This is a genomic window from Micromonospora sp. NPDC007220 (genome assembly GCF_040634035.1).
In the GTDB taxonomy this organism is placed as follows: Bacteria; Actinomycetota; Actinomycetes; order Mycobacteriales; family Micromonosporaceae; genus Micromonospora; species Micromonospora reichwaldensis.
This window is the reverse complement of the sequence record NZ_JBEYEU010000014.1, coordinates 1-56409: the sequence shown is the minus strand read 5'-3', so window position 1 is coordinate 56409 and position 56409 is coordinate 1. Positions and strand designations below refer to the sequence as shown.

51 protein-coding genes and 1 pseudogene (1 of these 52 only partly in view) are annotated in these 56409 nt (G+C 74.4%); 31 read left to right on the top strand and 21 right to left on the bottom strand.

Features of this window, described 5'->3' with window-relative positions:
- Positions 1-1093, bottom strand: partial view of an ABC-F family ATP-binding cassette domain-containing protein gene (locus ABZ573_RS22385; protein WP_358120608.1) — the 5' portion only. Its footprint begins 545 nt before the window's first position; the window shows 1093 of its 1638 coding nt (coding positions 1-1093); the start codon lies at positions 1091-1093; its stop codon lies beyond the left edge, outside the window.
- Positions 1094-1168: 75 nt separating this feature from the next.
- Between ABZ573_RS22385 and ABZ573_RS22380 the strand changes: the two genes are divergently transcribed.
- The 6 genes from ABZ573_RS22380 (at position 1169) to ABZ573_RS22355 (ending at position 5422) form a co-directional block, all read left to right on the top strand.
- On the top strand, positions 1169-1939 hold the full coding sequence (locus ABZ573_RS22380; RefSeq protein WP_151457175.1) for an ROK family protein: 771 nt from the start codon (positions 1169-1171) through the stop codon (positions 1937-1939).
- A gap of 98 nt (positions 1940-2037) precedes the next feature.
- A complete protein-coding gene (locus ABZ573_RS22375) occupies positions 2038-2406 on the top strand; it encodes a tetratricopeptide repeat protein (RefSeq protein WP_327029645.1) in 369 nt (122 codons plus the stop codon).
- Between the two features lie 149 nt (positions 2407-2555).
- The gene (locus ABZ573_RS22370) at positions 2556-2810 is read left to right on the top strand and encodes a Smr/MutS family protein (RefSeq protein ID WP_007465523.1); all 255 of its coding nucleotides are present in this window, start codon (positions 2556-2558) and stop codon (positions 2808-2810) included.
- Between the two features lie 93 nt (positions 2811-2903).
- Positions 2904-4166 carry an ATP-binding protein gene (locus ABZ573_RS22365; RefSeq protein ID WP_151457177.1) on the top strand — a complete coding sequence of 421 codons (1263 nt, stop codon included), beginning with the start codon at positions 2904-2906 and terminating at the stop codon, positions 4164-4166.
- A gap of 35 nt (positions 4167-4201) precedes the next feature.
- Positions 4202-4846 carry a response regulator transcription factor gene (locus ABZ573_RS22360; RefSeq protein WP_192581575.1) on the top strand — a complete coding sequence of 215 codons (645 nt, stop codon included), beginning with the start codon at positions 4202-4204 and terminating at the stop codon, positions 4844-4846.
- A gap of 108 nt (positions 4847-4954) precedes the next feature.
- Positions 4955-5422, top strand: coding sequence for a hypothetical protein (locus tag ABZ573_RS22355; protein WP_151457179.1), 468 nt, complete (start codon positions 4955-4957; stop codon positions 5420-5422).
- Positions 5423-5506: 84 nt separating this feature from the next.
- Here ABZ573_RS22355 and ABZ573_RS22350 read toward each other — a convergent pair whose 3' ends face one another.
- Positions 5507-7882, bottom strand: a complete 2376-nt coding sequence (locus tag ABZ573_RS22350; protein ID WP_358120605.1) for a M28 family peptidase — start codon at positions 7880-7882, stop codon at positions 5507-5509.
- A gap of 307 nt (positions 7883-8189) precedes the next feature.
- On the opposite strand from ABZ573_RS22350, the gene ABZ573_RS22345 reads away from it, so the two are divergent.
- The 7 genes from ABZ573_RS22345 (at position 8190) to ABZ573_RS22315 (ending at position 16964) form a co-directional block, all read left to right on the top strand.
- Entirely contained in the window at positions 8190-9368 is a 1179-nt protein-coding gene (locus ABZ573_RS22345) for a fused response regulator/phosphatase (RefSeq protein WP_151456478.1), read from the top strand.
- Positions 9365-11137, top strand: coding sequence for an ATP-binding protein (locus ABZ573_RS22340; protein ID WP_358120603.1), 1773 nt, complete (start codon positions 9365-9367; stop codon positions 11135-11137). The genes ABZ573_RS22345 and ABZ573_RS22340 overlap by 4 nt, the downstream gene beginning before the upstream one ends.
- On the top strand, positions 11134-11586 hold the full coding sequence (locus ABZ573_RS22335) for a response regulator (protein WP_151456480.1): 453 nt from the start codon (positions 11134-11136) through the stop codon (positions 11584-11586). Before ABZ573_RS22340 ends, ABZ573_RS22335 begins: the two co-directional genes overlap by 4 nt.
- A complete protein-coding gene (locus tag ABZ573_RS22330; RefSeq protein WP_327029642.1) occupies positions 11579-12391 on the top strand; it encodes an inositol monophosphatase family protein in 813 nt (270 codons plus the stop codon). Before ABZ573_RS22335 ends, ABZ573_RS22330 begins: the two co-directional genes overlap by 8 nt.
- 192 nt (positions 12392-12583) lie before the next feature.
- Positions 12584-13624 (top strand): hypothetical protein, encoded by a 1041-nt coding sequence (locus ABZ573_RS22325; RefSeq protein WP_358120739.1) that lies wholly within the window; start codon positions 12584-12586, stop codon positions 13622-13624.
- A 36-nt stretch (positions 13625-13660) separates the two neighbouring features.
- Positions 13661-15214 (top strand): fused MFS/spermidine synthase, encoded by a 1554-nt coding sequence (locus ABZ573_RS22320; RefSeq protein WP_358120600.1) that lies wholly within the window; start codon positions 13661-13663, stop codon positions 15212-15214.
- A gap of 70 nt (positions 15215-15284) precedes the next feature.
- A complete protein-coding gene (locus ABZ573_RS22315) occupies positions 15285-16964 on the top strand; it encodes a protein kinase (RefSeq protein WP_358120597.1) in 1680 nt (559 codons plus the stop codon).
- An 11-nt stretch (positions 16965-16975) separates the two neighbouring features.
- On the opposite strand, the gene ABZ573_RS22310 is transcribed toward ABZ573_RS22315, so the two are convergent.
- Complete coding sequence (locus tag ABZ573_RS22310; protein ID WP_151456484.1) at positions 16976-17644, bottom strand: TrkA family potassium uptake protein; 669 nt, start codon at positions 17642-17644, stop codon at positions 16976-16978.
- On the bottom strand, positions 17634-18968 hold the full coding sequence (locus tag ABZ573_RS22305) for a potassium transporter TrkG (RefSeq protein ID WP_151456485.1): 1335 nt from the start codon (positions 18966-18968) through the stop codon (positions 17634-17636). The genes ABZ573_RS22310 and ABZ573_RS22305 overlap by 11 nt, the downstream gene beginning before the upstream one ends.
- 899 nt (positions 18969-19867) lie before the next feature.
- Between ABZ573_RS22305 and ABZ573_RS22300 the strand changes: the two genes are divergently transcribed.
- Genes ABZ573_RS22300 through ABZ573_RS22280 form a run of 5 tightly spaced genes read left to right on the top strand, consistent with a single transcriptional unit; the run spans position 19868 to position 24595 of the window.
- Positions 19868-21067: a substrate-binding domain-containing protein gene (locus ABZ573_RS22300; protein ID WP_132230839.1), complete on the top strand. Its 1200-nt coding sequence runs from the start codon at positions 19868-19870 to the stop codon at positions 21065-21067.
- Between the two features lie 6 nt (positions 21068-21073).
- Positions 21074-21817: an ABC transporter ATP-binding protein gene (locus tag ABZ573_RS22295; RefSeq protein WP_151456742.1), complete on the top strand. Its 744-nt coding sequence runs from the start codon at positions 21074-21076 to the stop codon at positions 21815-21817.
- Positions 21817-22581, top strand: a complete 765-nt coding sequence (locus ABZ573_RS22290) for an ABC transporter ATP-binding protein (RefSeq protein ID WP_358120592.1) — start codon at positions 21817-21819, stop codon at positions 22579-22581. The genes ABZ573_RS22295 and ABZ573_RS22290 overlap by 1 nt, the downstream gene beginning before the upstream one ends.
- A complete protein-coding gene (locus ABZ573_RS22285) occupies positions 22581-23471 on the top strand; it encodes a branched-chain amino acid ABC transporter permease (RefSeq protein WP_151456744.1) in 891 nt (296 codons plus the stop codon). Before ABZ573_RS22290 ends, ABZ573_RS22285 begins: the two co-directional genes overlap by 1 nt.
- Positions 23468-24595 carry a branched-chain amino acid ABC transporter permease gene (locus ABZ573_RS22280; RefSeq protein ID WP_358120588.1) on the top strand — a complete coding sequence of 376 codons (1128 nt, stop codon included), beginning with the start codon at positions 23468-23470 and terminating at the stop codon, positions 24593-24595. Before ABZ573_RS22285 ends, ABZ573_RS22280 begins: the two co-directional genes overlap by 4 nt.
- Before the next feature lie 150 nt (positions 24596-24745).
- Here ABZ573_RS22280 and ABZ573_RS22275 read toward each other — a convergent pair whose 3' ends face one another.
- Positions 24746-25222 carry a hypothetical protein gene (locus ABZ573_RS22275; protein WP_151456746.1) on the bottom strand — a complete coding sequence of 159 codons (477 nt, stop codon included), beginning with the start codon at positions 25220-25222 and terminating at the stop codon, positions 24746-24748.
- A gap of 108 nt (positions 25223-25330) precedes the next feature.
- Between ABZ573_RS22275 and ABZ573_RS22270 the strand changes: the two genes are divergently transcribed.
- The gene (locus tag ABZ573_RS22270; RefSeq protein WP_358120584.1) at positions 25331-26518 is read left to right on the top strand and encodes a serine hydrolase domain-containing protein; all 1188 of its coding nucleotides are present in this window, start codon (positions 25331-25333) and stop codon (positions 26516-26518) included.
- 72 nt (positions 26519-26590) lie between these two features.
- Here the strand turns inward: ABZ573_RS22270 and ABZ573_RS22265 are convergent, their stop codons facing one another.
- A complete protein-coding gene (locus tag ABZ573_RS22265) occupies positions 26591-27436 on the bottom strand; it encodes a hypothetical protein (protein WP_358120736.1) in 846 nt (281 codons plus the stop codon).
- Positions 27437-27657: 221 nt separating this feature from the next.
- Between ABZ573_RS22265 and ABZ573_RS22260 the strand changes: the two genes are divergently transcribed.
- Entirely contained in the window at positions 27658-29793 is a 2136-nt protein-coding gene (locus ABZ573_RS22260) for a DEAD/DEAH box helicase (RefSeq protein ID WP_358120581.1), read from the top strand.
- A gap of 188 nt (positions 29794-29981) precedes the next feature.
- Positions 29982-31061, top strand: a complete 1080-nt coding sequence (locus ABZ573_RS22255; RefSeq protein WP_358120578.1) for a hypothetical protein — start codon at positions 29982-29984, stop codon at positions 31059-31061.
- 51 nt (positions 31062-31112) lie between these two features.
- Here ABZ573_RS22255 and ABZ573_RS22250 read toward each other — a convergent pair whose 3' ends face one another.
- The 3 genes from ABZ573_RS22250 to ABZ573_RS22240 all read right to left on the bottom strand — a co-directional run bounded on the left by ABZ573_RS22250 (position 31113) and on the right by ABZ573_RS22240 (position 34823).
- Positions 31113-31529 carry a helix-turn-helix domain-containing protein gene (locus ABZ573_RS22250; protein WP_091627481.1) on the bottom strand — a complete coding sequence of 139 codons (417 nt, stop codon included), beginning with the start codon at positions 31527-31529 and terminating at the stop codon, positions 31113-31115.
- 238 nt (positions 31530-31767) lie between these two features.
- On the bottom strand, positions 31768-32976 hold the full coding sequence (locus ABZ573_RS22245) for an SAM-dependent methyltransferase (RefSeq protein ID WP_358120575.1): 1209 nt from the start codon (positions 32974-32976) through the stop codon (positions 31768-31770).
- A 176-nt stretch (positions 32977-33152) separates the two neighbouring features.
- Positions 33153-34823, bottom strand: coding sequence for a DEAD/DEAH box helicase (locus ABZ573_RS22240; protein WP_151456944.1), 1671 nt, complete (start codon positions 34821-34823; stop codon positions 33153-33155).
- Positions 34824-35141: 318 nt separating this feature from the next.
- Here ABZ573_RS22240 and ABZ573_RS22235 point away from each other — a divergent pair, with 318 nt between their 5' ends.
- Positions 35142-35795: a ferritin-like fold-containing protein gene (locus ABZ573_RS22235; RefSeq protein WP_151456945.1), complete on the top strand. Its 654-nt coding sequence runs from the start codon at positions 35142-35144 to the stop codon at positions 35793-35795.
- A gap of 60 nt (positions 35796-35855) precedes the next feature.
- Here the strand turns inward: ABZ573_RS22235 and ABZ573_RS22230 are convergent, their stop codons facing one another.
- Positions 35856-36083 (bottom strand): DUF3107 domain-containing protein, encoded by a 228-nt coding sequence (locus tag ABZ573_RS22230; RefSeq protein WP_151456946.1) that lies wholly within the window; start codon positions 36081-36083, stop codon positions 35856-35858.
- 65 nt (positions 36084-36148) lie between these two features.
- The gene (locus ABZ573_RS22225) at positions 36149-36787 is read right to left on the bottom strand and encodes a TetR/AcrR family transcriptional regulator (protein ID WP_132230849.1); all 639 of its coding nucleotides are present in this window, start codon (positions 36785-36787) and stop codon (positions 36149-36151) included.
- Between the two features lie 1449 nt (positions 36788-38236).
- On the opposite strand from ABZ573_RS22225, the pseudogene ABZ573_RS22220 reads away from it, so the two are divergent.
- From ABZ573_RS22220 to ABZ573_RS22195, 6 genes and pseudogenes are all read left to right on the top strand, one after another.
- A pseudogene (locus ABZ573_RS22220) lies at positions 38237-40120 on the top strand (hypothetical protein); the annotation flags it as partial.
- A 38-nt stretch (positions 40121-40158) separates the two neighbouring features.
- Positions 40159-41133, top strand: a complete 975-nt coding sequence (locus ABZ573_RS22215) for an alpha/beta hydrolase (RefSeq protein WP_358120570.1) — start codon at positions 40159-40161, stop codon at positions 41131-41133.
- 5 nt (positions 41134-41138) lie between these two features.
- Positions 41139-42089 carry a DUF3152 domain-containing protein gene (locus ABZ573_RS22210; protein ID WP_358120567.1) on the top strand — a complete coding sequence of 317 codons (951 nt, stop codon included), beginning with the start codon at positions 41139-41141 and terminating at the stop codon, positions 42087-42089.
- Positions 42090-42329: 240 nt separating this feature from the next.
- Entirely contained in the window at positions 42330-43055 is a 726-nt protein-coding gene (locus ABZ573_RS22205) for a DUF3152 domain-containing protein (protein WP_358120564.1), read from the top strand.
- A 41-nt stretch (positions 43056-43096) separates the two neighbouring features.
- Complete coding sequence (moeZ, locus tag ABZ573_RS22200; protein ID WP_327029633.1) at positions 43097-44347, top strand: adenylyltransferase/sulfurtransferase MoeZ; 1251 nt, start codon at positions 43097-43099, stop codon at positions 44345-44347.
- Between the two features lie 99 nt (positions 44348-44446).
- On the top strand, positions 44447-45268 hold the full coding sequence (locus tag ABZ573_RS22195) for a prenyltransferase/squalene oxidase repeat-containing protein (protein ID WP_327029632.1): 822 nt from the start codon (positions 44447-44449) through the stop codon (positions 45266-45268).
- 16 nt (positions 45269-45284) lie between these two features.
- Here ABZ573_RS22195 and ABZ573_RS22190 read toward each other — a convergent pair whose 3' ends face one another.
- The 8 genes from ABZ573_RS22190 to proB all read right to left on the bottom strand — a co-directional run bounded on the left by ABZ573_RS22190 (position 45285) and on the right by proB (position 50901).
- Positions 45285-45800, bottom strand: a complete 516-nt coding sequence (locus ABZ573_RS22190; RefSeq protein ID WP_151456500.1) for an SUKH-4 family immunity protein — start codon at positions 45798-45800, stop codon at positions 45285-45287.
- Between the two features lie 81 nt (positions 45801-45881).
- The gene (locus ABZ573_RS22185; protein ID WP_358120559.1) at positions 45882-46502 is read right to left on the bottom strand and encodes a hypothetical protein; all 621 of its coding nucleotides are present in this window, start codon (positions 46500-46502) and stop codon (positions 45882-45884) included.
- The gene (locus ABZ573_RS22180; protein ID WP_151456502.1) at positions 46499-47116 is read right to left on the bottom strand and encodes a hypothetical protein; all 618 of its coding nucleotides are present in this window, start codon (positions 47114-47116) and stop codon (positions 46499-46501) included. Before ABZ573_RS22180 ends, ABZ573_RS22185 begins: the two co-directional genes overlap by 4 nt.
- Positions 47109-47603, bottom strand: a complete 495-nt coding sequence (locus ABZ573_RS22175; RefSeq protein ID WP_151456503.1) for a hypothetical protein — start codon at positions 47601-47603, stop codon at positions 47109-47111. Before ABZ573_RS22175 ends, ABZ573_RS22180 begins: the two co-directional genes overlap by 8 nt.
- Before the next feature lie 92 nt (positions 47604-47695).
- Complete coding sequence (locus tag ABZ573_RS22170) at positions 47696-48022, bottom strand: hypothetical protein (RefSeq protein ID WP_132230860.1); 327 nt, start codon at positions 48020-48022, stop codon at positions 47696-47698.
- 2 nt (positions 48023-48024) lie between these two features.
- Positions 48025-48423, bottom strand: coding sequence for a YbaB/EbfC family nucleoid-associated protein (locus ABZ573_RS22165; protein ID WP_358120554.1), 399 nt, complete (start codon positions 48421-48423; stop codon positions 48025-48027).
- A gap of 112 nt (positions 48424-48535) precedes the next feature.
- Positions 48536-49780 carry a glutamate-5-semialdehyde dehydrogenase gene (locus ABZ573_RS22160; protein ID WP_327029628.1) on the bottom strand — a complete coding sequence of 415 codons (1245 nt, stop codon included), beginning with the start codon at positions 49778-49780 and terminating at the stop codon, positions 48536-48538.
- Positions 49781-49791: 11 nt separating this feature from the next.
- Positions 49792-50901, bottom strand: coding sequence for a glutamate 5-kinase (gene proB / locus ABZ573_RS22155; RefSeq protein ID WP_192581527.1), 1110 nt, complete (start codon positions 50899-50901; stop codon positions 49792-49794).
- A 61-nt stretch (positions 50902-50962) separates the two neighbouring features.
- On the opposite strand from proB, the gene ABZ573_RS22150 reads away from it, so the two are divergent.
- Genes ABZ573_RS22150 through ABZ573_RS22140 form a run of 3 tightly spaced genes read left to right on the top strand, consistent with a single transcriptional unit; the run spans position 50963 to position 54384 of the window.
- On the top strand, positions 50963-51274 hold the full coding sequence (locus tag ABZ573_RS22150; RefSeq protein ID WP_132230864.1) for an MGMT family protein: 312 nt from the start codon (positions 50963-50965) through the stop codon (positions 51272-51274).
- Between the two features lie 32 nt (positions 51275-51306).
- Positions 51307-52800 (top strand): MFS transporter, encoded by a 1494-nt coding sequence (locus ABZ573_RS22145; RefSeq protein WP_358120549.1) that lies wholly within the window; start codon positions 51307-51309, stop codon positions 52798-52800.
- Between the two features lie 27 nt (positions 52801-52827).
- Positions 52828-54384 (top strand): aminotransferase class V-fold PLP-dependent enzyme, encoded by a 1557-nt coding sequence (locus ABZ573_RS22140; protein ID WP_151457474.1) that lies wholly within the window; start codon positions 52828-52830, stop codon positions 54382-54384.
- Positions 54385-54424: 40 nt separating this feature from the next.
- Here the strand turns inward: ABZ573_RS22140 and ABZ573_RS22135 are convergent, their stop codons facing one another.
- Both ABZ573_RS22135 and ABZ573_RS22130 read right to left on the bottom strand, forming a co-directional pair.
- A complete protein-coding gene (locus ABZ573_RS22135) occupies positions 54425-55624 on the bottom strand; it encodes a hypothetical protein (protein ID WP_358120546.1) in 1200 nt (399 codons plus the stop codon).
- The gene (locus ABZ573_RS22130) at positions 55617-56183 is read right to left on the bottom strand and encodes a SigE family RNA polymerase sigma factor (protein WP_358120543.1); all 567 of its coding nucleotides are present in this window, start codon (positions 56181-56183) and stop codon (positions 55617-55619) included. The genes ABZ573_RS22135 and ABZ573_RS22130 overlap by 8 nt, the downstream gene beginning before the upstream one ends.
- Positions 56184-56409: the final 226 nt, after the last annotated feature.

The window sequence follows — 56409 nt, the reverse complement described above, 5'->3', positions numbered from 1 at the left end:
GGGTGAAGTCGCCCCGGCGTACGACGGCGTCGCGCAGCGAGGCCACGACGGCGCCGGCGCGGGGCGCGGCGGCGATCTCCATCCGCAGCTCCCACTCCTTGCGCGGCTCCTCGACCACCTCCAGCCGCTCGATCAGGCGCTCGGTCTGCTTGGCCTTGGCCGCCTGCTTCTCGGTCGACTCGGCGCGGAACTTGCGGCCGATCTTGTCGTTGTCGGTGGCCTTGCGGCGGGCGTTCTTCACGCCCTTCTCCATCCAGGCCCGCTGGGTGCGGGCGCGCGCCTCCAGGCCGGCCCGGGTGTCGGCGTACTCCTCGTAGCCCTCCCGCGCGTGCCGGCGGGCGACCTCGCGCTCCTCCAGGTAGCCCGCGTAGCCGCCGCCGTAGTGCCGGACCTGCTGCTGGTGCAGGTCCAGTTCCAGCACGCGGGTGACCGTGCGGGCGAGGAACTCCCGGTCGTGGCTGACCAGCACGGTGCCGGCGCGCAGCCCGGTGACGAACTCCTCCAGCCGCTCCAGGCCGGCCAGGTCCAGGTCGTTGGTCGGCTCGTCGAGCAGGAACACGTCGTAGCGGCTGAGCAGCAGCGAGGCCAGCCCGGCCCGGGCCGCCTGGCCGCCGGAGAGGCCGGTCATCGGGTGCTCCAGGTCGACCGTGAGCCCCAGCTCGGCGGCCACCTGCTCGGCCCGTTCCTCCAGGTCCGCCCCGCCGAGGGCGAGCCAGCGCTCCAGGGACTCGGCGTAGGCGTCGTCGGCGCCGGGCGCGCCGTCGGTGAACGCGGCCGTCGCCGCGTCCAACGCGGCCTGCGCGGCGGTGACGCCGGTGCGCCGGGCCAGGAAGTCCCGCACGGTCTCGCCGGGCCGCCGCTCGGGCTCCTGCGGCAGGTGCCCGACGCTCGCCGTGGGCGGGCTGAGCGTCACGCTGCCGGCCTCCACCGGCAGCAGTCCGGCGAGGGTACGCAGCAGCGTCGACTTGCCGGCCCCGTTCGGCCCGACCAGCCCCACCACGTCCCCCGGTGCGACCACCAGGTCCAGCCCGGCGAACAGTGCCCGGTCCCCGTGCCCCGCGGCCAGCCCCTTGACGATCATCGTCGCGCTCATCAGTGCCCGACCCTATCCCGCCCCGATCACCCACCCTTGCTCCACGCCCCGGCACGCGCGCGGCACACTGCTCGGGTGGTGACCACTCTGGCGATCGACTGTGGCGGCGGCGGGATCAAGGCATCCGTGCTGGACGAGGCGGGCACGATGCGCGCCCGGCCGCTGCGGGTGCCCACGCCGTACCCCCTGCCGCCGGCGCTGTTCGTGAAGACGCTGCTGGACCTCGCCGGCCGGCTGCCCACGGCGGACCGGCTCACCGTCGGCCTGCCGGGCATGATCCGGCACGGGGTGGTGGTCGCCACCCCGCACTACGTGACCCGCTCCGGCCCCCGGTCGAAGGTCGACCCGGGCCTGGTCGCCCAGTGGTCCGGGTACGACGCGCGGACCGCGCTCGCCGAGGCGTTCGGCGTGCCCGCGCTGGTGCTCAACGACGCCGAGGTGCACGGCGCCGGCGTGGTCGCCGGGACCGGCTGCGAGCTGGTGCTGACCCTCGGCACCGGGCTGGGCAGCGCGCTCTTCGACGGCGGGGTGCTCGCCCCGCACCTGGAGCTGTCCCACGCCCCGGTGCGCTGGAACACCACCTACGACACGTACGTCGGGGAGCCGGAGCGGCGCCGCCTCGGGGACGCGTTCTGGTCCCGCCGCATCCGCCAGGTCGTGGACGGGCTGCGCCCGGTGTTCCGCTGGGACCGCCTCTACCTGGGCGGCGGCAACTCCCGGCTGATCCGCCCCGAGCAGCTCGCCCGGATGGGCGACGACGTGGTGGTGGTGCCCAACACCGCCGGCATCGTCGGCGGCGTGCGCGCCTGGGAGCTGGCCGCCGGCCGGCACGGCGCCCCCACCTGACCCCGGCCCGCGCGGTGTCCCGGCCCCGGGAACAGTCGCGGTACGGCTGATGTTGTGCCAGCGTCGGGACAGTGGCGCGACACGAGGGGGTGGGTCGGATGGACCTTCTGGCCGAGTACCGGCGGGCGACCATGTTCTTCGAGGCCGGTGACCCGACCGGGGCTGCCCGGCTGCTCGAGCCGATCGTCGAGGCCGAGCCCGGCAACGCCTCGGTACGCCAGCTGCTCGCCCGCGCGTACTTCCACTCGGCCCAGCTCAACCGGGCCGAGGCGCAGCTGCGGGAGCTGATCGACCGGGACCCCGCCGACCACTACGCCCACCACGTGCTGGGCCGCACGCTGGAGCGGCTCAACCGGCACGCCGACGCGCTGCGGCACCTGCGTATCGCGGCGGCCATGCACAGCGGCAACGACGACTACCGCACCGCCCTGGACCGGGTGCAGACCCGGGTCGAGGGCACCCGCTGACGGCGGACGAGGGCGGGGCAGCTCGGTGGAGCTGCCCCGCCCTCGCGCTCGTCACGGGGACGCGCAACGCTGATCACCGGTCGGTGCGCCGGCGGCGTCGGGCGGCCTACCATCGGCCTCATGGGACGTGAGCTGGCGGCGGGTGTGCGGTGAAGCTGAAGCTGGACCTGCACGAGATCTTCAACAAGGGCCAGGACATCGACCGGGCCCTGCGCGGGATCATGGACGAGGCGGTGGCGAAGAAGGCCACCCTCGTCGAGATCATCCCCGGCAAGGGCTCCGGCCAGCTCAAGAAGCGGGTGCTGCGCTTCCTCGACCAGAAGGACGTCAAGCAGCTCTACCACCGGGTCGAGAAGGACTCGAAGAACTTCGGCCGCCTCTTCGTCCACTTCCGCTGGAAGTAGGAGCTTCCGCTTCCCCGACCCACCCGTGGGCGGAAAGTCGGGCTGCCGACGGACGTACACCGATGCTTGCGACCACGCGGCACCATCCTGATCATGGAACTTCTACGGTGGCCGCTCCGCGTCGCGACCGCGACGCTGCTGTGCGGACCGCTGCTGGCGCTGTACTGGACGGATCCCTGGGAGCTGGCCTGTCTCGCCGTCACCGGGGTCCTGCACGTCGAGGTGGGACTGCGGCTGTGGCGGGAGCGTCCCGCCAACCGTATCGGGCCGTTGCTGGTGGTCTGTGGCCTGGTGTGGCTGCTGGACGCCTGGGGTCGCGTCACCCTGCCCGCCCTGTTCACCGCCGGCATGATGCTGAGCATCGTGCACGACCCGATGCACCTGCACGCCGGTCTCATCGTGTCGTCGGGCCGACTGCGGGGGCGGTGGGAGCGGCTCGTCGCCGCGGCCGGCTACGCGTACTGGCCGGTGCTCGTCGCCGGGGCCATGGTGGCCGGGACACTGAGCACCGGTCATCTGCTGCACCTGCGGGCGTGGTCCTATCCGCTGGTCGGCGTGTTTCTCGCCGGGCTGTTCATCGTGCGGTACCGCCGGGCCGACCGCGCCGAACGGCATGTGTACGCCCCGTTCTGGGCCGCGTTGGCAGTGAACGGCCTGTGCACGGCGATGCTGAGCACTGTCGCCTACGGCTCCGGGCACTGGCCGACCACGCTCTACGCCCTCGGTGCGGCGCTGATCCCGGTCGGGGCCGCGCTCAGCATGCACCGCGCCGAGCGCCGCCACCTGCTCCGGGCTCGCGACCGGGAGCGCCGCAGGGTGGAGCGTGACGTGCACGACGGAGTGCAACAGCGGCTGCTCGCCGCCGCAATGATGCTGCGGCAGGACGATCCCGCCCTGGTCGCGCGCGGCGCGGCGGAGGTCGAGCAGGCGATCGCCGATCTGCGCGACCTCGTCCGGGGCATGAACCCGGCGGCCCTGGTGTGCCACGGCCTCTCCGGGGCGGTGGCTGCCATCGCCGAGCGCGCCGCGGTCCCCGTCCTGGTCGACGACCGGGTCAGCCACCTCACGTTGCCCGAACCGGTCGCGGTCGCCGCCTACTTCGTCACCATGGAGGCGGTCACGAACAGCCAGAAACACGCCCGGGCGGGCCGGGTGTCCGTCACGCTCGCCACCAGCGGCGGCCGGGTCGAGGTTACCGTCCACGACGACGGGATCGGCGGCGCGCTCGCGGTGCCGGGTGGCGGGCTGCACGGCCTGCGGGAGCGCGTCGAGTCGTGCGGCGGGACCTTGCGGGTGTCGAGCACCCGGGGGCGTGGCACGGCGGTACGCGCCGTCATGCCACTCGCGGCGTCATGACCCGGGCCGTACCGGTCGCCGCTCGGGACGGTGGTGTGCGGGCGGTTCTGGCCGACGACTCTGTACTGCTGCGCAGCGGCCTGGCGCTGTTGCTTCAGCAGCACGGCATCACGGTCGTGGCCGAGGTGGGCGACGGCGAGCAACTGCTGGCCGCTGTCGCCGAGCACCAGCCGGACATCGCGATCGTCGACATCCGCATGCCGCCCAGCTTCACCGTGGAGGGCGTCCGCGCCGCGCTGGCCGTACGCCGTCGTCACCCCGGCGTCGCCGTGCTCCTGCTGTCCCAGCACCTGGAGCACCGGGAGGCCCTGGCCCTGCTCCAGCAGCCCGGCGGCGGGGTCGGCTATCTGCTCAAGGACAGGATCACCGACGTCACCGGGTTCGTCCGCGACGTGCGCAGAGTCGCGGCGGCGGGCACGGCGATCGATCCGATCGTGGTCGACCGGCTGTTGCGCCGCCCGCGCGTGTCGGTCGGTGTCGGCGCGCTGTCACCGCGTGAGCGGGAGATCCTGGCCCGGATGGCGGCGGGTCGGGCCAACCGGGGCATCTCCGCCGAACTCCACCTCTCCGAGCGCACCGTGGAGACCCACGTACGCAGCATCTTCGCCAAGCTCGGCCTGGCCGACGAGCCGGACACCCACCGGCGGGTGCTCGCGGTGCTGACCTTCCTGGCGGACTGACCGGACTGACCCCTGGCCGACAGCAATTACGTGCTCGCACTGAGGTGCCCCGACGTCCAAGTTCCTAGTGTTGATCTCCGTAACGGCAACCATTTCGAGGGGGACCACATGAGGTTCAAGACGGTTTCGGCCCGGTTCGCGGTGGCGGCGGCCGTGGCGGGCAGCGCGCTGGTCGGTGTGACGCCGGCACAGGCGGCGGCCACCAGCACGATCGTCTGCGAGGAGACCAAGCAGGTCGAGGAGGCGTCGTACGACGTCAACTCCGGCTGCTGGCTACAGTACGGCGACCGGGTCCAGATCAGCGCCTACGGGTCGATCTGGTCCGGCGTGTGGCTCACCGGGCAGAACGGGCCGCAGGGCTGGACGAACATGGCCGGCGACTCGAAGTTCCCGATGACGAACGCCCGCGCCTTCTCGCTGCTGGCCAAGACCAACGGCAACTACCGGTACGCCGGGACCGGCACGACGTTCACCTACTACGGCTCCGGCAGCACGCTGTACCTGCGGATCAACGACGACGCGCCGGGCAACGGCAGCGGCGCCTTCACCGCCGAGGTCACGGTCACCCGCGGCTGAGCTGACGTCACGGCGACCCGCTGCTGACAGGTGCGGGGGTGGCTCGGCGACCGACCGTTCTCCGAGCCACCCCCGCCGCCTGCCCTAGAGCGGATAGGTACGGGCCACGGCCAGCATCTCCGAGCTGTGCGAGCCCACGATCCCCACGTCCGGCGGGCGCGGGCGGAAGCCGGGCAGGGCGTCCAGGCCGTCGCTGGCGTCCATCGCGCGCAGCGCCACCTGCCCCGCCTTAGGCGTGACGGTCAGCGTCACCTCGATCCCCTCCGGCGGCGGGGCGTGGAAGACCAGGCCGAAGCCCCAGCGGCCCTTTCGGGCCTCCACCGGCACCGCCCGGCCGGCCACCTCCGCCCGCAGTACCGTCGCGGTCGCCGCGTCGACGTGCAGGGTGGTCAGGCGGACCTGGCGTTGCGGGACGAGCCGCAGGCGCAGGGTGCGCTCGGCGCCGGCGGTGGTGTCGGCGAGCACCTCCAGCTTGGGGGCGGGCAGGTTCGCCGGCTGCGCCGGGCCGGCGCGCAGCTCGGTGTCGCCCAGGCCGGGGAAGTCGGCGACCTCGGTCACCTCGTCGACGTAGCCGTCGGTCCAGGGCTGCGGGTCCTCCTCGTGGCTGAGCCAGCGGGCCTGGCCGCTGCCGGCGTCGAGGGCGTACATCAGGTGGGTGGGCGCGGGGTGCGCGGCGTCGAAGCGGTCGACGGCGAACCCGACCCCGGCGAGGACCACGGCCGCCAGCGCGGTGGCGGCGGCCGGCAGCGCGCCGAGCCGGCGCGCGCGCACGGCGACCAGTCCGCGCTGCCCGCCGGCCTGCGGGTGCAGCAGGTCGACCACCGGCAGCGCGGCGAGGCCGAGCAGCACCGCGACCAGCGCCGCGACCCCGCCCATCGCCATGCCGAGCGCCGGGAAGAGCAGGACCACGGTGGGCAGCAGGATCACCACGGCCACCGCGGCGGCCAGGGTCGACGCGACCACCGGCCACGGACCGTCGATCCGCACGCTCAGCGCGACCAGCCCGGCCGCCGCGCCGGCCAGGGCCGGGATGGTGACGAGGTACGCCCCGCCGGGCACCAGCACGGCGAGCAGCACCCCGAGCACGGCCAGCCAGCCCAGCCCGCCGACGGCGAGCGCGGCCGGGCCGACCCGGCGGCGGGTGAGCGCGTACCAGGTGAACAGGACGGCGGCGGCGAGCGCCACCACGGCCAGCCGGTACCAGGTGGGCCGGTACGGGTCGAGCAGCTCGGCGTAGCCGGGCCGCAGCGCGGTGATCGCCGCCCAGAGCAGCTGCGCGGCGAGCGGGGCGAGCACGAGCGGCAGCAGCGCCAGCCCGAACCCGGCGGCGAGCCGGCCCCCGGTGGTGCGGCCCCGCCGCAGGGCGAGCCAGCCGAGGGCCGCCACTGCGGCGAGCGCGAGCAGCGCCAACGGCAGGACCAGCCAGCCGGGGTAGCGGACCAGCCCGCCAGGGACGGGGAAGTAGGTGGCGTCGTGCCCGGAGTCCAGCGCCCTCAGGTCGACCCGGCCGAACTCACGGGCGAGGCCGAGGGCGTTGTCGCCGTGGTGCTGGAGGCTCGACCGGTCCATGGCGGCGGGAGTGTCCAGCGGAGTGTGGTAGATCGCCCCGCCGTCGATGTACGCCGAGTTCAGCCCGACGAAGTCGTTGTCGAGGAACGCGGTGAAGTCGGTGTCGTTGGGCAGCGCGCGGTAGATCTCCACGGCGAACGAGGTGCCCACGGGGTGCGGCGCGGCCCGGCCGAAGGCGTCCACCAGGGCGGCGTTGTCCCGCGACGTCTCGAACATGATCACCGGGCCGGTCGAGCCGCGTGCCTCCAGGTTGAGCACGACGCCGCCGCCGGCGGCCAGCGGGTGGCTGGACGCGAACGCCGCCGCCCCGCACAGGCACGCCTCCTCGGCGTCGGTGAGCACGAAGACGATGTCGTTGCGTGGCCGGGGACCGGCGGCCAGGGCGCGGGCCACCTCCAGGATGGCCGAGGTGCCGGCGGCGTCGTCGTTGCCGCCCGGCCCGGACTGCACCGAGTCGTAGTGCGAGACGAGGAAGACCTTGCCGGTGGGGTCGGTGCCGGGCAGCCGGGCCACCACGTTGCGGACCCGGGCCAGGGCGGCCCCGCCGGCCGCCCCGCTGAGCTGGCCGGCCTCGGGCGCGACGGTGTCCTGCACCTCGGTCTCCAGGCCGAGGCCGCGCAGCACCCCCTCGACGTGCGCGCGGACCTGGTCGTTGGCGGGGCTGCCCGCCACGTGCGTCCGCGCGGCGACGACTTCGACGTGCTCGTACGCCCGGGCGGCGCTGAACTCGCCCGGCGGTGCGTCGGCCGGGCGCGGCGCGGGGGTGCGCAGGTCGAGCAGGGTGCCGGCGCCGACGGCGACGAGCGCGGCGAGCGCCGCCGCGGCGGCGACCAGCCGGCGACGGGGCCGGGCCAGCGCGCGGTCGGCGGGGCGGGTGGGGGGTGCGCCCACGGGGTCTCCTCGGGACGGGTCTCAGGTGGGCACCATCCTGCACCCCGGCGGCCGTCAGCGGGACTCCCGGTGCGGGCCGGGGGAGCGCGGACGCCCGCTTTGCCCCTCGCCGCACAGTGATCCGACCCATGCCCGCGCATGCGGAGCCCGTCGTGTTGTGTGCGAACGTTGTCTAATACAGGATCAGCAGGGCACTCGGAAGGAGCCCGACATCACCAGCGATCTCCCGCGTCTCGCGGCGGTGACCCGGCCGCACCGGGGGACCGGCATGGCCGGTTCCTCCGTCGTGCCGTATCCGCACGGCGGCATGGGACGTCATCCCAACCTGCCTCCCGGCGAGCGGCTGCGGGTGCTGCTGGTGGAGGACGACGAGGGCGACGCCTTCCTGGTCGGTGAGCTGCTCGCCGAGACCAACTCGATGATCGACCTGCTGGTGGCGACCAGCCTCAGCGAGGCCCGGCAGCGCGTGATGGGCGTCGACTGCGTCCTGCTCGACCTGGGCCTGCCCGACGCGCAGGGCCTCGACGGGCTGCGTCAGGTGCTGGAGATGGCCAGTGGCGCCGCCGTCTGCGTGCTGACCGGCCGCTCCGACGAGCACCTCGGCATCGTCGCCGTCGCCGAGGGTGCCCAGGACTACCTGGTCAAGGGCCAGGTCGACGGGGTGCTGCTGACCCGGGCGCTGCGCTACGCGGTGGAGCGCAAGCGGGCCGACGAGAACGCCCGGCGGCTGCGCGAGGTCGAGCTGCGCCAGGCCGAGTCCGCCCGCCTCGAACGGGGCCTGCTGCCCCAGCCGCTGATGACCACCGACGTCGTCGCGGTGCACACCTTCTACCGGCCCGGCCGGCACGCCGCCCTGATCGGCGGTGACTTCTACGACGTGGTGCAGACCCGGCCCGACCGGCTCGACCTGATCGTCGGCGACGTCTGCGGGCACGGCGTGGACGAGGCGGCCCTCGGCGTCGAGCTCCGGGTCGCCTGGCGGGCGCTGATCCTCGCCGGTGTGCCCGACGACGAGGTGCTCCCGGCGCTGGAACAGGTGCTGATGAGCGAGCGCCGGCTCCAGGAGATCTTCGCGACCGTCGCGACCGTGCGGCTGGACCTCGACGCCAACCGGGCCACCGTCCGGCTGGCCGGGCACCCGCCGCCGCTGCTGCTCGCCGGGGGCAAGGTGGTGCCGGTTCCGGCACCCGGCGGCCTGCTGCTCGGCGTACGACCCCGCCGGCCCGTGGCCTACGACCTGGAGTTCGACACCGATGACTGGTCCCTGTTGATGTACACCGACGGCCTCATCGAGGGCCGGATCGGCGAGGGCGACGAGCGCCTCGACGTGCCGGGCCTCAGCGGACTGCTCGCCGATCCGGCGACCCTCGCCGTGCCGCTGTCGGAGCTGCCGGCCTGGCTGGTCGGGCGAGCCGAGCAGCTCAACGGCGGTCCGTTCGCCGACGACGTCGCCATGCTCCTGGTCAGCCGGGGCGGTGGCAGGTGACGCGCGTCGGCGACTGGACCCTGCGCCGGCGGGTCGTCACGCTGCTCACCGTCGTCGCGGTCCTGCTGATCGGGCTGGCCGGCGGCGAGGTGGCGCTGGCGGCGAAGAACCGGACGCACATCGACGCGATCCTGTACAAGACCGGCCCGCTGCGGGTGCAGGCGCAGGAGCTGCTGAACGCGTTGCTGGACCAGGAGACGGCGGTCCGCGGCTACGCGGTCAGCGGCAACCCGGCGGACCTGACGCCGTACGAGGCGGGCCGGAAGCGCGAGCAGGACCTGGTCGCCTCGATGCAGCGGCTGGTCGACGACTATCCGGAGCTTCGGCAGGAGATCCGGCTGGTCGAGGAACGGGCCGAGGCGTGGCGCCAGGCGGTGGCGGTGCCGGTGGTCACCACGACGCAGCAGAACGGCACGACCGCGGGGCAGGCGCTCATCACCGACCAGGCGCGGGAGCAGTTCGACGACGTACGCGGCGCCGTCGACCATCTCCAGCAGGAGATCTTCGAGGCCCGGCAGCGCAGTGCCGAGGACGTCCTGCGGACGAGCAACCTGCTGGTCGTCCTGCTGATCGCCGCCCTCGCGGTGGTGATCATCGCCGGCAGCATGCTGCTGGTCTCCCTGGACAAGATGGTGATCCGCCCGCTGACCGGCCTCGCCGACCAGGTCCGCGAGGTGGCCGAGGGCGACTACCAGCACGGGATCGCCGGCGCCGGTCCACCCGAGTTCCTCCGGCTCGCCGAGGACGTGGACGCCATGCGGCGCAAGATCGCCAAGGACCTGGCCGAGGTACGGGAGGCCCGGGAGCGGATCGAGTGGGTCAACAGCCAGCTCCAGAAGCAGGCCGAGGAACTCACCCGCTCCAACCGTGACCTGGAGCAGTTCGCGTACGTCGCCTCGCACGACCTCCAGGAGCCGCTGCGCAAGGTGGCCAGCTTCTGCCAGCTCCTCCAGCGCCGCTACGCCGGGCAGTTGGACGAGCGGGCCGACCAGTACATCGCGTTCGCGGTCGACGGCGCGCAGCGGATGCAGCGTCTGATCAACGACCTGCTCGCCTTCTCCCGGATCGGCCGGCTCACCACCGGCTTCACCGAGGTCGACATGAACAAGATCATGGGCGACGTGGCCGGCCAGACCGAGGCGGCCCGGCAGTACGCCGACGCGGAGCTGACCTGGGGCGAGCTGCCCGTCATCCGTGGCGAGGAGCCGCTGCTGACGAACCTGCTGGCCAACCTGGTCAGCAACTCGGTCAAGTTCCGCCGCCCCGACGTGCCCCCGAAGGTGCACGTCTCGGCCCGTCTCGTGGGCGACGAGTGGGAGATCAGCTGCCAGGACAACGGCATCGGGATCGAGCCGGAGTTCGCCGACAAGATCTTCGTCATCTTCCAGCGGCTGCACGCGAAGGACGCGTACCCGGGCACCGGGATCGGGCTGGCGATCGTCAAGAAGATCGTGGAGTACCACGGCGGTCGGGTCTGGGTGGACACGGGCACCGAGGAGGGCACGGCGATCCGCTTCACCCTCCCGGCGCTCCCCGAGGACGTCGAGGCGGCCGCCGCGTCGACGGCGGACGAGCCGGCGCCCGGGGACGGCGTGGCCGGGGACGGCGACGGGACGCCCGGGGACGGCGACGAGCCCGCCGCCGGGGCCGGCACGGGCGGCGCCCCGGCGCAGGCCGACCGGCGCGCCGACGAGTCGGAGACCACGGACGGGCCCGGCCGGGCACCGGAAGGCGGTAGAACGGGTGACATGAGGGAGACGGTGGGATGACCGCGCCGGCGGACGGCAAGAGCCCGATCGAGGTCCTGCTGGTCGAGGACGATCCGGGTGACGTGTTGATGACCCAGGAGGCGTTCGAGGAGCACAAGCTCCGCAACCGGCTGACCGTCGTCTCCGACGGCGCCGAGGCGCTCGCCTACCTGCGGCGGGAGGGCCAGTACGCCGACGTGGTGCAGCCGGACCTGATCCTGCTCGACCTGAACCTGCCCCGCCGCGACGGCCGGGAGGTGCTGGAGGAGATCAAGTCCGACGAGCAGCTCTGCCGGATCCCGGTGGTGGTGCTGACGACCTCCCAGGCCGACGAGGACATCCTGCGCAGCTACCAGCTGCACGCCAACGCGTACGTGACGAAGCCGGTGGACTTCGAGCGCTTCATCTCGGTGGTCCGACAGATCGACGAGTTCTTCGTCAGCGTGGTGAAGCTGCCGCCGCGTGGCTGACACCCTGCTCGACGACGTCGGTGGTCTGCTGCGCGAGACCGCCGACCAGGTCGTGCTTCCGCTGTTCCGCAAGCTCGACGACGCCGACGTGAGCGAGAAGGCGCCGGGCGACCTCGTCACCGTGGCAGACCGCCGCGCCGAGGAGGTGATCTCGGCGGCCCTGCGCCGGCTGCGCCCCGGCTCGGTGGTGGTGGGCGAGGAGGCGGTCGCCGACGACCCGGCCCTGCTGGAGCACCTGCGCGCCTCCGGCGACGTGTGGCTCGTCGACCCGGTCGACGGCACCTCGAACTTCGCCGCCGGCCGGCAGCCGTTCGCGCTGATGGTGGCGCTGCTGACCGACGGGGATCCCGTCGCCGCGTGGGTGCTCGACCCGCTCGCCGGGACGCTGGCCGTCGCGCGGGCCGGCGAGGGCACCTGGCTCGACGGCCGGCCGGTGCGGACCGGCGACCGGGCGCCCGCGCTCGACGCGGTGCGCGGCGCCGCGATGTCGCACGCGCTGCCGGCCGCGCCGCGAGCGCTGGTCGAGGCGGGCGGCGCGCGGCTGGGCGAGATGCTGCCCGGCCAGCACTGCGCCGGCCGGGAGTACCTGGACGTGCTGACCGGGGACCAGGACTTCGTGCTCTTCTGGCGCACCCTGCCGTGGGACCACGCCCCGGGCGCCCTGCTGGTCCGGGCGGCGGGCGGGGTCGCGCGGCGCTTCGACGGCACCGACTACCGCCCGGGGGACGACGGCCACGGCCTCCTGGTCGCCGCGAGCGAGCAGATCTGGGTGGACGTGCGCGAGGCTCTGCTCGACGGCGCGTGACGTCGCTGCGACCCTGCGTGGACGTCCGACGGTCCGGGCGTTCGCGGGCCTGGCCCGGCGTGCTCCGTCCGGTATCCTGACCGCCGGTCTCCGCCAGCAGGCCGCCGACCGGCGCCCGGCGGGGGCCGCCGCCGCGCCGTGTTGTCATCCGGGGCCGGCGGCCGACGGAAGGATGCTTTCGTGCGCAGGACCATGCCCGTCGGGCGTCACGGTCGCCCGCTGACCGCCCTGTCGGCCGGGCGACGTGCCCGCCGTCCGCTGACCGCCCTGCTCGTCGCCGTCACGCTGCTCTTCGGCGTCGGCGCCGTGCCGGCGTACGCGGAGCCCAACGAGGGCGGCACCAAGAAGCTCCGGGACGCCCTGGAAGCCACCGCCAAGGCGCACATCGAGGCCAAGGGGAAGCTGGAGAACTCCAAGGTCCGGCAGAAGCAGCTGGCCGGGCAGCTGGGCGCCGTGGAGGTCCGGCTGGTCGAGCTGACCGCGCAGGTCGGCGAGGTGGCCGCCCAGTCCTACCGGCTGGGCCGGCTGACGCCCACGTCGATGCTGCTCAACAGCGCCTCCCCCGAGGCGTTCCTGGACCGGGCGGCCAGCCTCGACCTGATGGCCCAGCGCGACAGCAGGCGGCTGCGCAGCCTGATCGAGGCGCGGGAGCAGGCGCGGCAGGCCAAGATCGCCATCGACACCGAGGTCCGGGAGCAGCAGAAGCAGCTCGCCGTCATGGCGAAGAAGAAGAAGGAGGCCGAGGCGGCGCTCGCGGAGGTCAGCTCGGGCAGCAGCGGCGGCTTCAGCGGCGGCAGCTCCTCCTCGGCGAAGCCGGCCCCCCGCAACTCGGACGGGTCCTGGCCGTCGGAGTCCTGCTCGGTGAACGACCCGACCACCTCCGGCTGCATCACCGCGCGCACGCTCAACGCCCTCAAGCAGACCCAGGCCGCGGGCTACAAGCGGCACGTCTCCTGCTACCGCAGCGGCGGCTCGGGCGAGCACCCCAAGGGCCGGGCCTGCGACTTCTCGGCCGCCACGGGCGGGTTCGAGGACAAGACCGCCACCGGCGGGGACAAGTCGTACGGGGACAGCCTCGCCGCCTGGCACGTGCGCAACGCCAGCCGGCTGGGCGTGCTCTACGTGATCTGGTACCGGCAGATCTGGCACCCCGGCACCGGCTGGCGGGCGTACGGCGGCAGCGGCAGCCCCGCCGCCGACCACACGAACCATGTTCATCTCTCGATGTACTGACCCGGGGGCCCAGTTTTCCTGCGTACCATCGCGCGGGTGAGCTCCCCATCCTCCGACGTCACGGTCCCGCCCGCCGCTCCGGCGGCCTCGACCGCCCGGGCCCTGCCCAACGGCCTCGCCGCGTTCCTGGTCTTCTTCTCCAGCGGCGCCGTCCTGGTGCTGGAGACCGCCGCGCTGCGGCTGGTCGGGCCGTACGTCGGGGTGACCCTCCAGGTGACCAGCTCGGTCATCGGCATCGCCCTGGCCGCCATCGCCTACGGCGCGTGGACGGGCGGCTGGCTGGCCGACCGGCGCAACCCGAGGGCGATGCTGGCCCCGGCGCTGGTGCTGGCCGGCATCGCCACGGCCGTCACCCTGCCCGTCGTCCGGTACGCCGGCGAGGTGCTGCGCGGCGGGGCGGCCTCGGCCATCCTGCTGCTCGTCGCGCTCGCCGTCTTCGTGCCGGCGGCCCTGCTCGCCGCCGTCACCCCGCTTGTCGTCAAGCTCCAGCTCGCCGACCTGCGGCGCACCGGCCAGGTGGTCGGCCGGCTCTCCAGCGTAGGCACGCTGGGCGCGGTCACGGCCACCCTGGTCACCGGTTTCGTGCTGGTGGCCGCGCTGCCCAGCACGGTCATCCTGTTCGCCCTCGCGGCCTCGCTCGGGCTCACCGGGCTCGGCCTCGGGGTGTGGCTGCGCCGCCAGGACCGCGCGGAGCTGCCCGGCCCCGCCCGCGCCAAGGCCGCCCTGGCGGTGCTCGGTCTCGTCGGCGCCGGGCTGACCACCGTCGCCCCGAACCCGTGCGACATCGAGACCGCCTACCACTGCGCCAGCGTGGAGGTCGATCCCGCCCGGGACTCCGGCCGCACCCTACTGCTCAACTCGGCCCAGCACTCGTACGTGGACCTCGCCGACCCGACCCACCTGGAGTACGCGTACACCCGGTGGATCGGGGCGGTGGCCGACGTGGTCGCCCCGAAGGGTCAGCGGCTCGACGCGCTGCACCTGGGCGGCGGCGGGTTCACCGTGCCCCGCTACCTGACCGCCACCCGTCCGGGCACCGACAACGTCGTGTTCGAGATCGACGGCGGGCTGGTCGAGCTGGGCGAGCGCCAGCTCGGCGTACGCCAGGGGCCCGACCTGCGGGCGGTCGTGGGTGACGCCCGGCTGCTCGTCGCGGGGGAGGGCACCGACAGCCGCGACCTCGTGGTCGGCGACGCGTTCGGGCACCTGGTGGTGCCCTGGCACCTCGCCACCCGGGAGATGGCCGCCGAGGTCCGCCGGGTGACCCGCCCCGGCGGCGTCTACGTGCAGAACGTCATCGACTACCCGCCGCTGCGCTTCATCCGCAGCGAGCTGGCCACCGTCGCCGCCGAGTTCCGGCACGTCGCCCTGATCGCCCCGGCGGCGGCGCTCGCCGGTCAGGAGGGCTCGAACTTCCTCATCGTCGCCTCCGACGCCCCGCTGCCGCTGGAGGCGGTCCGCGCCCGGCTGGCCGAGCTGCGGGAGGACGCCAGCCTGCTGGCGGGTGCCGACCTCACCGCGTTCGTCGGCGAGGCGCTGGTGCTGACCGACGACTACGCGCCCGTGGACCAGCTCCTCGCCACCGCCTGAACGGGTGAATCGCTGACCGATTCCGACCCTTCAGGTGTAGCCGGGTCGGTCCGGGGCAACAACGACCCTCATGGGTGGACCGATCCGGGACGGCGCACAACTGCTGGGCGAACGGTACCGGCTGATCGAGCAGCTGGGGGCGGGCGGCATGTCCGTCGTCTGGCGCGGCTACGACGAGGTGCTGGGCCGGCAGGTGGCGGTCAAGGTGCTCGCGTCGCGGCTGGCCGCCGACCGCGCGTTCCGGCACCGCATCCGGATCGAGGCGCAGGCCGCGGCCCGGCTGTGCCACCCCAACATCACCAACGTGTACGACTACGGCGAGTCGGAGCAGGTCGGCCTGACCGTGCCGTACGTCGTCATGGAGCTGGTCGACGGGGAGTCGCTGACCGGCCGGCTGCGCCGGGGCAGTCTCCCCTGGCGGGAGGCGGTGACGATCGGCGCGGAGGTCACCTCGGCGCTGGCCACCGCGCACGCCCGAGGCGTGGTGCACCGCGACGTCACCCCGGGCAACGTCATGCTGACCGGCACCGGCGTGAAGGTGGTCGACTTCGGCATCTCCGCGCTGGTGGGGGAGAAGGAGAAGGGGCCGGACGGCGCACTGCTCGGCACCCCCGCGTACCTCGCCCCGGAGCGGCTCGACAACGGCCAGGTCTCCCCGGCCACCGACGTGTACGCGGTCGGCCTGCTGCTCTACCGGATGCTCACCGGCCGGCTGCCGTGGCAGGCGAGCACCACCACGCAGATGCTGCGCGCCCACATGTACAACGAGCCGGAGCCGATGCCGCCGGTGCCGGGACTGCCCGACGAGGTGCGCGAGCTCGTGAGCCGCTGCCTGGCCAAGCGCCCGGGCGACCGGCCCGCCACCGCCGAGGTCGCGCGTACGCTCGCCGAGGCCGCCGGCATGATCGCCCCGGTGCCGGTCTCCCCCGCATCGGGGCCCGTGGACGAGGCCGCGCTGGCCGCCGCCGGCACCACGATCCTGCCCTGGTCCGCCGCGACCGACGCGCTGCCGTTCTCCCGTACGCGCAACCGGCGCGCGGCGACCCGGCGCCGGCGGATCGAGGCGGGGGTGGCCGCCGCCGGGCTGGTGGCGGTGACCGCGGCGCTGTGGGGGGTGACCTCGCACAGCCCCGCCAGCGGCGGCATCGACCAGCCGACGGAGGCGCGGATGGGGGCGGAGACGCCGCCGCCCTGCCGGGTCACGTACGCGCTGCGCACGGACTCCGGCAAGGACTTCGCCGCCGAGCTGACCCTGACCAACACCGGCATGCGGGAGTTGCGCGACTGGCGGCTGAGCTTCACCTTCCCCAGCCAGCAGACCGTGACGAAGGCGACCCCCGTCCCGGTGCGCCAGCAGGGGCGCACGGTGCTCGTGGAGGCGGCTCCGGAGCGGGCCGCGCTGGCCCCCGGCGCGTCCGAGAAACTCACGCTGACCGGCCGCCACGGCGGGGCCAACCCGCTGCCGCTGGAGTTCCGCCTCGGTGACGAGGCCTGCGGGGCGCAGGTCTCCGGGGTGGCCGGCGCGGCGCCCAGCGTGGCACCCACCAAGGCGCCGGCCAAGGCACCGGTCAAGGCGCCCACCGTCAAGGCCCCGCCGAAGAAGTCCGGCACATCGGCCGGGAACTCCGGCGGGTCCAAGGCCAAGTCCGACAACTCCGGCAAGGGCAAGGGCAAGGCGGGCGGTGGAAAAAAAGTAAGTCAGGAAACGGAAAGGGAAAGGGACACGGAAAGGGACGATGACGACGACTGAGCCCGCCGGGGTCAGCTGAACTCCGAGAACCGTTGCACCTGCTCGATGTCCCCCTCGACGATCAGCATGCTGCCCGGGGCGATCACGGTGGCGTCGGTGGCGTACCGGAAGCGTTCCCCGGGCAGCTTCACGCCCACCACGCGTACGCCGTAGCGCCCGGTGGGCGTCAGTTCCGAGAGCGGCCGGCCGAGCATCGCCTCCGGGGCGCACACCTTGGCGATGGCGAAGTCGTCGCCGAACTCGATGAAGTCGAGCATCCTGCTGACGATGAGGTGGGCCAGCCGCTCCCCGGTCTCCGCCTCGGGAAAGATCACGTGGTGCGCGCCGACCGAGTTCAGGATCTTGGCGTGCTTCGTCGAGGTGGCCCGCGCCCAGATCTGCGGTACGCCCAGCTCGACCAGCGCCAGCACCGTCAGCACGCTCGCCTCCAACGAGGCGCCGATGGCGACCACCGCCCGGCCGAAGTCCGCCACGCCGAGTTGGCGCAGCGACCCCTCCTCGGTGGAGTCGGCCTGCACGACGCGGTCGAGCTGCGCCGACCACCGCTGCACCTGCTCCGGGTTGCGGTCGATGGCCAGCACCTCGTGGTTCATCGCGGCCAGTGCGCCGGACAGGTGACACCCGAACCGGCCCAGTCCGATCACCACGACACTGCCCTCGTCCGTCCTCCTAGCCGACAACGGGTTGCTCCTCCGGGTAGCGGTACAGCCGCCGGCGGGTGTTCAGGGCGAGCGCCGACCCGAGGGTCAGCGGCCCGATCCGGCCGACGAACATGAGGATGATCAGGGCGAGCTGGCCGTTCTCCGGCAGCGACGCGGCGATCCCGACGCTGAGTCCGGTGGTGGTGAGCGCCGACGTGACCTCGAACAGCGCCGCGTGGAAGGGGACTCCCTCGGTGATGAAGATCAGCAGCACCGTGCCGCAGGCCAACAGCGCGACGCTGAGCAGGGCGACGGTGATGGCCTGCCGCTGGCTGGCGGTGGCCACCCGGCGTTTCCCGACCGTCACGTCCGGCTCTCCCCGCAGTTCCGCCCACATCACGAAGGCGAGCAGGAAGAAGGTCGCCACCTTGATCCCGCCGGCCGTGCTCGCGCTGCCGCCGCCGATGAACATCAGCGCGATGAAGAGGGGATAGCTCTCCTCCTCCAGGCCGTCCACGTCCAGGACGTTGAAACCGCCGGTGCGGATGTACGAGTTCTGGGCGAACGCCACCAGGAGCTTGTCCGGCCAGGTGTAGATGCCCAGGGTGCGCGGGTTGGCCCACTCGATGGTCAGCAGGGCGGTGAAGCCCACCACCAGCAGTGTCAGGCTGCCCCAGACGGTCAGCTTGGTGGCGACCGCCCACCGGGTCGGGTGCCGCCACTCCCGCGCCGCCTCGAAGAGCGCCGGGAAGCCCAGCCCGCCGATGATCGTGCCGAAGGCCAGCGGCAGGGTGACCCAGGCGTCGGTGGAGAAGGCGACCAGGCTGTCGGTGTAGAGGGCGAACCCGCCGTTGTTGAAGGCCTGGACGGCGTGGAAGACGCTGCCCCAGAGGGCCCGGCCGAACGGGTAGTCGTAGGTGATCCACAGCCGGGCGGTCAGGATCGCGGTGATGACCGCCTCGCAGGCCAGCGCGAGGCCGGCGATGTGCAGCAGCAGCCGGCGTACGTCGCCGATGCCGAACTCGGCGGTCTCGGCCTGCACCAGCAGCCGGCTGCGCAGCCCCAGCCGCCGGGCCACCACGAGGATCACCAGGGTCGCACCGGTCACGATGCCGAGGCCGCCGACCTGGGTGAGCACGGTGATCATCACGAGCCCGAACCCGTTCCAGTAGTTCGGGGTGTCCACCACCGCCATTCCGGTCACCGAGACCGCCGAGGTGGCGGTGAAGAGGGCGGTCAGGAACGGGGTGTGCCGGTACTCGCTGGTGGCCCAGGGCAGCATCAGCAGTCCGGTGCCGACCAGGATCGTCACCAGGAAGCCGAGCGGCACGAGCCGTACGGGGTGACGAAGAAGCCGGCGCACCAGACAATCTTCCTTTTCCGGCGCGATCCGGGTGTGCAAACCGGCATCCCGACCGAGCCCAAACCACGCCCCGCCACCCGCCCTGCCGCCATCCGCCCCGCCGGGTCCTTCCTGTGCGAGGCTGTCGAGCTGATGTCGTAGACGATTCAGGCGCGCCGGGCTGCGCAGCCGCTGTCGAGCTGCCCCATCCATGGGGGCGGCGGCCCACGCCGGACGAGGCCGTCCACCAGGCCGGTGACCAGCGGGATGCGCCGCCGTCCTCGGCCAACGTCAGCCAGACCAGCCGGGGCGGCCCCCTTCACGGCACCTGCCGGACCCCCAGCCTGCTTCGCGCCGTCCGCCCGGCACACCCCGCAACACCTCGCCCCGCACCCCGTCGCGCCCCGCCCGGCCAAACCCTGCCGCACCCGGCACGGCCCGCCCCGCCGAACCCCGCCGCACCCGCCGCGACCCGGCGCGCGGCGCTGCGCTCGCCGCATCCCGGAGATCTTGGTGGGAATCGGCCCCTCTGGGGGCGTCTTCGTACCAAGATCTCCCGAACGCCGTCCGGGTGCGGCCGGACGGGAGGTCTGACGGGCGGCCGGGGCAGCCCGGCGGGGTTCGGCCGGCGAGGGTCGGGCAGCGGGGTTCGCTGGCGGGGGGTTCGGTCGGCGGAGGGCGGGAGGAATACGGCATTCGGTGGGTATCGGTGGCGCGGAGCGACACAGCATCACTTCCGTCGATGGGGCGGGCGCCCATCGCGGACGGGTGGGGTCGTCACCGTGTCGTGCTCGTTGTAACCCCCGACCACCCCACCCCTGTTACTTGTGTGTTTCGGCCACATAGCCCGTGGGTGACGTCACTTCTAGCGTGAGCCGTCATATGAGTTCCCTACCTCCGAGTCCTCACGTGGAGTCGCAATGACGGTCCGGACGACGCGGCGGGTGTTCCTCTCCGCCGCCACGATGATGGCCGCGGCGCTCGCCGCCACGGCCTGTGGCAGCCCGCAGGACACCGCCTCCGGTGGCGGCGACAGCGCCGCCCCGGTGAAGGTTGGCCTGGTCTACTCCCAGTCGGGAGCCCTCGCCAGCTACGGCAAGCAGTACATCGAGGGATTCAAGGCCGGCCTCGACTTCGCCACCAAGGGCACCAACAAGGTGGGCGACCGGGCCGTCGAGGTCACCGAGGTCGACGACGCGGGTGACCCGGCGAAGGCGGTCTCCGCGGCCAAGGACCTGATCGGCAAGGGCAACAAGATCATCGCGGGCTCGACGGCTTCCGGCGTGGCCCTCCAGGTGGCCCCGATCGCCGCGCAGAACAAGGTCCTCTTCATCTCCGGGCCCGCCGCCACCGACGCGGTGACCGGCGCCAACAAGTACACGTTCCGCTCCGGGCGGCAGTCGTACCAGGACGTGGTGACCGCCAAGTCGTTCATCGGCGACCCGGCCGGCAAGAAGGTCGTGGTGTTCGCCCAGGACGGCGCCTTCGGCGACGCCAACGAGGCGGCCGTGAAGGCCGTCATCGGCGGCGCGGGCGCGGCCGTCAGCAGCGTCCGGGCGCCGGCCAGCGCCACCGAGTTCACCCCGTTCGCCAGCCAGATCAAGTCCGCCAAGCCGGACCTGCTCTTCGTCGCCTGGGCCGGCACCACCGCCCCCGCGATGTGGCAGACGCTCGACCAGCAGGGCGTGCTCTCCTCCACCACGGTCGTCACGGGCCTGGACATCCGCGCCTCGTGGCCGACCTTCGGCGCCGCCGGCAGCAAGATCTCCTTCCTGTCGCACTACTTCGACGGGGCCTCCGACAACGAGGCCGTGAAGGCGCTGAAGGCCAAGGTCGGCACCGTCGACCTGTTCCACCCGGACGGCTTCGCCGCCGCGCAGATGGTCGTACGGGCCATCGAGGAGGGCGGCGACGACGTCGAGAAGATGGTGAAGGCGCTGGAGGGCTGGAGCTTCGACGGGGTCAAGGGCAAGATGACCATCCGGGCCGAGGACCACGCGCTGCTGCAGCCGATGTTCCAAGCCAAGCTGTCCGGCAGCGGCACCGCGTTCACGGCCACCGCCCAGAAGGCGCTGACCGGGGACGAGTCCGCGCCGCCGGCCGTGGCGATGAAGGGCTGACACCAGATGCTCGCCACCCGCGGTCTGACCTGGCGGATCGGTGAGGTCGCCATCGTCGACAGCGTCTACCTCGACCTGGCGCCCGGGGAGTTCCTCGGCGTCATCGGGCCCAACGGCGCCGGCAAGACCTCACTGTTCAACCTGATCACCGGCGTACGCCGGGCCACGGAAGGACGGATCACCCTCGACGGGCAGGACATCGGCTCCCTGCCGCCGCACAAGCGGGCCCGTCTCGGCCTCGGCCGTACCTTCCAGGCAAGCTCGGTCTTCGGCTCGCTCAGCGTGCGGGAGAACGTCCGGCTCGCCGTTCAGGCGCACCGCGGGGGCTCGATGAAGCTGTGGCGGCGGGCGGCGGCCGACCGGGAGGTCGCCGCCGCCGCCGACGCGGCGCTCGACCGGGTCGGCCTCGCCCACCGGGGTACGGCGCTGGCCGGCACCCTCGCCCACGGCGAGAAGCGGAAGCTGGAGATCGCCCTGCTGCTCGCCGGGGAGCCCCGGGTCATGCTGCTCGACGAGCCGATGGCCGGGGTCAGCGCCGAGGACGTACCTGAGCTGGTCTCGGTGATCCGCTCGCTCACCGGCGACAGCGGCCGGTCGGTGCTGATGGTCGAGCACCACATGGACGTCATCCTGGAACTGGCCGACCGGATCGCCGTGATGCACCACGGCGCGCTGCTGGCCTGCGACACCCCGGAGACGGTGATGGCCAACCCCACCGTGCAAGAGGCCTACCTGGGGGAGTCGCTCTAGTGGAACCCATTCTCAGTGTGGAGAACCTGTCGGTCCGCATCGCCGGGCTGCACATCCTCCAGGGGGTGTCCTTCACGGTCGCCCCGACCGGCGTCACCGTCCTGCTCGGGCGCAACGGCGTGGGCAAGACGACCACGCTGCGTGCCATCGTCGGCCTCACCCCGCCCGCCGGCGAGGTGCGCGGCACCGTCCGGATGGGCGCGCAGAGCCTGCTGGCCCGGCCCACCCACCGGCTGGTCCGCGGCGGGCTGGGCTACGTGCCGGAGGACCGGTGCGTCTTCGCCGGGCTCACCGTCGCGGAGAACCTCCGGCTCGCCGAGCGGCGGGGCAGCATCCCGGCGTACGACAAGGTGTTCGCGCTCTTCCCGGAGCTGGACCGGCGCGGACGGCAACGGGCCGGCTCGCTCTCCGGCGGGCAGCAGCAGATGCTCGCGATCGGCCGGGTGCTGCTCAACGACAACCGGCTGCTGCTGGTCGACGAGCCGACCAAGGGGCTCGCGCCGAAGGTGGTGACCGAGGTGGCCGAGGTGCTGGAACGGGTCGCGGAATCCGTGCCGGTGCTGCTGGTCGAGCAGAACCTGGCCGTGGTCCGGCGGCTCGCCCGGGACGCGGTCGTGCTGGCCGCAGGCCAGGTCGCCTGGACCGGCGACGCGCAGGAACTGCTGCTGGAGACCGCCCTGACCAAGTCGCTGCTGGGCGTCGGCTCGGCGGAGGGACACCACCCCGCCGGTACGCCGGCCGCCGCGCGGAAGGACCAGCACTGATGGACACCGTCATCCTGTTGACGCTGACCGGGCTCGGCCTGGCGGCGCTCTACTTCCTGGTCGCCAGCGGGCTCTCCCTGGTCTTCGGCCTGGCCGACGTGCTCAACTTCGCGCACGGCGTCTTCCTCGGCGTCGGCGCGTACGGGACCTGGTGGGCGGCGCACAACCTGCCCGGCGCAGGGTCGGACGGCTTCGGCTTCGTGGTCGCGGTCATCTTCGGGGTGGCCGCCGGCACGCTGGTGGCGGTGCTCGTCGAGCTGGTGCTGATCCGGCCGCTCTACTCCCGCACCATCGAGCAGGTGCTGGTCACCGTCGGCCTCTCGCTGGCCGGCGTGGCGCTGCTCCAGGCGACCTGGGGCGCGGACGCCCGGCCCTTCCCGCGCCCCGAGTGGACCCGGCAGGTCACCGGAATCCTCGGCGCCAACGTGCCCAACGGCGGCCTGCTGCTGATCATCGCCGCGGTGCTGGTGCTCGGCGCGATCCTGGCCTTCCTCCGCTGGACCCGCTACGGCCTGATCATCCGGGCCGGGGTGGAGAACCGGGAGATGGTCACGGCGCTCGGCATCGACGTGCGCAAGGCGTTCACCCTGGTCTTCGCCATCGGCGGGGCGGCGGCGGCGCTGGCCGGCGCGCTCGGCGGCGTCTACTTCGGCACCGTCTCGCCCGGCCAGGGCGGCTCGCTGCTGATCTTCGCGTTCATCGTGGTGGTCATCGGCGGGATGGGCTCGGTGATCGGGTCCGCGTACGCGGCCGTCGCCGTCGGCCTGACCCAACAGTTCGTCAACTACTACGGCACCTCTGGGCTGGGCGACATCTGCGTGGTCGCGCTGCTGGCCGTGGTGCTGCTGCTGCGCCCGCAGGGCATCGCCGGAAAGGTGGCAACGGCATGACCGAGGTCAAGAGCCCCGAGGTTCCGGCACCGCCGGCCGCCGTGCCCGACGAGCTGACGTCGGGGCGCCGACGGTGGCACGGGCTGCGCCCGTACCTGCCGCTGGTCGCGCTGGTGGTCGCGCTGATCCTGCCGTACTCGACGCTGCACCTGCCGGGGATCTTCGAGGGGGCGCTGAACTCCCCGGGCACCCTGCAACTGCTCGCCGTCTGCCTGGTCTTCGGCGGCCTGGCCGCCGGGTACGACCTGCTCTTCGGGCGGACCGGGATGCTCTCCTTCGGGCACGCCCTCTACTTCGCCGCCGGCGTCTACGGCACCGACATTCTGGTCACCAAGGCGGGGCTGCCGCTGTGGCAGGCGGGGCTGCTCGCGATCATCGGTGGGACGATCCTCGCCGCGCTGCTCGGGGCGGTGGCGCTGCGTACCGTCGGCATCGCGTTCGCCATGGTGACGCTCGCCTTCGCCCAGGTCGGGGCGATCCTGGTGGCCCGCGACTTCGGCGGGCTCACCGGCGGCGAGGAGGGGCTGCCGCTGGACGTCTCCGGGCTGCCCGAGGGGCTGGTCGGGGTCACCAACACCGTCAACCTCTACTGGCTGGCGCTGGCGTACCTGGTCGTGGTGGTCTTCGTGGTGCACCGGGTCTCCGGCTCGCCGACCGGGCGGGTGCTCGCCGGCCTGCGCGACGACGAGCGGCGGATCGGGGTGCTCGGGCTCGACCCGTACCGGTTCAAGCTGGTGGCGTTCACCCTGGCCGGCGGCCTGGCGGCGGCCGGTGGCGCGGTCTACGTCCTGATCGTCGGCGGCGCCTCGCCGCACATCACCTCCTCCGAGTGGACCCTGGCGCTGCTGGTCATGGTGGTGCTCGGCGGGCCGGGCACCCGGTGGGGCCCGGTGATCGGCGGGATCCTCTACATGTACCTGGACCACCGGCTGGTCGCGTTCGGCACGTCCGACGCGGTGGAGGCCCTGCCGGCGTTCCTGAGCAACCCGCTGTCGCAGCCGCTCTTCGTGCTCGGCACGGTCTTCATCCTGGCCGTCTACTTCTTCCCCGGCGGCCTGGCCAGCCTCGCCCCGCGCCTGGCACTCCTGAAGCACTCCCTGCGCACCCCGTCCCGCCGCTCCTGACGGCGCGGGCCCAGGCCCCGCCGATGACGTAGCTGCCGCCGCCCGGCGACGGCTCGTCATCGGCGGGGCCTGCGCGTGGCCGGGGACCGACGGCCCGCGGGCGTCGATCGAGTACCGACCGCTGTGGGCGGGGCGCGCCTCCGGACCCGTTCAGGCGGGAGGCTTCGGCGGTGCGAGGTTGCGGAACCGCTCGTGCGCCGACTGCCGGCTGATGCCGAGCGCGTTGCCGATCTCGGCCCAGGAGAGCCCGGCCTCCCGCGCCGACACGACGGCGCGTTCGATCAGCGGCCGCTGCCAGCGTTCGACCTCGGCGAGGATGCCGAGCGCCTGCAACGGCCACGTCGTGGCCAGCTCGGCGACGTTGTCGCGGAGGGTGTCGGAACGGCCCATCAGCCAACCGGGCGGTGTGGCGGCCAGGATCGGCCTGATGTGTCCGCCCCACTCGGAGGCGGCCATCCAGCGGCCCTCCTCGGCGGCCGGGTAGTCGCTGGCGCCGACCCAGCCGCAACTGCACCCGGCCCGGTAGCCGACGGTCGTCGCGGGCGCTGCGGCGTCGGTACTCAGCGTCCCGTCCGGCAACCGGAACCCGATGAGGTCCGCGTGCCCCGGCACCACTTCCTCCGCCATCCCGCAAGCATATGCTTGTCAGGGTTTCCTGACTGTCGGCGTCAGGCTATCCTGACGCAGCTGCCCGGGCTGATCGTCGTCCGGGCCCGACGCTGCGAAGGAGAGCGCATGTCCGTGGTCAGCGGCACCGTGGCGCCGGGTTACGAGCCGGTCCGGGAGGCGTTCCTGGCGAACTTCGATACGCGGTCCGAGATCGGCGCGGCCCTCAGCGTCTACCGACACGGTCAGGAGGTGGCCAGACTGTGGGGCGGGCTCGCCGATCCCGCAACCGGCCGCCCCTGGCGGGAGGAGACCCTCCAGGTGGTCTTCTCGGCCACCAAGAGCGTGCCGGCGGCCTGCGCGCACCTGCTGGTTCAGCGCGGGCAGCTCGACCTGGACGCACCCGTCGCCGAGTACTGGCCGGAGTTCGCGGCGGCCGGCAAGGGCGGGATCCCGGTCCGCTGGCTCCTGTCCCACCAGGCGGGGCTGCCGGTGCTCGACCGTCCGGTTCCACTGGCGCAGGCGCTGACCTGGGAGCCGATGGTCGCCGCGCTGGCCGCCCAGGCGCCTGCCTGGCGGCCCGGCACGGCACACGGCTACCACGGGCTCACCTACGGCTGGCTGGTCGGCGAGGTGGTACGCCGCGTCTCCGGCCGCAGCCTCGGCACGTACTTCGCCGAAGAGATCGCCACACCGCTGGGCTTGGACTTCTGGGTCGGCCTGCCCGCCGCCGAGGCGCACCGGGTCGCCCGGCTCGTCGAGCAGCCGGTCGCCCCGCCCGCCGACGTGGCGGCGCCGGAGGCGCTGGCCGCCGTGGCGGCGTTGGAGGCGCTGGCCGCGTACACCGATCCGACCTCGTTGGTGGTCCGGTCGACGATGGTGACCGACCCGCCACTCGACCTCGCCGACCCGCGTACCTGGGCGGCCGAGATCCCGGCGGTCAACGGCATCTGCACCGCCTCGTCGCTGGCCCGCTTCTACGCCGGCCTGATCGGCGAGGTCGACGGCGTCCGGATCCTCGACGCGGCCACCCTCGACGCCGCCACCCGGGAACAGGCCGGCGGGGTCGACCGGGTCCTGCTGGTGCCGACCCGGCCGGCGCTCGGTTTCGGCCTGCCGTTGCCCGACCAGCCCTGGTGGTCGCCCACCGCCTTCGGCTTTCCCGGCCACGGCGGCTCGCTCGGCTACGCCGACGCGGCCAGCGGCATCGCCTTCGGCTACGTGACGAGCGGGCTCCGCGTCACGATGGGCCCGGACCCCCGCACGACCAGCCTGGTCGAGGCGGTCCGGGCGGTGGTGTCCCGCCAGCCGGCCTGACCACTGCCGGCCACCCCGACCGGGGCCGCGGCCCCCTCGTGCGACCGCGACCCCGTCTTCCGTCCTCGTACGTCAGCTGTTCAGCAGCTCGTACGCCGACGCCGGAGCCTTCTGCGCCTGGCTGCCCGTCGGCACGGTGACCTTCGGGGCCTTGCCGAAGTCGAAGTACTTCACGACGTACTTCGTGGCCTTGAGCTTGCCGACCGCCGGGATCTCCAGGGTGAGCGAGGTGAGGTTCCCGTCCGCCCCGACGACGGCCGTGAACGGGATCGTCTTCGCCGCGGCGCCGAGCGCGTCGACGTCCACGGCGTCGGCCATGGCCTGGCGCACGTGCTCGCCGTGGGTCAGGTCCACGGTCCCGGTGTAGGTCCCGCCGCCCTGGTCCGTCACGGTGTCTCCCACCGCCCCGAGGATCGCGCCGGTGTTGCCCGGGTCGGCACCCTCGTAGTAGGGCACGCTGGACGGGTCGGTCAGCTTCGCGTGGTCCAGCTCCATCCACTTCTTCGGCAGCTTGAGCATGCTGCTGAGCTCCTCGGCGCCGTCGAAGCTCACCTTCATCCAGGAGCGCTGCTCGATGAGGCGGAAGGAGAGCTTCATGGTGAAGTCGAGCTCCTTGTCCTTCTCGGTCACGGTGAGGTCCATGCCCTTGCCCGCCGGGTCCACCACGCCGGTGACGACGCCGGTCGGGTCGCTGCCGCTGAACCGGAAGGCCGGGTCCTCCTCGTCCGGCACCGCCGCCAGGAGCGTGCTCTTCGGGTTGGCCGACGGGGACGCCGCCGGGACCGGCGAGGAGGCCGCCGGGGCGTCCTGGGCGTCGTCGTTGCCACACCCGGCGACCAGGGAGGTCGCGGCCACCAGGGAGACGGCTGCCGCCGCGACCCGTCGGACCCTGCCGGCGGGGCCGGTCTGCTGCGTGATTCGCATGATTCTCTTTCCTAGCTGGACTGTTGCCGCCGCAGATCTTGGCACGCGCCCGGGCCGCCGCGTTGGCCCTGAGGGCCCGCCCGGGCGCTCGGCCTCATAAGCGGCCGACCCGCGCGCGGGCCGTTCCCTCCGAGGGCGGTCGGGCGGTGTGCCCCCGGGCGGTCCGCCGTCTCGCGAAAGCGGGGAACGTCCGCCGGAGCTGGTAGAAATGCCGGATGAGCCAGGATCGGACGGCGGTACGGGAGCGGGCCGAGGCGGTGCTGCGGCGGTTGGCCGGCGAGCACGCTCGGCTCCGGGAGGACCAGTGGCGGGCGATCGAGGCGCTGGTGGTCGACCGTCGTCGGGTCCTCTGCGTGCAGCGCACCGGGTGGGGCAAGTCGGCGGTCTACTTCGTGGCCACCGCCCTGCTGCGGGACCGGGAGGCGGCCGGCGCAGAAGGCGTCGCCGGGCCCACCGTGATCGTCTCGCCGCTGCTGGCGCTCATGCGCAACCAGGTCGAGTCGGCGGCCCGGGCCGGCATCCGGGCGCGCACGATCAACTCCGCCAACCTCGACGAGTGGGACGAGATCACCGCCGAGATCCACGCCGGCGCCGTGGACGTGCTGCTGATCAGCCCGGAGCGGCTCAACAATCCGGACTTTCGGGACACCGTGCTGCCGAAGCTGGCCGCCACGACCGGCCTGCTGGTGGTCGACGAGGCGCACTGCGTCTCCGACTGGGGGCACGACTTCCGGCCGGACTACCGCCGGCTGCGTACGTTCCTGGGCAACCTGCCCGAGCGCACCCCGGTGCTGGCCACCACGGCCACCGCCAACGCCCGGGTCACCGCCGACGTGGCGGAGCAGTTGGGCGACGCCCTCGTGCTGCGCGGCAGCCTGGACCGGGAGTCGCTGCGCCTCGGCGTGGTCGAGCTGCCGAGCCCGGCGTACCGGCTGGCGTGGCTCGCCGACCACCTGGACCGGCTCCCCGGCTCGGGCATCGTCTACACGCTGACGGTCGCCGCGGCGGGGGAGACCGCCGAGTTCCTGCGTTCCCGGGGCTACGCCGTCGCCTCCTACACCGGGCAGGCCGAGGACGCCGACCGGCGGGCCGCCGAGCAGGACCTGCTGGACAACAAGATCAAGGCGCTCGTCGCCACGAGCGCGCTGGGCATGGGCTTCGACAAGCCCGACCTCGGCTTCGTCGTGCACCTCGGCGCGCCGCCGTCTCCGATCGCGTACTACCAGCAGGTCGGCCGTGCCGGCCGGGCCGTCGCGCACGCCGAGGTGCTGCTGCTGCCCGGCACCGAGGACGCCGCGATCTGGCGCTACTTCGCCTCGCTCGCCTTTCCGCCCGAGGCGCAGGTCCGCGCCGTCCTGGCCGCCCTGCACACCGACCGGCCGCTCTCCACCCAGGCGCTCGAACCGATCGTCGACCTGCGCCGGGCCCGGCTGGAGCTGATGCTCAAGGTGCTCGACGTCGACGGCGCGGTCCGCCGGGTGCGCGGCGGCTGGCTCGCCACCGGCGAGCCCTGGGTCTACGACGAGGCCCGGTTGCGCCGCGTCGCCGAGGCGCGCACCGCCGAGCAGCAGGCCATGCGGGAGTACGCGACCACCCCCGACTGCCGGCTGCGCTACCTGCGCGAGTGCCTGGACGACGTCGGGGCCGCCGACTGTGGCCGCTGTGACCGTTGCGCCGGCCCGCTGTTCACGGCCGACGTGTCGGAGGTGGCGCAGACCGCCGCGCAGACCTTCCTCGGCCGGCCCGGCGTGGAGATCACGCCGAAGAAGCTCTGGCCGACCGGGCTGGAGGCGGTGGGCGTACCGCTGAAGGGGCGGATCGCCCCGGCGGAGCAGGCGCTGCCGGGGCGGGCGGTGGGGCGGCTGTCCGACCTGGGGTGGGGCGGCCGGCTGCGCGACCTGGTCGGGCCGGAGGCGGCGGACGTGGCCGTACCCGAAGACGTGGCCGCCGCCGTGGTCGAGGTGTTGAAGGCGTGGGCGCACGGCGACGAGCGGTGGCCGCGCCGCCCGGTCGGGGTGGTCGCGGTCGGCTCGCGCCGCCGGCCCCGGCTGGTCAGCTCGCTCGCCGAGCGGATCGCCGCCGTGGGCCGGCTGCCGCTGCTCGGCCAGGTGGCGCCGACCGGCGCGCCGGCCGGCGGTCCGCGCGGTAACAGCGCCCAGCGGGTACGCGCCCTGCACGGCGCCTTCGCCGTGCCGGACGACCTGGCCGACGCTCTCGCCGGGCTCGACGGGCCCGTGCTCCTCGTCGACGACCTGGTCGACTCGGGCTGGACGATGACGATGGCCGCCCGGGAACTGCGCCGGGCCGGCGCCCCCGACGTGCTCCCGCTCGCCCTGGCCGTCGCCGGCTGAGCCACCGGCGCTGCCCGGTCCGCCGGGCCGGGCCGCCGATGCCTGGGCGGAGGGGCCCGAGCTGCGGTGGCGTCGTGTCCGGACCGGTCGGGAAAGTTCCCGACGCGGGCGGACTGCGACCGTCGCCACGCCGCGCCACCGGCGGGCCGACGCGGTGCCGACGGGCGGTAGCGTGGGCGGCATGACCGATGAGCAGCCCGTTCGCGACCGGGACGGCGGCGGTGCCTGACCAGGTGTCGGCCGCGCCGGAGCACGCCTCGGCCGCGCCCGACGGCGTGCCGGCCGCGCCGGAGCAGGCGCCGGTCGCGTCCGACGGTGCGCTGGTCTCGTCGGAGCAGGCGTCCGCCGGGCCGGAGCACGTGTCGGCCGTGCCGGACCGCGGCACCGTCCGGCTTGCGCTGGTCGTCGGCGGGTTGGTGCTCGCCGTCCTGCTCGGCTTCGGCCTCGGTCGGCTGAACGGCGGCGGCCCGTCCGCTGCGGCGGGACCGGACAGCGCCCTCACCGGCCACAGCCACCCGCCGGGCACGGGCGCCCACGAGCACGGCGTCGACCAGGCCGCGGCGGCGCAGGCCGCCGGTCTCTCGGTCAGCTCGGCGGGCTACACGCTCACCCCTCTGGCCGCCACGTTCACCGCCGGCCGCGCGGGCGAGCTGCGCTTCCTGGTGCGGGACGCGCAACGCCGCCCGGTGACCCGGTTCGCGGTCGTGCACGAGAAGCCGATGCACCTCATCGTGGTGCGTCGCGACCTGACCGGCTACCAGCACCTGCACCCGACGATGGCGGCCGACGGCACCTGGTCGGTGCCGCTGACCCTGCCGCAGCCGGGGGTCTGGCGGGCGTACGCCGACTTCACCGCGCTCGCCGACGACGGCCGGCAGACCGCCGTGACCCTCGGGGTGGACCTGACCGCGCCGGGCGGCTACCAGCCGAGGCCGCTGCCGGCACCGGCGTCCTCCGCCACGGTCGACGGCTTCACCGTCGACTACCAGGGCACCCCGCAGGCCGGCGTGACCGTGCCGCTGACCTTCCGTGTCGACTCGGCCGGCGGGCCCCCGGCGCTGGAGCGTTACCTCGGCGCGTACGGACACCTGGTCGCTTTGCGCGAGGGGGATCTCGGCTACCTGCACGTCCACCCCGACCCGCAGCCGGTCGACGGGGCGGTGACGTTCTGGGTGACCACGCCCGACCCGGGCCGGTACCGGCTCTACCTGGACTTCCAGGTCGCCGGCGTGGTGCGCACCGCCGAGTTCACGCTGACCGTGCCCTGACCCCGCGGATGCCGCCCGAAGCCGGGTGGGGCACGTTTCCGCTGGTGGCGCTCAGCCGGCGCGGCGGATGGGGCGGCGGGCCAGGTAGCGCAGCAGGTCGCGGATGTGGTGCTTCTCCTCGGCCGGCACGGTCGGGTCGGCCAGCCGTTGCAGGATCACCCGGACGTCCGCCTCTACCGGGCCGTCGTCGACGCGCCGGCGGGGCGCGGGACCGGCGTCGGGCAGGCCGAGCGCGCGGAACGCTGCCGCGACCGGCAGGTCCAGCGCGGCGCAGAAGCCGCGTACCTTGGCCAGTTCGGGGTAGTCCTGCCAGTCTCCGGCGAGCCAACGGAACACGGTCGACCGACCGACGCCGGTGTGGGACGCCAGGTCGGTGACGGTCCAGCCGCGTTCCTCGCGGGCGTCGTCGATGGCGCGCCGTACGAAACGTGCGAAGGCCATCTGCGGAGAAACCTCTACGGAACCCATCCCTGCGGGTCTTCCCTCCCGACCGGCACCCGGCGGTGCGCCTCCGAGGGTAGTACGGAAAGGCAGGGAAACAGTTGACTGATCGACCAGACCGTCTCGTGAGCGGGACTCCGCACCCTGCGGAATGGCGTGGATCACACGCGCCTGGCGGTCTCCGTGACCGCTCGACCACGTTCGACGCCCGTCCGTCGGCCGGTGCGCCCTCCCGGGGCCGGGTGGCCGCGACGCCCGAGGTCGCTCAGCGGGCAGCCGCGACGCCTTCCGGCACCGGGGTGCCGGGGGCCGGCGCGGCGTCCGGCGCGGGCGCCGGCGGCAGCAGCGCCGCCAGCCGTGGGGTGACCGCCCACTGGTCGACGAGTTCCCGGTACTCCGTCCGCTGGGCGGCGGTGGGCGCGGTGCCGGTGCGTCGTGCCCGGATGAGCAGGTTGCGCGGAGTGTGCCGGGAGTCGACGAACTCCACCACCTCGGCCCGGTAGCCGTGCAGCCGGAGCAGCCCGGCCCGCAGCGCGTCGGTGAGGACGTCCGCGAAGCGCTCCCGGAGGATGCCCTGCCGGGTCAGCAGCTCGTACGGGGCCGGGGCCGGCCGCGCGCGCAGCTGGGCCGCGACGTCGTGGTGGCAGCACGGCGCGGCGAGCACCCAGCGGGCCTGCCAGCGCACCGCCCGGGCCAGCGCCTCGTCGGTGGCGGTGTCACAGGCGTGCAGGGCCAGCACCAGATCGGGGGCGGGCTCCACGACGGCGTCGGCGATCGTGCCGGCCACGAAGCTGACCCGGTCTGCCCAGCCCAGCCGCTCGGCCAGCTCGGTGTTGCGTCGCCGCTGGTCCTCCCTGACGTCCACGCCGACCAGCTCGACGTCGACCCCCCGCTGCGCCAGCCACCGGTACGCGGCGAAGGTCAGGTACGCGTTGCCGCAGCCCAGGTCGACCACCCGCAGCGGGCCGGTCAGGTCGTCCGGGAGGGTCGCCGCCAGCGCCCGCAGGAACGCGTCGACCTGGCGCCGCTTCGCCGCCGAGCCGCCGATCTCGGTGAAGATCGGGTCACCGGGATCGAGGAGGTACTCCTTCGCCCGGTCGTGCCCACCCGGCTCGGCGGCGGGCCGGGCCGCGGCGGCCCGGTGCACCTGTGCCTCGCCGGACTTGGTGACCCGCAGCTGGAGCGTCGCGTCGGCCGTCTCCACGTGCCAGTTGCCGAACGGCTCTGCCAGCAGCGCGTCCACCGCCGCGTCCGCCTCCGGGCCGGGGGCCACGTTGCGGGTGTACGGGCGGGAGCCGTCGGAGGTGGAGATCTGCAACCGGGGGCCCGCCTTCAGCGCGACCGGCCGCAGTTCGGCGCGGACCATCGAGGGGCGGTGTCCACGCCGGCGCCCGGCGGCCACCGCACGGGTGAGCGCCGGGTCGAGCAGCAGTGCCCGGACCTCGGTCAGGGCGGCGTCCAGTGGTTCGGGCATTGCTCCATCTTCCTCGTCGACCGGCGGCCTGCCCGGCACGCGTCCCGGCGGCGGTGTCCGGCGGGGGTTCTCGCCGGTGGTGTCGCGTCCGCCCAGCCCGCGGATCACGGCCCGGACGAGGAGATCCCCCGGCACCGGGTGCACCGGTCCGGGGGATCTCGGGTGACGTACGTCGGTCAGTCGGCGGTCGCCTCGGCCGGCGTACCGGCGGCGGAGCCACCACCACGACGGCGCCGGCGGCGGCGGGGCTTCGCGGCCTCGCCCTCGGCGGCGGCCGGGGCCTCGGTGGCCTCGGCGGTGATCACCGTGGTCGGCTCGCCCGCGACGGTCTCGCCGGCGCGGCGACGCCGACGGCGACGCGGGACGCGGGTGCCCTCCTCGGCGGTGTCAGCCGGCGCGTCGGCCTGCGGCGCGTCGGTCGCACCGCCGGCGCGGCCCGAGCGGCGCTCGCCGCGACCACGGCCCTCGCCGCGTTCGCCACGCTCGCCGCGCCGGGAGCCCCGGCCGCCCTCGCCCCGGCGGGGCCGTCCGCCGCCGAGGTCCTCCTCGACCTCGGCCGACAGCCCGGCGCGGGTGCGCTCGGCGGTCGGCAGGGTGCCGCTGACGTCGGTGGGGATGTGCAGGTCGGTGTAGAGGTGCGGGGACGTGTGGTACGTCTCCGCGGGCTCCGGCATGTCCAGGCCCAGCGTCTTGTCGATGATCCGCCAGCGGGGCATGTCGTCCCAGTCGACGAAGGTCACCGCGACGCCCGTCGCCCCGGCCCGGCCGGTACGACCGATCCGGTGGGTGTAGGTGTCCTGGTCCTCGGGGCAGTCGTAGTTGATCACGTGGGTGACGCCGCTGACGTCGATGCCCCGGGCGGCCACGTCGGTGGCGACCAGAGTGTCGATCTTGCCGGCGCGGAACGCCCGCAGCGCCCGCTCGCGCGCGCCCTGCCCGAGGTCGCCGTGCACGGCGGCGACCGCGAAGCCACGGAAGTCGAGGTCCTCGGCGACCCGGTCGGCGGCCCGCTTGGTGCGGGTGAAGATCATGGTCAGCCCGCGCCCCTCGGCCTGGAGGATCCGGGCCACGATCTCGACCTTGTTCATCGAGTGGGTGCGGTAGGCCAGCTGCTCGGTCTGCGGCGACGGGCCGGTCTCGGCGGTGTGCCCGGCGTGGATCGTCATCGGCTGGCGCAGGAAGCGCCGGGAGAGGGTGACGATCGGGTCCGGCATGGTCGCCGAGAAGAGCATGGTCTGCCGGTCCTCCGGCAGCATCGCCAGGATCTTCTCGACGTCGTCGAGGAAGCCCAGGTCGAGCATCCGGTCGGCCTCGTCGAGGACCAGCGCGCGGACCCGGTCCAGCCGCAGGTGCTTCTGCTTCTGCAGGTCCATCAGGCGGCCGGGGGTGCCGACCAGGATCTCCACGCCCTTGCGCAGCGCGTCGATCTGCGGCTCGTACGCGACACCGCCGTAGATCGGCAGCACCCGGACGCCCCGGGTCCGGCCCGCGGCGGCGAGATCCTTGGCCACCTGGATGCCCAGCTCACGGGTGGGCACGACGACCAGCGCCTGCGGCACGCCGTCGCTGCCCTCGCCCGGCGCGAAGACCCGCTCCAGCAGCGGTACGCCGAAGCCGAGGGTCTTGCCGGTGCCGGTGGGCGCCTGGCCGATCATGTCGATGCCGCGCATCGCGATCGGGATCGCGTACTCCTGGATGGCGAAGGCGCGGGTGATGCCGGCCGCGGCCAGCGCGTCGACGGTCTCCTGACGCGCGCCCAGCTCGGCGAAGGTGGGAGCCTCCGGACGCACCGGAGCGGTGGCGGCCAGTTCCTGGCCGTCCATCAGGTCTTGAGTCAGCTCGCTCATATGGATTTGGGGGTGCCCTCTCGTGGGTGCGCCCCGGCATGTCCGTCAGGGCGCGTTCGGTGTGGCGCGGGCCACACGGTCGGCGGCTGAATGCCTCTGCCGGACCGGGCCGCACGCGCGCCGCAGGCCTCACACTTCGACCGGGCTGGCTGATCCCTCAGATCAGCCTGGGTCAGGTCGGCGCCCGCGGCAACTGCTCCATGCTACCTGAACCGACCCGAGGGCGTCCCGATTCCATCCGCGCGCGCCACGCCGGGGGTCACCCACGTGACCTGTGTCACTTCTTGCCGGTTTGCCGGCGGGCGGTAGCCTGCGCTCGTGCCCGCGACCGATCTGCCCGACCGCGCCGTCGTCGACCTGCTCGGCCTGGTGGCCTTCGGTGAGCTGCTCGCCTTCGAACGGATGGCCGTCGACGCCCGGCTCGCCCCCGACCTGCGCCGGCGGGCGGCCCTGGGCGAGATGGCCGCCGCCGAGATCGGCAACTACCGGCGGCTGGCCGACCGGCTCGCCGCGCTCGGCGTGCTGCCCGACGACGCCATGGCGCCGTACGTCGAGCCGCTCCAGGCGTACCACGACTCGACCGAGCCGAAGGACTGGGCGGAGGCGGTCACGAAGGCATACGTGGGCGACGCCATCACCGACGACTTCATCCGGGAGATCGCCGCGGCCCTGGCCGAGCCGGACCGTCAGCTCGTCCTCGACGTGCTGCACGACTCGTCGTACGCCGACTTCGCCGTCGCCGAGATCCGGGCGGCCGTCGAGGCCGATCCGAGGGTGGCCGGCCGGCTCTCGATGTGGGCGCGGCGACTGGTCGGCGAGGCGCTGTCACAGGCCGGCCGGGTGGCCGCCGCCGAACGGGGGGCGCTCACCGCGCTCGTCGCACAGAGCGGGCGGGTGGACGTGCCGGGGCTGTTCGGGCGGCTGACCGCGGCACACGCCACGCGGATGGCCGCCGCCGGGCTGAACAACTGACCGCGACCGGCGTCCGCGACGGGCGATCGTCGGGTCACCCGTCGCGGCCGACCGGACCACTCAGCGGACGGTGAACCCGACCGCGCGCGGCGACGCCTCGGCGATCTCGACGTAGGCGACCTTGTTGACCGGCACGATCACCCGCCGGCCCTTCTCGTCGGTCAGGGAGAGGGTGCCCTCGTCCTTGCCGAAGGCCTCGGTCACGATCTGCTCGATCTCGGCCGGCGACTGCGCGCTCTCCAGGACCAGCTCGCGGGGCGCGTACTGCACGCCGATCTTGACCTCCACTGTGCCTCCTCATTCGGGCGAAAGAGCCGCCGTTGGGAAGGCTATCCGATCTCGGGGCCGGATGTTCAGGCTGACTCACCTTGCAGCGGGAAGCTGGCGATGCCCCGCCAGGAGAGCGCCGCGACCAGTGCCTCCGCCTCTGCCTTGGGCAGCTGCCGGCCACGGGCCAGCCAGAACTGCGCGGCGGTCTCGGCCGCGCCGACCAGGCCGGAGGCGAGCAGTTCGGCGTGCGCCCGGCTGATCCCGGTGTCGGAGATGATGGTGTCGGTGATCGCCGCGATGCAGCCCTGCTCCACCCGCTCGACGCGCTGGCGCACCGCCGGGTCGTTGCGCAGGTCCGACTCGAAGACGAGGCGGAACGCCTCGCTCTCGTGGTCGACGAAGTCGAAGTACGCCCGCACCGACGCGCCGACGCGCTCCTTGTTGTCGTTGGTGCCGCGCATGGCGTCGTCGACCTTCGCGAGGATCGCGTCGCAGTGCGTGTCCAGCAGGGCGAGGTAGAGGTCCATCTTGCCGGGGAAGTGCTGGTAGAGCACGGGCTTGGAGACTCCCGCCCGCTCGGCGATGTCGTCCATCGCGGCCGCGTGGTAGCCCTGGGCGACGAACACCTCCTGGGCCGCGGCGAGCAGTTGCTTGCGGCGCGCGGAACGGGGCAGGCGGGTGGGCCGGCCGGCGGTCTGGGCACCGTTCCCCACAGCGGTCATGGGAACCTCCGAGTCTCTTCGTACGAGCCGGCAATTCACCCGAACCGGTCGGGGCCCGGGGACCCGTCGCGGAATTGGCCCGCCGCTGTAACTTATCGCCACTGTCACCACACGGTAGCCTCAGCGGGGGCGACCAAGGAGCGCGCGGTGAGTGAAACAGGGCAACCCGGTGCCGCCAACCCGGGGGAGCATGGCGACGGCACGGGTCCGCAGGACGACCTGGCCCGTTCCGGCAGCGGGTGGGCGCCCCCGGCGGCCAGTTGGTCCCGGGGCGGGGAGATCTCCGGCCCCCGCGAGCCGGCCTCTCCATGGGGTCCGCCCGAGCCGTCCCCCGGTTGGGCCGCCTCGTCCCCGCGGCACGGCGACCTGCCGCCACCGCTGCCCGGCCCGGCCGCGACCGAGCCGCCGGCCCGGGTCAACGGCCACCACGCCAACGGCGTCGACCACGCCGCCGACGACGCGCCGGTCAACCGCCAGGTCCCGGTGAGCGCCCCGCCCGGCATCCCCGGCGACCAGCGCCGCGACCCGGGCAACGACCGGCTGGTGGTGCCCGCGCAGCGCCCGGCGCCGACGGCCGAGCAGCCGCCCGGGACGCAGCACGGGTTCACCGACCCCGAGTCCCGTCCGGCCCGGCGCTCCGCCGAGGACCCGTCGGCCGGCCGCCAGAACCGCTGGTCGGAGCCGGGGCTGCCGACGTCGGCGCCCCCCGCCGTCCAGGTCCCGCCGGTGGGCACCGCCGCCAGCGGCTTCGAGGTGCCGCCCGGCTTCCACGCGCCGACGGCCGACCGTGCCGCCGCCGACGAGCCCCCGTCGGCCGCCGGCCCGCCGCGCGGCTGGAGCGACCACTACGCACCGGAGCCGTCGGCCCCCGACCCGCGCGACCTCCCGCCGCCCACCGAGCGCCCGCCCACCGAACGCCCGGTTGATACCGCGCCCGCCACCGGCGACCGCGCGACGGCCGGCGACCGCGCGGCCGTTGGCGACCGGCTCGCCGGCGTCGACCGCGCGTTGGGCGCGGACCGCGCCTTCCGCGACGACCGGGACGCCGATCCGGTCGCCACCGGCACGGACGGCGCACCGGGGGAGTTCGGCCAGGACCGCGCCGCCGGTGGGCCGGGCCAGGGCCGCGCCCCGGACGGCCCCCACGCGGAGCGGACGCTGGGCGCCCCCGGCCAGGACCGCACGCCGGCCGGATTCGACCAGGACCGCAGGGCGGCCGGGTTCGAGCAGGAGCGCGCGCCGGGCGGGTTCGACCGGGACCGCGCGCCGCACGCCGCGGGGCACGAGCGGGTCGGGCGTGGCTTCGGCGCGGACCCGGGTGCCGACCGGTCCCCGGTCGCCGAACCGGCGGCCGGTGCGCAGCACGTTCCGGGCGGCGACCGGGAACCGTCGTCCCGGTCGGAACCGGGCGGTTCCCGACAGTCGGCCGCCGAGTGGCCGCCGAGCACCGAACCGGACTGGACCGGCCCGAACTGGAACCGCCCGAGCTGGGGCGCCGCGTGGGCGCCGCCCTGGTCCCGCGAGGAGGCCGAGCCGGTGGGTCGTCGCTCCCGGGAGGACGCGGAGCCGGCGGGGCGTCGAGCCCGCGAGGAGCCCGAGCCCGTCGGTCGCCGGTCCCGCGAGGAACAGCCGCCGGCCTGGGCCGGTGAGCCGCAACGACCGCACGAGCCGTCGCGCGCCGAGTCTCCCCGCCCCTACGACCCGCCCCGCGAGCCCGGCCGCCCCTACGACGTCGCCCAGACCGCGCCGGTGCCCCGGCCGGCGTACGAGCGACCGTCCGCCCCGGGGCCCGAGGCCGAACCGCCGGCCCCGACCGAGCGACCGGCCTGGGCGTCGGGCGGGTCGGTCCCCGCGCCGGCGGGCGCGCCCCCGCTCGCGTACGCCCCGGAAACCGCCGCCGCGGCGGCCCGCGCCGAGGACACCCCGGACCGGGTCACCCGGCCGTTCCGGCTCCGACCGGAGAGCGCGGAGCCGGCCCCGAGGCCGCCGGGCGGCCCACAGCCCGCCGCCGAGGCCGCCACCAGCGGGTTCGGGCGGCGTGAGCGCACCCCGTCCGGGCCCGCCCCGACGAGCGCGCCCCCCTACGCGGCCCGCCGGTCCGCACCCGAGCCGGCCCCGGCGGCCCCGCCGGCCGCCGCCGACCCGGCGCCGGAGTCCGCATCGGCGGTGTTGCCGCAGCGCGTCCCCGCCGAGCCGGACGTGCCCGTCGTGCCGGAGCCGCCAGCCGTGGAGCCACCCGCCGAGACCCCCGAACTCGCCCGCATCGCCACCCATCTGCGCCGCGAGGACGAGCCTGCCCCGCCGCGGGAGCGCCCGGAGGGCTTCGACGTCAACGCCATCCTCGACGCCGTCCGTGGCGTGGCCGGTGTCCGCGACGCTGCGCTGCGCCGTACCCCGGCCGGCGCGCACAGCCTGCGGCTCGACCTCGCCGACGGGGCCGACCCGGCCGAGGTGAGCCGGCAGGTCGCCCGCCTGCTCCAGGACCGGATGGGGCTGGCCGCCGCGCCGCAGAACCTGCCCGGCATGCCGGCGGCACCCGCCCCGCCGGTGCGCCGCCGGTCGGCGGAGCCGCGCGGTGCCGACCCCAGGTCCGCGGGCGTCGCGGCACGCCCCGCCGAGCCGTCCTCCGCAGAGCCCCGGGTGCCCGGCGCCAGGGTGACCGGCGGCCCGTCGGAGGCCGCGTCGACCCGGGCCGAACAGCGTCCCGAGGCGGCGCCCGAGACCCCGCGCCGGCGGCGGCAGCCCGTCGCCCCGCACCGGGGCCGGGCCACGGTGGAGGAGCCCGGCTCGGTCTCCGCCGCCCCTTCCGGGACTCCGGCCGGTGCCCCGGGGACCGTCGGTACGTCGTACTCCGGTGGGCAGGTGACGACGACGGAGACCGCGCCGTCCCGGCCGCTGGACACCGGCGGCGCGGTGGGCCCCCGGGTGGTGATCGACCACGTCCAGGTGAGCACCTTCGGGCTCGACGCCACCGTGGAGGTACGCCTGCTCGCCGGCGGGGAGAGCGCCGCCGGCTACTCGACCGGGCCGGCCGTCGACGGGTACGTGCTGCGGCTCTGCGCGGTGGCCGCGGCGGCGGCGGTGGACGAGCTGCTGCGCGGCGGCGAGCCCGGCCCCGATGCCGGCCCCGACCGTGGGCGCTGCTTCGTCGAGCACGCGGCCGTGGTGCCCTTCGGCAACTGCGACGTGGCCACGGTCGTGGTGCTGCTCGTCTGCGACGGCTGGGTGGAGCAGCTCGTCGGCTCCGCGCTGGTCGCCGGTGACCCCCGGCAGGCGGTCGTCCGGGCCACCCTGGCCGCGGTCAACCGCCGGATCGAGGCGCTGCTGGCCTGAGCGCTGCCGGTCGTTGCGGCCCCGGGCAGACTGGAGTCATGAAGCGCGCCACCCTCCGGCCGGACCACCTCCTTCCCGAGCACTCCGTCCCACCGCCCTGGCCGGGGCGGGAGGTACGCCTCGACGGCACGGTGACGTACGTCCGGGACACGCCGGCCACCACGCCCGGCGCGGAGCCGGCGCTCTACGTGCACGGGCTCGGCGGTTCGTCGCAGAACTGGACCGACCTGGCGTACCTGCTCGCCGACCACCTCGACGGGCAGGCCATCGACCTGCCGGGGTTCGGCCGCAGTGAGCCGGGCCGCCGGTACACCGTCCCGTCCTTCGCCGACCGGGTGATCCGCTGGATCGAGCACTCCGGCCGGGGGCCGGTGCACCTGTTCGGCAACTCGCTGGGCGGGGCGGTCTCGGTGCAGGTGGCGGCGGTACGGCCGGACCTGGTCCGGAGCCTGACCCTGATCTCGCCGGCGCTGCCGTTCCTGGACTTCCGGCGCTCGTTGCAGGGCCGGATGCTGCCGCTGCTGGCGATCCCCCGGGGCGAGCGCCTGGCCGCCTGGCGGCTGGCCCAGATCGCGCCCGAGGTGATGGCCCAGCAGGTGATGGAGTCCTGTGTGGCCGACCTCACCCGGATCTGCGACCAGCGCCGGGAGGAGGCGCTGGAGGAGATCCGGGTGCGGCACGAGGCCGCGCACTACGCCGCCGCGTACGTCCGGACGTTCCGGGGACTGGTCTCCAGCTTCCTGCGGTCGTACCTGCCGGGGTCGGGGTCGCTGTGGCGGCTCGCCGCGACGGTCGAGGCGCCCACCCTGGTCGTCGGCGGGCGGGCCGACCGGCTGGTGGACGTGCGGGTGGCCCCGCAGACGGCCCGCGTCGTCCCGGACAGCCGGCTGTTGATGCTCGACGGGGTCGGCCACGTGGCGCAACTGGAGGTGCCGCGCCTGGTGGCCCGGGCCGTGTTGGGCCTGCTCACCGAAACGGGGGACACCCTCAGGCGGTCCGACGTGGCAGGCTGACCGGGATGTCCCCTGCCCGTCACCCCGCCCCGACCCGCCGTGCCCCGGCTCCCGTCGAGGGCCGCCGTCGCGCCCAGGCCACGTCGCCCCCACGGGACGGCGGCGTGGACCTGACCCGCCCGCGGCACCGCCGTCCGGAGCGTCGGCGGGGTCTCGTGGGGCTGGTCGCGCTGGTGCTCGCCGTCGGTGCGGCGGTGGCGGTGATCGCCGACCGGCGGGGCGCCGACGTCGGGGCGGAGGCGCTCACCGCCGGGGAACTGGCTCCCGCGCCGATGCTCGCGCCGGGGGCGGCCTCGCCGCTGCCGTCCGCGCCCGCCGCGGCGCCCTCGGCCGTCGAGCCACCGCCGGCCGTGCTCCGGCTGCCCGGGCCGGTGCCGTCCGCGGGCCGGGGCAGCTTCGGCTACGACGACCGGGTGGGCCCGGTGCTGGGTGACGCGGGCACGCTGCGCCGCTACCGGGTCGCCGTGGAGTCGGGCGCCGGCGAGGACGCGGGCGAGTTCGCCGCCGCCGTCGAGCGGGCGCTCGCCGGGCCGGGGAGCTGGGTCGACGGCGAGCTGCGGTTGCAGCAGGTACGCGCCGCCTCCCGGCACGACTTCACGGTCTACCTCGCCACGGCGAGGACGGCGGGCCGGCTGTGTGCCGCCGGAGGGGTGAACATCCGGGTGGGCGGGAAGCCCTACACGTCGTGCCGGGCACCCGGCAAGGTGATCATCAACCTGGACCGCTGGCGGCTCTCGGTGCCGCACTTCGTGAGCGCGAAGGTGCCGCTGTCGGTCTACCGGACGTACGTGGTGAACCACGAGGTCGGGCACCAGTTGGGGCACCGGCACGAGCGCTGCCCCGGCAGGGGCCGGGTGGCGCCGGTGATGATGCAGCAGACGCTCTTCCTGAACGGCTGTGTCGCCAACCCCTGGCCGTACCGGGACGGTCGCCGGTACGCGGGCCCGCGGCTCTGACCCGGCGGCGATCGGGCGTCTGGCGCCAGCCGGGGGACCGCCCGAATTCACCCCTGAGGGGATGAGCGAGGTTCGCGTTTTTCGCGGCGTAATGCCCGATTAGTGTGGGACGCTCGGTCCATGACGTCGTCGTCCCCTTCCGACCCGCCCGGCCCGGCACGCCGCCCGACGCCGACCCGACCGTCGTCACCTCGGCCGACGCGCTGGTGGCGACCGTCGGCCCCGATCCGGGGCCGTCGGGTGGTGGGGCTCGGCGCCACCCTCCTGCTCGCGGCGGCCGCCGCCGTGACGCTGGCCCGGGCCGGCGACCGCGCGCCCGTGCCGACCACGGGCGACGGGAACCGCACGTCGTACGCGGCGGGGGCGGACCAGCGGGCACGGCCCTCCGCCTACCCCCGCACGGGTACGGGCGACTTCACCACCGCGCCCGGCGACTCCCCGGTGCGGGGCACCGACGGGCCGCTCCGGCACTACCGGGTGGCCGTGGAGCAGGGCACCGACCAGGACGTCGCCGCCTTCGCCGCCACCGTGGACGAGGTGCTGGGCGACCCCCGCAGCTGGATCGCCTCGGAGGAGCTGCGGCTGCGGCGGGTGGCGGAGGCGGACGACGCCGACTTCACCGTCTACCTCGCCACCCCGGAGACCTCGGAACGGATGTGCGCCGAGGGCGGGCTCAGCACCGAGGGCTACACCTCCTGCCGGCTCCCCGGGCAGGTGATCATCAACCTGGCGCGCTGGCTGGAGGCGGTCCCCGACTACGGGGCGCCGCTGGAGATCTACCGCGCCTACGTGGTCAACCACGAGGTGGGCCACGAACTCGGCGAGGAACACCAGGCCTGCCCGGCGCCCAGCGAGCCGGCACCGGTGATGCAGCAGCAGACGTACGGCCTGGACGGCTGCGTCGCCAACGCCTGGCCGTACGTCGACGGCTCGCGCTACGACGGCGAGCTCGTTCCCGGCACCTGAGTTATTCCCCTTCCCGCAGTTCGGGCGACGTGTCGCTCCTCATGGCCGATCGAGGCCGGTGCGAGCGACAATGGGCCGGTTCGCCTTCAGCCGATCCCGGGGAGTCCACCGTGTCGTTGCCCCCGCTCGTCGAGCCCGCCGCCGAGCTGACCGTTGACGAGATCCGCCGCTACTCGCGCCACCTGATCATCCCGGACGTCGGGGTCGAGGGGCAGAAGCGGCTGAAGAACGCCAGGGTGCTCTGTGTCGGCGCCGGCGGCCTCGGCTCGCCGGCCCTGATGTATCTCGCCGCCGCCGGGGTCGGCACGCTCGGCATCATCGACTTCGACACCGTCGATGAGTCCAACCTCCAGCGCCAGATCATCCACGGCGTCTCGGACGTGGGCCGCTCCAAGGCCGAGTCGGCCGCGGCCTCGATCCGCGAGATCAACCCCCTGGTGAACGTGGAGATCCACAACACTGCGCTGGACCGGGAGAACGTGCGGGACATCTTCTCCCGCTACGACCTGATCGTCGACGGCACCGACAACTTCGCCACCCGCTACATGGTCAACGACGCGGCGGTGCTGCTCGGCAAGCCGTACGTCTGGGGGTCGATCTACCGCTTCGACGGCCAGGCGTCGGTGTTCTGGGCCGAGCACGGCCCCTGCTACCGCTGCCTCTACCCGGAGCCCCCGCCGCCCGGCATGGTCCCCTCCTGCGCCGAGGGTGGCGTGCTCGGCGTGCTCTGCGCGTCGATCGGCTCCATCCAGGTCAACGAGGCGATCAAGCTGCTCGCCGGCATCGGGGAGCCGCTGGTCGGCCGGCTGATGGTCTACGACGCCCTGGAGATGAGCTACCGCAAGATCAAGGTCCGCAAGGACCCCAACTGCGTGCTCTGCGGCGAGAACCCCACGGTCACCGACCTGCTGGAGGACTACGAGGACTTCTGCGGCGCGGTGTCGGAGGAGGCCCAGGAGGCGGTGGTCGACGCGACCATCACCGCGCTGGAGCTCAAGGAGTGGCAGGACGCGGGCAAGGACATCTTCCTCGTCGACGTCCGCGAGCCGGCCGAGTACGAGATCGTCCGGATCCCCGGCGCGACGCTGATCCCCAAGGGCGAGATCATCTCGGGCGAGGCGCTCGCCAAGCTGCCGCAGGACCGGCAGATCGTGCTGCACTGCAAGTCCGGGGTCCGCTCGGCGGAGGCGCTCGCCGCACTCAAGTCGGCCGGCTTCCGCGACGCGGTGCACGTGCAGGGCGGCGTGCTCTCCTGGATCAAGCAGATCGACCCGTCGCTGCCGGCGTACTGACCCGCGCCGTCGGCCGAGGTCGCGGGGGCCGTCCCGACCCCTGCGCCCTCGGCCGATTCGCCGAGGCGTGATCACGTTTGCGCAGGTAGCGTTGCCGCCGTGGTCGACATCGATGCGGCGGTCGGGTTCGTCGTGGCACACGGGGACGCGGTGGACCGGGCCCGGCTGTCCCGGCTGCGCACCGGCGTGCCGCCACCTCCCGGACTGCTCGACGCCGCCGAGGTCGGCCAGGCGCCCGACGGCGGCTGGCCGGCGACGCTGGGCGGGGCAGTCTCCTCCGTGGACGCCACCTGTTTCCGCCTGTCCGAGTTGGACGATCTCGGCGCGCTCGGTCGTCCGGCCGCCCGCCGGGCCCTGGACTGGCTGGCCGCGCGGCAGTCGCCCGACGGCGGCTGGGAGGAGGACCCGGCGCTGGCCGACGTGGCCCCCGAGTGGGCCCGGCCGGGCGACCCCGAGGCGGCGTTCCACCTGACCGCGAACGCCGGGTTCTGGCTGACCGTCGCCGGCTTGGACGCGCGGGCGGCGGGGCCGCTCGACCACCGGGTCGGCGGCGCGTACGCGGGCGTCGTGCAGGCCGCCGCCCAGTCGCTCGTCGCCCGGCTGCGCCCGGACGGCGGCTGGCCGTCCTTCCTGCCCGCCGGCTGGCTGAGCGCGGCGGTCCTGCACCGGCAGGAGATGTTCCACGAGGCGGCGCGGATCCAGGTGATCCTCGCCGAGCGGGTGCCGGAGCTGTCCCCGGGCGACGTGGCCTGGCTGGCCGCGACGCTGCGCCGCGTCGGCATCGACGGGCAGGACTGGCTGCTGGGGCGGGCGCGGCGGCGGCTGGCCGAGACCCAGCGCAGCGACGGCGGGTGGGAGAGCGACGACGGGCCCCAGTTCGACGTGCACACCACGCTGAGCGCGATCCGGGCCTGCCGCTGAGCTCCACCCGCCGGCCTCACTTGAGCTGGCTGATCACCAGTGGCCACCAGGCGTCCGGGGCGAAGGCGGCGCGGTCGATGCTCTCCAGGACGGTACGCAGCGTCTCCGCCCGCTCGGCCCGGCCCGGCTTGCCCTCGTCGGCCTCCACGAAGAGCGCGAACTGGTAGAGGAACTCGACGAAGGTGCGGAAGGTGCTGTTGACGGCCTGGATGTCCTGCTGCTCCAGGTCGAACTGGAGGATCTCGCCGGTCCCCGGGTCGAGCACGTAGAGCAGCTCCGGGTTGTCGGCGACCGCGCCGACCACGATCAGCCGGATGTCCAGGGAGCCGTCCTCGGTGCTCAGCTGGATCGTGTCGAACAGCTCGATGTCGCCTTCGAGGAACGCGGTGTAGACGACCGCCACGTCGAGCGGGATCTCGTCGCCGGCGGGGAGCAGGTCGGCGTCGAATCCCCCCTCCAGCCACGCCTCGCGCGGGTACGGGATGAGCTCGTCCTCGTTCCACAGTGAGCGGAACCGGGGGTCAGCGGCCATCGGTGGTCCTTTGCGTCTCGGTTGTGGAGGGTGCGCGGGCGCCGCAGGTGGCGGGGCCGGGACGCCGGGTGCGCAGCGGCGTCAGGACGCCAGGTCGGCGGCGATCAGCAGGCGTCGCCAGTTGTCGGCGTACTCGCCGGCGTGCCGGCCCTTGCGGAGCCGCTGGTCCCGAACGCCGGGCCCGAGGACGACGGCGACCAGCTCCGGGTAGCCGGGGCCGAGCACGTGCTCGTCGAAGAACGTGGCCACGTCGGGCGCGAGGACGGTGAACTCCACGTCCTCGTCGGGGTGCTCGTACTGGAAGACGTAGTCGTCGGGCTCCATCCAGTAGACGTCGAGATCCTCGGTGTCGAGGCGGATCGGCGCCCCCGCCCCGATCTCGCCGCGCAGCCGGGGCGGGATGCTGTGCACCTCGTGGCCGACCGCGAGCGGGCTGCCCATCGGGTCGTCCTCGTCCACCGGGCGGGCCGCCCAGGCCGCCGGGCTGCGGATCTCCTCGGGCGGGTCGAACCGGAAGTTGTCGCCGGCCAGCCGGCCGAAGAGACCGTAGACCTCGGCCACGCCGGGCAGGTCGGGGATCGGCTCCAGCGGGCTCGGCTCGCCGATGACCACGCCGAAGCCGTGCTCGGCCTCCAGGCGCCGCAGCAGCGTGAGCTTCTCCCGGATCCGGTCCAGCCGCGCCGGGTCCTGGGGGGCGGTCACGGGATCACCTTCACGATGACCGGGGTGCCCTCGGGAACGTCCCGCAGCGCGACGGAGATGTCGCTGCCGAGCTGGCGATTCGTCCAGGCGTCCATCGGCCTGAGGTTATCGTACGTGTCCGTTCCGTCCAGTTGCAGCTCCTGGATGTGGTCGGGGTCGTAGCCCTGGCCCCGGGCGGTGATCGGCCCCTTGCCCGCGTAGAGGCGCTCGACCACGTTCTTGTTGGCCAGGTACTTGTTCGTCTCCGGGGTGCCCATGTCCTGGGTGAGGCGGCCGTCCTTGGTGAGGCTGCGGATCATCCGGTCCCGGTAGATGTTCGTACGGGTGCGGCGCTTGCCGGTGGAGGGGTCGTAGACCTTGTTGCTGTCCCGGTCCGACGGCGCCTTCTTCAGCGCCCCGTCCTGGCCGAGCCGTTGCAGGTCGCGGGCCTTGCGGTCGAAGTCCCGCCGGTCGAAGTCCGGCCGGTTCTTCAGCACCAGCACCGCCGGGCCCTTCGGCTTCGTGCCGGCCGACTTGGCGGTGCGGAAGACGTCGGCGTTCTCCAGGTAGGCCGAGACGACGCGGGCGCCCTTGGCCTGCGTCTGCCGGGGCGGGCTGGTCCGCTTCCTAGCCATTGAGCACCGTCTCCACGGCCATGCCGATGAGCTGGTCGATGATGAAACCGGTGATCATCTTGAAGATCGGGATCTGGAGGAGGGACGCCCCGAAGGTGACCGCCGCCGTCACGATGGCCTGCGCGATCTGGATCGCCAGCAGGGCCAGTTGGATGATCACCTGGATCTTCAGGGCCAGCACCACGCCCGCCGCGACCATCAGCCCGACGCCGATGACGGTGGCCGGGCGGGCGACGTCGGCGATGTTGCGCGCGGCCGACTCGCCGTCGTTCCACTCGCCCGCGAAGGCGGTGAAGCTCTGGCCCCGGTTGTTGTCGAGTACCGTCCGCGCCGCCGCCTCCAGCTGCGCGACCGATCCGGAGATCTGACCGGCCATGCCGGTCCACTCCCCGGCGAGCTGGAAGATCGCCGTCTCGTCCGACTGTGGCCACTCGTAGCCGAGCATCGAGAGCAGGGAGGCGAGCTCACCCGGGAGCGTCAGTCCCACCGCGACTCCTTTCCTAGATCGGGCGACTCAGCCACCGGGGCGAGCCGAGGGCGGGCGGCTCAGCCACCCGGGGCGAGCCGAGGCCCGGCGGTTCAGGCACCCAGCGAGCCGAGGATCGAGCGGAAGGACGCGGCCGCGTTCTCCTCGGCGGCGCGGTAGCCGTCGGCCATCCCGCGCAGGCCGTCGACGTAGCTCTCCAGCTCGGTGATGTTGGTGCCGAGGCACTCGGCCAGCGCGTCCACGCACGCCTGGTGGGCGACGCCGAGCAGCGAGCCGATGTCGTCGCCGCCGAAGGCCGCGGCGTAGCCGCCGGCCGCCGCCTGGAAGCCCTCGAAGACCTGGCGGACGGACTCCTTGGCTCGTTCCAACTCGTCCGCGCCGCGACCCAGCGCGTCGAGGTCGACGTCGAGGCTCTCCACGCTCAGCTCCCGTGCAGTTTCCGCATTGTCTCGCTGACGGCCTGGCTGATCTCCCGCATCTGCCGCAGGCCCTGGTCCTGGAGGCGTTCGATGGTGGCGATCATCGCGGCGAGGTCGGGCATCGGCTCGGTGGCGGCGACCCCGTCGTCCTGGCCGTCGAGCGCGGCGTTGACCGCCTGGTGCAGCTCGGCGGCGAGGTATTCCGAGCCCTCCCGGAGCACCCGGGGGTCGATGTCGACGGCGCTCACCCGGCCGTCGGTGCCGAGCGTGACCCGGATGCGGCCCTCGGCGGCCTCGGCCACCGACTCCATCCGCTCCCGGGGCGCGGCGCCGCCGCCCACCTCGCGCAGCGCGGCCCGCGCCTGCGCCAGTTGCTGTTCCAGGGCACTCTCGCCCAGCATGCCGCCTCCCCAAGACAAGCCGTGCCGAACCCGACCCAGACTAGCGGTCACCCGCAATCCGACGGTGGCCCCGCCCACGGCCGTCCGGGCACTCGCGAGCGTCGGCGATGGTTCAGCCGCGCAGGTGGCCGTCCCCGGTCACCACGTACTTGGTGGAGGTCAGCTCGGGCAGGCCCATCGGGCCGCGCGCGTGCAGCTTCTGGGTGGAGATGCCGATCTCGGCGCCGAAGCCGAACTCGCCGCCGTCGGTGAACCGGGTCGAGGCGTTGACCATCACCGCCGCCGCGTCCACCCGGGCCACGAACTCCCGGGCGGCGGTGGTCGAGTCGGTGACGATCGCCTCGGTGTGCCCGGTGCCGTACCGCCGGATGTGCGCGACCGCCGCGTCGAGCGAGTCGACGACGGCGACCGCGATGTCGGCGGAGAGGTACTCGGTGGCGAAGTCCTCGTCGGTGGCGGGTCGCACGGCGGCCGAGTGGGCGGCGACCCGCTCGTCGCCGTGCACGGTGACGCCGGCCTCGGCGAAGGCGGCCAGCACCGGCGGCAGGAAGGCGTCGGCGACCGCCGCGTGCACGAGCAGCGACTCGGCGGTGTTGCAGGTGGAGAGCCGCTGGGTCTTCGCGTTCAGCGCGATCGCGACGGCCTTGGCCAGGTCGGCGGTGGCGTCGACGTAGACGTGGCAGTTGCCCACGCCGGTCTCGATGACCGGCACGGTGGACTCCTCCACCACCGTGCGGATCAGGGACGCGCCGCCGCGCGGGATCAGCACGTCGACCAGGCCCCGGGCGCGCATCAGCTCCTTGACCGAGTCGCGGCTGCCGGCGTCGAGGAGCTGCACCGCGTCCGCCGGCAGGCCGGCGTCGGTCACCGCGTCCCGCAGCACGGCGACCAGGGCGGCGTTGGAGTGGGCCGCCGACGAGGAGCCGCGCAGCAGCGCCGCGTTGCCGGACTTCAGGCAGATGCCGGCGGCGTCGACCGTCACGTTCGGCCGGGCCTCGTAGATGATGCCCACCACGCCGAACGGCACCCGGATCTGGCGCAGCTCCAGCCCGTTGGGCAGGGTCGAGCCCCGGACCACCTCGCCCACCGGGTCCGGCAGCGCGGCCATCTGCCGCAGCGCGTCGGCGATGCCGGCCACCCGCCCCGCGTCGAGGGCGAGCCGGTCCAGCACGGCCGCGCTCAGCCCGGCCCCGCGCCCGGCCGCCAGGTCCGTCGCGTTCGCGGCCAGGATCTCCGGCGTACGCGCCACCAGCGCGTCGGCCATCGCCACCAGCGCGGTGTCCTTGGCCGTACGCGTGGCGACAGCCAGCGCCTCCGCCGCCGTACGCGCCCGCCGGGCCTGTTCGCTCACGCTCATCGCCGCACTCCTCACAGCAGTACGAGGTCGTCGCGGTGGACGACCTCCCGTTCGTACGCCGGGCCGAGCGCCGCGGCGAGTTCCGTGGTGGAGCGGCCGAGCAGCCCGGGCAGCTCGACCGCGTCGTAGTTGACCAGTCCCCGGGCGACCGGCGCGCCCTCGACGTCCACCAGGTCGACCGGGTCGCCGGCGGTGAACGCCCCGTCCACGGCCGTGATCCCGGCGGGCAGCAGCGACTTGCGGCGGCCCACCACCGCCGCGACCGCGCCCGGGTCGAGGTGCAGCCGCCCCCGGGGAGTGGTGGCGTGGGCCAGCCAGAAGAGCCGGGCCGTCGGGCGTCGGCGGCTCGGGTGGAACAGGGTGCCGACGGGCTCGCCGGCCAGCACGGGGGCGGCCAGCGGCGCGGCGGTCAGCACCACCGGGATGCCGAAGCCGGTCGCGATCCGGGCCGCCTCCACCTTCGTCACCATGCCGCCGGTGCCCACGCCGGCCCGGCCGGCGCCGCCGATGTCGACCCCGGTGAGGTCCCGCTCGTCGTGCACCTCGCTGATCCGGCTGGAGCCCGGGCGGGTGGGGTCGCCGGTCCAGAGGGCGTCCACGTCGGAGAGGAGCACCAGCAGGTCGGCGTGGACCAGGGCGGCGACGAGGGCGGCCAGCCGGTCGTTGTCGCCGAACCGGATCTCCTCGGTGGCGACCGTGTCGTTCTCGTTGACGATCGGCACCGCCCGCAGGTCGAGCAGCTTGCGCAGCGTGCGGTACGCGTTGCGGTAGTGCGCCCGCCGGGTCACGTCGTCGACGGTGAGCAGGACCTGCCCGACGGTCAGCCCGTGCCGGGCGAAGGCGGCCGCGTACCGGCCGATCAGCAGGCCCTGCCCGACGCTGGCGGCGGCCTGCTGGGTGGCCAGGTCGCGCGGGCGCCGGGACAGCCCCAGCGGCGCGAGGCCGGCGGCGATCGCGCCGGAGCTGACCAGCACGACCTCCCGGCCCTCGGCGGCGAGCGCGCCCAGGGTGCCGACGAGCGCGCCGACCCGCCCGTCGTCCAATCCGCCTTCGGCGGTGGTCAACGAGGAGGATCCGATCTTGACGACGACCCGCCGGGCCGCCGTGACCATGTCACGCACCCGCCCATTCTGCGTGGTCGGTCCCGGCACGCCCCGGCGCGTTCTCATATCGTGGCCGGTCGTGAGACCTGACGAGTACGTCGAGGCGGTGCTGGAGCTCGTCGAGCGGATCCCGCCGGGCCGGGTGATGTCGTACGGGGCGGTGGCCGACGCGCTGGCCGAACGTTCGGGGCGGGCGTCGGCCAGGCTGGTCGGCTCGATCATGGCCCGGCACGGCGGGGGAGTGCCCTGGCACCGGGTCGTGAACGCGGCCGGCCGCCTGCCACCCGGGCACGAGCGGGAGGCGCGGGCCCGGCTGCGCGCCGAGGGAACGCCGCTACGCGGCGACGGGGTGGACATGAGGGCGAGCTGGTCGCCCGAGGAGGGGATGTGACCCGTGCCATAACGTGAGTAACATTCGGCGTCATGGACGCGTCGCCGGGTGGAGCCGGCTCCCCGCCCGCCGCGCCGCCGCCCGCCGGCCCCACGCCCACCGCACCGGCCGGCGCCGGCCCGACGTCCGCCTCGGGCGTGCTGCCGCGCCGGGTGCACGCCGGCTATGCGCTCGGTTCGCTGGCGACCGGCGCGTTCGGCACCGTGCCCGGCCTGCTCCTGCTGCCGTACCTGACCGACACCCTCGGCGTCGCGGCGGGCGCGGCGGCCCTGCTGGTGCTCCTGCCGAAGGCGTGGGACGTGCTGGTCAACCCGGTCGCCGGCCGGATCTCCGACCGCACCCGGTCGCGCTGGGGCGCCCGCCGGCCGTACCTGCTGGTCGCCGGGCTCGCCCTCGGCGTGCTCTTCGCCGCCATCTTCGCCGCGCCGTTCGGGGCCGGGCCGGCCGCCGGGGCGTACGTGGCGTTCGCCTTCCTCGCCACCGCCACCGCGTTCGCCTTCTTCCAGGTGCCGTACGTGGCGATGCCGGCGGAGCTGACCGGCGACTACGCCGAACGTACCCGGCTGATGACCTGGCGGATCGCGGTGCTGGCGCTGGCCATCCTGGTCTCCGGCGCGGTGGCCCCGCTGGTGCGCGACGCCGGTGGCGGAGGCGTCCCGGGGCACCGCTGGATGGGGCTCTTCGTCGCCGGCCTGATCGTGCTCGGGGCGGTCGGCGCGTTCCTCGGCACCCGGTCCGCGCCCGGCGGCACGGTGGGGGAGAGCGAGCCGACGCTGCGCGCGCAGCTCGCCGTCGCCGCCCGCAACCGACCGTTCCGGGCGCTGCTGGTCTGCTTCGTGGTGCAGTCCGCCGGGGTGGCCACTGTCCTCGCCGGGGTCAACTACTTCGCCGACCAGATCCTGCGCGATCCCAAGGGCGGGCCGACCGTCCTGTTCGCCTGCTTCGTCGGGCCGGCGCTGCTGGTGATGCCGCTCTGGACCCGGGTCGGGGCGCGGGTCGGCAAACTCGCCGCGCTGGTCGCCGCCTCCCTGATCTTCGCGGTGGGCGCGCTGGCCCTGGTCGCCGCCCCGGTGCTGCCCCCGCTCGCGGTCTACCTGCTGGTCGCGCTGATCGGCGTCGGCTACGCCGGGCAGCAGGTGTTCGCCCTCGCCATGCTCCCGGACTGCATCGCGTACGACACGGCGCGCACCGGCCGGCGGCAGGCCGGTGTCTTCACCGGGCTCTGGACGGCCGGGGAGACCTTCGGGCTGGCCCTCGGGCCGGGCATCTTCGGCCTGGTGCTCCAGCTCAGCGGCTACGTCTCCTCCGACACCGGCACGGCGGCCACCCAGTCCGGCACCGCCCGCCTCGGCATCCTGCTCGGCTTCACGGTCCTCCCCGCCCTCCTGGTCGGCCTGGCCGTCCTGGCCCTCCGCCCCTACGACCTGACCCCGGCCCGCCTGGCCGCCGCCACCCCCACCCCAACCCCGCACCCCCGCACCCACCCCGCCGATCATGCGGTTGTGGTGGGGGAGGAAAGCCGCTGACCCCCACGGAAAGGGCACCACGACTCCATGATCGACGAGGGAACCGAGCGGCGGGCGCTGCCCGGGAACGGGCTGCCCGCCGAGCGGGTGCTGGCGGAGCTGCGGGCACTGCGGGCGGCCGACCGGCCCACGCACGGGGGGCGGCTGTTCGCGTACGTCTACGACCCGGCGGTGCCGGGGCTGGACGAGCTGGCCGCCGCCGCGTACGCCGGCAGCGCCCACGTCAACGGGCTCGACCCGACCGCCTTCCCGTCGCTGCTGGCGATGGAGAACGCGCTGGTCGGCGCTGCCGCTCGGCTGCTCGGCGGGGGCCCCGGCAGCGCCGCGCCGGACGTCGTCGGCAGCGTCACCAGCGGCGGCACCGAGTCGCTGATCCTCGCCGTCAAGGCCGCCCGGGACGCCCACCCGGAGATCGCGGCACCCCGGATCGTGGTGCCGGCCAGCGCGCACGCCGCGTTCGCCAAGGCGGCGCACTACCTGCGGGTCGCCGTGGACACGGTGCCCGTGTCGGCGTCCACGCTGCGGCCCGCCGCCGCCGACATGGCCGCCGCCATCGGCCCGGAGACCGTGCTGGTGGCCTGCTCCGCCCCCTCGTACGCGCACGGCGTCGTCGATCCCGTCGCCCCGATCGCCGAAGCTGCCGCCGCCGCCGGGGTGCGCTGCCACGTGGACGCCTGCTTCGGGGGCTGGACCCTGCCGTACCTGCGTCGGCTCGGGGCGGACGTGCCGCCGTTCGACTTCGCGCTCGCGGGGGTCACCTCGATCTCGGTGGACCTGCACAAGTACGCGTACGCCCCGAAGGGCGTGTCGGTCCTGCTGCACCGTGATCCGGCGCTGCGTGCCCCGCAGTACTTCGCGTACGCGGACTGGCCCGGCTACACGATGGTCAACCCGGTCATCGCCTCCACCCGCTCCGGCGGACCGATCGCCGCCGCGTACGCCACCCTGCGGCACCTCGGCGACGACGGGTACCTGCGGCTCGCGGCGGCCACCCGGGACGCCGTCGCCGGCCTGGCCGACGCCGTCCGCGCGGTCGACGGGCTGCGGCTGATGGCCGAGCCGGAGTCGACAGTCGTCTGCTTCACCGCCACCGATGCGGGCCTCGACCTCTTCGTCCTGGTCGACGAGCTGGCCGCCCGCGGCTGGCACACCCAGCCCCAGCTGTCGTACGCCGACCTGCCGCCGAGCGTGCACCTGACGGTGACCGCCGCGGTGGCGCCCCGGGTGGCGGAGTTCGGCCCGGACCTGGCCGACGCCGTGGCCGCCGCCCGGGCCGCCGGACCGGTGACGCTCCCCGCCGAGCTGCTCGCCCTCGCGACCACGCTCACCCCCGACGCGCTCACCCCCGACCTGGTCGCGGGCCTGGCCGCCGGCCTGGGCCTGACCGCCCCCGCCGACGCGGCCGGTCCCGACGCCACCGCTGGTCCCGACGCCGCCGCCGGTTCCGCAGACGCCGCCGGCACCGGCGGTTCGTTGGCGGGGCGGATGGCGGTGGTGAACACCCTGCTCGACGCCGCGCCGCCGGCGCTGCGGGAACGGCTGCTGGTGGAGTTCGTCGGCCTGCTGCAACGCCCCACGTGGTGAGCGGCGGCGCCCACCCCGCCGGGTGGACGCCGCCGCCGGATCACCTGTCCACCCGGACGACGACGTGGTTGTCGCCGGGGGTCACGTCCGGCCAGTAGCGGTGGTCGGCGCCGTAGTGGACCAGCCAGATTGACGGGCCCGCCTCAAGGCGCTCCGGCCCGAGGCGGAAGCGGAAGGTCCAGCTCCGGCGCTCCCCGGCCGGCACCCCCTCGGTCAGGCACGACGGCCACTCCGGCTGTTCGCGGGCCGGCTCGCACCGGTACCAGTCGCCGCCGTCGGGCGTGCCGAAGGCCTCCAGGTGCCGGAAGGCGACGCGGTTCGCGTCGAGGGGTCCCCGGTTGGTCACGGTCACCGTCACCGTGCCCTGGAACCGGCCGTGCTCGTCCGCCGGTCCGAGGACGAACGGCCCGGCAGAGATCGCGAGGTCGGTGAGGCGGGAGTCCCGGCCGAAGGTGGTCGGACCGCCGGTCTGGGCGAACCGTTCGCCGTCCCAGCCGTACGTCCGCCACTGCTGGCGCGCCCAGTACGCCGGAATGCTGCAACAGGGCTGGAGGTCGGCGACCTGGACGCGGACCTTCCCGTCGGCCACGGCGACGGCGCGGACGTCCTCGAAGCCGCCGTCACCCTCCTCGTGGGTCCGGGTCACCCGCCCCAGCGTGACGATCCGCCCGGCGGCGTCCCGGTCGAAGGCGACCACCTGCTTCGCCGACGCCTCGCCGATGCGGCAGCCGAGCAGGGCCAGCGTCTCGGTGGCGCCGTCGGCGTCGACGTCGCCGTGCGTGACGCTGATCAGGTACGGCCGGTCCACCTCCGGTGTGGTGGCCGGCAGCAGGGTGACCCGCGTGGTGTCGGCGCAGTTGCGGCCGGCCCAGGCCGGCAGGTCGGGTCGGGCGGCGCGCAGCTGCCGCTCGGTGATCCGGCCGTCCGGCGCGGCCGGTGACGACGGCGACGACGACGGCGACCGCGACGCGTCGGGTGAGGGCCGGGGCGACGGGGACCAGGTGGGGTCGGCCGTCGGCGTCGCCGCTGGCGGTGCCGGCGACGGGGCGTCCCGCAGCGCCGCGACGGCGGCGATCGGGGCCACCACCAGCGCGACGGCGACCGCCCCGGTCGCGACGGCGGCGCGGCGGCGACGCCGCAGCGTGCGCCGGGCCGCGTCCGGGCCCGGACCGTCGATCCGGTCCGTCAGGTCTCCGCGGTACGCGGCGAAGCGCGCCCGCAGCGGGTCCTGCTCAGGCATGACCGACTCCCTCCGGGTTCTCGTCGAGCAGGGTGGCCAGGACGACTCGGCCCCGGTGCAGCCACGACTTGACCGTCCCCTCGGCCACCCCCTCCTGGACGGCGATCTGGGCGACGGACATGTCGGCGAGGTAGTGCAGGACCACGGCCCGCCGGTGTTTCTCGGGCAGCGCCGCGAGCGCCCTGTCGATGTCCACCCGGTCCGGCGTCGGGCCCGGCACCTGCGTCTCCACCCGCCGCTGCCGCAGCAGGTGGCCGCGGGCGGTACGCAGCCGACGCCACCGGCTGCGGGCGAGGTTCCAGGCCACCCGCCGGATCCAGGCCACCGGGTCGTCGTAGCGGGCCAGCCGGTCCCACCGGGCGAGCGCCCGGCAGAACGCCTCCTGCGCCAGGTCCTGGGCCTGGCCCAGGTCTCCGGTGTACGCGCAGAGCTGCGCGGTCACGCTGCGGAAGTGCGCGTGGTAGAAGTCGTCGAAGGTGATCGTCGCCGCGCCCTCGCCGGCCCGCGCGTCGACCGTCGGAGGTGGTTCGTTGGCGCGGGCCCCCATCGTCACTGTCACTGTCCCTCCCCGTTCGGGCCGCCGTGGGTGTCTGGCGGCGGTAACACTCCGCCGGGCTGCGGCCGGTTGCGGGCTGGCGCGGTCGTGGATCCGACGGCCGCCGACGGGTCGAGCGGGAAACGGCGCGCGGCCGTGGGGGTCGCCCACGGCCGCGCGCCGGCCAAGTGCACCGGCGGCACCCGGCGGCGCTGACGGGGAAACCGGCGGTGTTGTCGGCCCGGTCGAC

Excerpts from the sequence above, each read along its gene's own strand:
- ABZ573_RS22255 (WP_358120578.1), top strand. The coding sequence starts at position 29,982 with ATGAGCAGCCCGTTCGCGACCGGGACGGCGGCGGTGCCTGACCAGGTG.
- ABZ573_RS22335 (WP_151456480.1), top strand. The coding sequence starts at position 11,134 with ATGACCGCGCCGGCGGACGGCAAGAGCCCGATCGAGGTCCTGCTGGTC.
- ABZ573_RS22345 (WP_151456478.1), top strand. The coding sequence starts at position 8,190 with ATGGGACGTCATCCCAACCTGCCTCCCGGCGAGCGGCTGCGGGTGCTG.
- ABZ573_RS22315 (WP_358120597.1), top strand. The coding sequence starts at position 15,285 with ATGGGTGGACCGATCCGGGACGGCGCACAACTGCTGGGCGAACGGTAC.
- ABZ573_RS22280 (WP_358120588.1), top strand. The coding sequence starts at position 23,468 with ATGACCGAGGTCAAGAGCCCCGAGGTTCCGGCACCGCCGGCCGCCGTG.
- ABZ573_RS22295 (WP_151456742.1), top strand. The coding sequence starts at position 21,074 with ATGCTCGCCACCCGCGGTCTGACCTGGCGGATCGGTGAGGTCGCCATC.
- ABZ573_RS22270 (WP_358120584.1), top strand. The coding sequence starts at position 25,331 with ATGTCCGTGGTCAGCGGCACCGTGGCGCCGGGTTACGAGCCGGTCCGG.
- ABZ573_RS22260 (WP_358120581.1), top strand. The coding sequence starts at position 27,658 with ATGAGCCAGGATCGGACGGCGGTACGGGAGCGGGCCGAGGCGGTGCTG.
- ABZ573_RS22365 (WP_151457177.1), top strand. The coding sequence starts at position 2,904 with ATGGAACTTCTACGGTGGCCGCTCCGCGTCGCGACCGCGACGCTGCTG.
- ABZ573_RS22145 (WP_358120549.1), top strand. The coding sequence starts at position 51,307 with ATGGACGCGTCGCCGGGTGGAGCCGGCTCCCCGCCCGCCGCGCCGCCG.
- ABZ573_RS22225 (WP_132230849.1), bottom strand. The coding sequence starts at position 36,787 with ATGACCGCTGTGGGGAACGGTGCCCAGACCGCCGGCCGGCCCACCCGC.
- ABZ573_RS22285 (WP_151456744.1), top strand. The coding sequence starts at position 22,581 with ATGGACACCGTCATCCTGTTGACGCTGACCGGGCTCGGCCTGGCGGCG.
- ABZ573_RS22215 (WP_358120570.1), top strand. The coding sequence starts at position 40,159 with ATGAAGCGCGCCACCCTCCGGCCGGACCACCTCCTTCCCGAGCACTCC.
- ABZ573_RS22355 (WP_151457179.1), top strand. The coding sequence starts at position 4,955 with ATGAGGTTCAAGACGGTTTCGGCCCGGTTCGCGGTGGCGGCGGCCGTG.
- ABZ573_RS22180 (WP_151456502.1), bottom strand. The coding sequence starts at position 47,116 with ATGGCTAGGAAGCGGACCAGCCCGCCCCGGCAGACGCAGGCCAAGGGC.
- ABZ573_RS22250 (WP_091627481.1), bottom strand. The coding sequence starts at position 31,529 with ATGGGTTCCGTAGAGGTTTCTCCGCAGATGGCCTTCGCACGTTTCGTA.
- ABZ573_RS22300 (WP_132230839.1), top strand. The coding sequence starts at position 19,868 with ATGACGGTCCGGACGACGCGGCGGGTGTTCCTCTCCGCCGCCACGATG.
- moeZ (WP_327029633.1), top strand. The coding sequence starts at position 43,097 with ATGGCCGATCGAGGCCGGTGCGAGCGACAATGGGCCGGTTCGCCTTCA.
- ABZ573_RS22325 (WP_358120739.1), top strand. The coding sequence starts at position 12,584 with ATGCCCGTCGGGCGTCACGGTCGCCCGCTGACCGCCCTGTCGGCCGGG.
- ABZ573_RS22160 (WP_327029628.1), bottom strand. The coding sequence starts at position 49,780 with ATGAGCGTGAGCGAACAGGCCCGGCGGGCGCGTACGGCGGCGGAGGCG.
- ABZ573_RS22210 (WP_358120567.1), top strand. The coding sequence starts at position 41,139 with ATGTCCCCTGCCCGTCACCCCGCCCCGACCCGCCGTGCCCCGGCTCCC.
- ABZ573_RS22240 (WP_151456944.1), bottom strand. The coding sequence starts at position 34,823 with ATGAGCGAGCTGACTCAAGACCTGATGGACGGCCAGGAACTGGCCGCC.
- ABZ573_RS22190 (WP_151456500.1), bottom strand. The coding sequence starts at position 45,800 with ATGGCCGCTGACCCCCGGTTCCGCTCACTGTGGAACGAGGACGAGCTC.
- ABZ573_RS22375 (WP_327029645.1), top strand. The coding sequence starts at position 2,038 with ATGGACCTTCTGGCCGAGTACCGGCGGGCGACCATGTTCTTCGAGGCC.
- ABZ573_RS22135 (WP_358120546.1), bottom strand. The coding sequence starts at position 55,624 with ATGCCTGAGCAGGACCCGCTGCGGGCGCGCTTCGCCGCGTACCGCGGA.
- ABZ573_RS22165 (WP_358120554.1), bottom strand. The coding sequence starts at position 48,423 with ATGCTGGGCGAGAGTGCCCTGGAACAGCAACTGGCGCAGGCGCGGGCC.
- ABZ573_RS22275 (WP_151456746.1), bottom strand. The coding sequence starts at position 25,222 with ATGGCGGAGGAAGTGGTGCCGGGGCACGCGGACCTCATCGGGTTCCGG.
- ABZ573_RS22245 (WP_358120575.1), bottom strand. The coding sequence starts at position 32,976 with ATGCCCGAACCACTGGACGCCGCCCTGACCGAGGTCCGGGCACTGCTG.
- ABZ573_RS22140 (WP_151457474.1), top strand. The coding sequence starts at position 52,828 with ATGATCGACGAGGGAACCGAGCGGCGGGCGCTGCCCGGGAACGGGCTG.